Genomic DNA, 47,577 nt, shown 5'->3' with positions numbered 1-47,577 from the left:
TTCGCGACAACTATATTAGTATATCACCCAACCACACCTCCTGTCAATACCTTTTCTAATATTTTTTAAAAAAATTATTGTTTTTAAGTTAGTGGATAATATTACATACCTTTGTGGCTGGTCAATTGACTTACATTCTATATCTTTTTTAATGAGCAAAAAAATGCCCTTTCGGACATTTTTTCTATTCTTGTTCTTGTTTATACTTTTCGAGTTCAGCTTTATTAGCCCAGACGTAGTGTCCTGGACGAATCTCTGCCATTTCTGGCTTATCAACAGAATAATCGTGCTGTTCAGGATCATAGACCTTCAACACTTTTTTACGCTCTAAGATTGGGTCTGGGATTGGAACAGCCGAGAGCAGGGATTGTGTGTAGGGATGGACCGGATGGTTGAACAACTCCTCTGTCTCAGCTACCTCTACAATGACACCTTTATAAATTACGGCGATACGATCAGAAATGAAACGAACCACTGAGAGATCATGGGCAATAAAGAGATATGTCAGTCCTAGCTCTTTTTGGAATTTTTTCAATAGATTCAGAACCTGAGCCCGGACAGACACGTCCAAGGCAGAGATAGGCTCATCAGCAATTACGAAATCTGGTTGCATGACCAAAGCGCGAGCAATCCCAATCCGTTGACGTTGTCCACCAGAGAATTCATGAGGATAGCGAGTTAAATGCTCAGCCAACAAGCCAACTTCATTGATGATATCTTTCACTTTTCTTTGACGATCTTCTTCACTGTCAAACAAATGGTAATTATAGAGACCCTCCGAAAGGATGTAGTCAACAGTTGCACGCTCATTCAGACTGGCAGCTGGGTCTTGGAAAATCATCTGAATCTTACGAATCAAGTCCGCTTCTTCTGCTTTTGATTTTTTCCCGTTAATCTTTTTACCTTCGTAGAAGATATCACCGGCACTGGTATCATTAAGTCCGATAATAGCTCGACCAATAGTAGTCTTACCAGAACCTGATTCTCCTACAAGAGAGAAAGTTTCCCCCTTATTGATGAAGAAATTTGCGTTTTTTACTGCTACAAATTTCTTACTTCCTTCGCCGAAGGAAATTTCTAAATCTTTAATTTCAACTAATTTTTCAGTCATTTCCTTCCTCCTAAGCTTCTAATTGATTGAAGCCCATTTTTGAACGAATCTTTTCATGCAGGTTTTCGATAATCTCTGGTTTATGAACCTTAGGTGCATCTTCATGGAGCAACCAAGTCTTAGCCCAATGAGTATCTGACACATTGAAAGCCGGCGCTGCTTCTTCAAAGTCAATTGACATGGCATAGTCAGAACGCAAAGCAAAGGCATCTCCTTTGATTGGTGAATAAAGTGACGGCGGAGTTCCAGGAATCGAGTAAAGGGCCCCATTCGCATCTGCCAACTGAGGTAAGCTGGATAGCAAGCTCCATGTGTAAGGATGTTTTGGCTCGTAGAAGATTTCTTCAACTGTACCGTATTCGATAATCTCACCAGCATACATGACTGCAACCTTATCTGCAATACTAGCTACAACTCCAAGGTCGTGCGTAATAAAGATGGTTGTGAAATGATATTCTTGCTGCAAGGATTTGAGCAAGTCAATGATCTGCGCTTGAATGGTTACATCGAGGGCTGTTGTCGGCTCATCACAGATAAGAATATCAGGACGGCAAGCCAAGGCAATAGCAATAACAATCCGCTGACGCATACCACCTGAGTATTGGAAAGGATACTCTTCGAAACGTTTTTCCGCATCTGGAATTCCGACCTTGCTCATGTAATCGATGGCCATTTTTTTAGCTTCTTTGGCTGATTTTCCTTGGTGCTTGATAATGACTTCTGTAATCTGGCTTCCAATCGTATTAATGGGATCCAAGCTCGTCATCGGATCTTGGAAAATAGTCGCAATTTTTGCACCGCGAATCGGCTCCCAATCTTTGTTACTACGAAGAGTTGTCAAATCTTTACCGCGGTAGTCAATGGTTCCTTGGGCTACACGGCCATTTTCTTCTAACATACCAGTAAAGGTTTTGGTTAAGACAGACTTACCGGAACCAGATTCACCAACAATAGCAAGTACTTCGCCTTCAATCAAGTCCAGAGAGACTCCGCGAATGGCTGTTAAAACTCGGTCGCGAACATCAAATTCCACGACAATATCGCGAGCAGTCAATATTACATTTTCATTCTTTGTCATATTTACTCCTATCTATGTGTACGTGGATCGCTGGCGTCGGCTAAGTTTTGACCAACTACGAAGAAAGTAAGGGATACCAAAATCAGAGTTGTGAGTGGAATCCAAAAGAGGTAAGCATTTGTCGTCACGTTTTGAGAATAATCTGAAATCAAGCGTCCCAAACTTGGCACTGTTACAGGAAGCCCTAATCCAAAGAAGGACAGAAAGGCTTCGTAAGAGATAAAGCTTGGCAACATTTGTGAAGTGGTGGTCACGATAACAGATACCAACTGCGGCATAATGTTCTTCGTTACAATCTTGAGAGTTGGTGTACCAAGAGTACGAGAGGCAAGGTTGTATTCCAAATCCCGATAGCGCATAATCTGCACACGGATAGTGTAGGCAATACCGACCCAACCAGTAATCGTCATGGCAAAAATAAGATTCCAGAAACCAGCACCGATAGAGTAGGTCAAGACAATGACAATCAAGAGGGCTGGGATATTTGAAATGATATTATAGACTTCCATCATGACGCGGTCAACTGTTTTGGAAATTCCCCAGATACCGCCAATGATAACTCCGATAGCCAGATTAATAACCGTCGCAATAATCGAAATGAGAATAGAGTTACGGGCACCAAACCAAACACCGTCAAAGAGAGACTTACCATTACTGTCCGTTCCAAACCAGTATTGACCACTTGGCTTGATATAACGCATGCTAAAGTCATTTACCTTGCTCACGTCATTAAAGTCGAAGTTTGAAAACATAGGATAAATGAAGCTCATGAGAATAATGGCAATCAGAATTCCTAACATGGTAATGGTTGATTTCTTTTTCAAAAATTGACGCATGACTGATTTCCAGTAAGAATAGGCTGGAGCATCAATCGTTTCAGAGGCAAAATCGTCACGTTTGACAAATTGGAATTTGCTTTTATCAATTGTAGCCATTATTTACCTCCTTTTGATGTTAACTTAATACGTGGGTCCAGTACAGTCATCAGAATGTCACCCAGCAAGAGAGCGAAGATAGACAGACATGTGAAGATGAATACAAGACCAACAACCATAGAGTTATTGGATGCCTTAACAGAATCAATCAGCATCTTACCCATACCAGGGAAAGCAAAGACAGTTTCTGTCAGAGTCGCACCTGCAATAACACCAACGATAGAAGCTGGGATACTAGATACCAGCGGCACCATAGCGTTTTTAAAGATGTGCTTGTTAGAAATTTCTTTTTCTGAGAGCCCCTTCGCACGCGCAAAGCGGACAAAGTCCTGAGACTGCAGGTCAATCATATAACGGCGAATCCAAACAGCCGTCCAAGGAGCACTCAAAAGCCCTAGAATAACAGCCGGAAGGACATAAGAACGCCAATCTCCTGCTCCCAAGATTGGGAAGGAATCTGGAAGACCAACAGCAGAGCCAGCCAAACGGACGATGTAGACCAAGGCGATGGTTGGCAGTGACATCATAAAGGTCAAGCCAGCTGTAGAAATGCTATCAAACCATGTATTCTTGAGTCGAGCCATGTAGGATCCGAGTGGAATAGCAATCAGATAAGACAGAGCCACACCAATCAAACCAATAATGGCTGAGCTGGTAATCATGGACGGATTTTGATAGTTGCTTTGAGTCGCTGTATAGGCATCTCCCTTACCAAACTTAGCAATGTCCTGTGAATCGGCTTTGCTTGGTGTCTTATAGGTACGAGAGTAAATGTTAACAGACGATGTCTTTTTACCTGTTGGGAATTGAACTTCAGAAGACTTAGTTTGTCCTTGTCCTTGCGTAATAACCTGCAGAACAGGGATATTGGCATAGGTTGGATAAGAATTACCTAAATTAAAGGTAATAAAGTTCTGGTGGACAAATGGGAACTGACCATTAAAGTAAAGCAAATATTTATGCTTGGTACCAGAACCTACAAGAGACCAACCAATAGAAGGATCATTTTCAAACCGGATATAACGCTCTAGGTTCGGATTTTCCTCATCTTGGATAACATTTGGATGGTCAATTTGAATCAAATTAGCATAGAACTCAAAGACACGTTCATACACAGGTACTTCACGTACAGCATAGAATTCTCCGCTCAGTGGGAATTTCTGCAATTTCCAGCCATTACCGAGTTTATCAATATACTTCTGATAAATCTTCTCGTTTGCTTCAGTAGCTTCTGTGGTAACAGAAGAATCTTCCTTGCTAGCCTTCTCCTGCAGTTCCTTGGTATCATAATAGTCAATGTAACCCATCCGCTCAAAGATGGTGTTCTCATAGTTAGTCTTTTTATCTTTATTGGTCGCTATTTTATTATAGTTAGGATCCTGCTTGAAAATCAACCTTCTTGGCACCATAGTATAGATAATGGCATAAGTCAGGGTCGTCACCAAGAAAATCGACACAATTGAGCGTAAGATACGCATAAAAATATATTTTTTCATTTATCGTTTCCTTTAAATTCCAAAAGAACTTTCTCCTCTATTAGAGAAAGTTCTCTTAGCAAGCTTATTTCACGTGGTCTGCTAATTCTTCTTGAGCTTTTTTATTAGATTCCGCACGTTCTTTATTCCATTTTTCCTGAGCGCTATTATAATCTTTTGTCGTTACAGGCTCATCCTGCAATTTCATGTACTTATAACTTGCTGCTTCACGCGCCTTAGCACCAGACCAAGCAAACGGTGCTGAGAAAGGCACTACCTTAGTCAAGGTTGGACGGCCAGTTCTAGAGGTTACCGGAATCAACAAAGCACTATCAGTCAGCCAAGCCTGAGCAGCCGCATATTTTTCGTAGCGCTTGTTGAGATCCATCTTCTCTGCTCCAGCTTCTTCAACTAGTTTGGTATATTCATCCAAACCAACTTGTTTTGCTGCAGCATTATCGGTGCCGTCAAATCCTAAGAAGGTCTTAGTATTCTCACCACCAGGTTTGATAACATCAAGATAGGTAGATGGATCTTGATAGTCCGGAGACCAGCCGACATTATCTGAAATATCCCAGTCCTCTTCAGCAGCAGAAGGAGCAAACAAGGTAATGTTAGTCACTTCATCCTTAGACAATTGGTGAACATCAATCACAACATTATCTGTTCCCAAAGTCTTCTCAATGGATTGCTTGAGGGATTGAACGCGCTGTACTTTAGAAGTAGCTGTTTGATCAACCGGAATGTCCAGATGAATTGGGAATTCCACTCCATCAGCTTTCAAAGCTTCTTTTGCTTTAGCGAATTCAGCCTTTGCTTTGTTCTCGTTATAGAGACCATCTTGACCATCTGAGAAGTCAACGTCTTTCCATTCGTCGCCATAAGTTACTACTTTTTCCTTAACTAAGTCACCGAAGGACTTGTCACCAGCTTGCACAAATGTAGGTGGGATGTAAAGGTTACGAAGAAGTTTGTCTGCTCCGTCCTTACCATTAATCTGAGATGCATAGGACTCACGATTGAAGGCAAAGGTCAAAGCCTGACGGAAGTCCTTGTTAAGCAAGGCTTTCTTAGTTGAAGTCTTTTGAACTTCTGATGTCTTAGCCGTATGATTATAAGACTGGCGATCAATGTTAGTACCTACTAAGAAAGTTGAGGCATCTTGAGGTGTATAGACGATATTATCTTTAAAGTCTTTTTCAACCTTTTCATAAGTCGCACTAGTTGGGAAAAGTCTGGCTGTTGTCAATGCGCCTTGGCTGAACTGCTCAGCAGGTTTTCCTTGATCTTGTCCATCATAGAAAGAGAGTTTAACTGCATCTACGTGAACATTTTCTTTGTCCCAATAATTAGGATTCTTCTCAAATTGAATTTCAGATTTTGAAGTCAATGATTTGAGCAAGAAAGGTCCGTTATAAAGCAAGCTTGTTGGATCAGTTGCTTGAGCGAACTTATCGCCTTGGTTTTTCAAAAAGTCTTTGTTTACTGGGTAGAGAATTCCCATTGTAGTTTTAGAATTCCAGAAGCTCTCTGGCTCATTAAGAGTATACTCAACGGTATGATCATCGACTGCTTTGATCCCTACTTCTGAGAAATCAATCTTCCCAGAAATATAGTCCTTAAGCCCTTTGACAGAATCCTGAACCAAGTAGATTGTTTCAGATTTATTGTCTGCCGCATACTTAAGACCTGTGACAAAGTCTTCTGCTGTGACATCTGCGTACTCTTCACCTTCAGAAGTATACCACTTAGCATCTTTGCGAAGCTTGTATGTATAGGTCTTCCCATCTGGTGATACAGTCCATTTTTCTGCCATTGAAGGAACCAAGTTCCCATATTGGTCGTTTTCTAAAAGACCGTCAATGACATTTGCTGTCAAGTCTGTTGTAGCAGCTTTACTTGAAGTGAGATAGTTCAAGTTTTCAGGATCTGTCTCGTAGATATAATTAAAGGTGTTAGAACTGCCTGATTTTGTGTTTGGCTTAGAGCCTGAGCAAGCTGCAAGAAAGCCAGCCGCAAGAAGAGTAACTCCTGCTAACGCAAGGACTTTGCTTTGTTTCATATGGGTTTCTCCATCTTTTAGATTTTTAGATTTAATTAAGATTATAGCATAGATAGTACTAAAAGTAAAATAAATTTTCAGAATATTAAGTTAGCTCACTGGCACCCTCATATGTTTATGTAATCAGGTTTCCCGCATGTCTGTCATCTAGGATTAGACAACCTTAGTCTCGCCCATTCCGCCTCTAAAATCATCAAAAATCCCACTGTTGCTACAATGGGATTTTCTTGATTTATTTGATATGTTCCGCGAGTTCTTCTTGAGCTTTTTTATTGGATTCTTCCTTTTCTTTTGCCCATTTTTCACGCGCTTTCTCATATTCTTTAGTCGTTATTGGTTTATCTTGGATTTCAACATATTTAAAGCTGTATTCACCCTTGTTTCCAGTCCAAGCAAATGGTCCTGAGAATGGAACAACCTTACGGACACTTGGTGTTGCACCAGATGACCAAGCTGGCATCAACAGAGCACTGTCTGTCAGCCAAGCCTGAGCTGCAGCATATTTTTCGTAACGTTTGTTAATATCCTCGTTTTCCGAAGCTGCGTCTTCCAAGAGTTTGTCATATTCTTCAAAGCCAGCCTCTTTAGCTGCCGCATTGTCTGTACCAGGATCAAATCCAAAGTAGCCGTCAACATTCTCACCAGTCTTAGAGCCAGTGATTTCCAAATAAGAAGATGGATCGTTATAATCTGGGCTCCAGCCAAGATTATTATTTAAGTCCCAGTCTTCTTGAGATGCCGAGGTCGCAAAGTAGGTGATGTTATTCAACTCATCATCTGTCATCTGCTGAATGTCAATCACCACATTGTCAGAGCCAAGATTGGATTCAATAGACTGCTTCAGTGACTGAACACTCTTAACACCATTGGTATCTGCTGAGCTAACCGGAATATCCAGATGAATAGGGAATTCTACTCCCTCTGCCTGCAGCGCTTCCTTAGCTTTGGCAAATTCTGCCTTGGCTTTTTCTGGATTATAAAGACCATCCTGAGCGTCGTCTAATTTGACTCCCTTCCACTCATCACCGTAGCTAGCCAGATTTTCTTCTACAATGCTGCCGAACTCTTTACCATTAGCTTGTACAAAGGTTGGCGGAACAAAGGTATTACGAAGCTGCTTGTCTGCTGCTTCTTCACCATTGGTTTGTGCAGAATAGGCAGTACGGTCAAAGGCAAAAAGCAGAGCCTGACGGAAATCTTTATTGAGCAGTGCTTTCTTAGTAGAAGATTTCTGTGCATCCGTTGTCTTAGAAGTATGCTCGTAAGACTGACGGTCGATATTAGTTGTGACAAAGAAGGTTCCTGAACCTTGAGGAGTGTAGACGATATTATCGCCATACTGTTTCTTCACACTGGCAAAGTTGGAGCTATTTGGGAAAAGACGAGCAATGGTGTAGTTGCCGTCAGAGAAGCCACGCACTAGAGATTCTGTATCTTGACCATCGTAGTAAGAAAATTTGACAGTGTCAATTTTCACCTTTTCCTTATCCCAATAGTTTGGATTCTTCTCTAAGCTAATTTGAGATTTCGAAGTGATAGATTTCAAGATAAACGGACCGTTATAGAGGACACTGGTCGGATCCGTTCCCTGAGCAAACTTGTCACCTTTTGATTTCAGGAATTCTTCGTTAATTGGGAAAAGAATCCCCATGGTTGTCTTAGAATTCCAGAAACTTTCTGGCTGATTCAAAGTGTATTGAACAGTAGAATCATCCACCGCCTTGACACCCACTTGGGAGAAATCAGTTATTTTACCATTGACATAGTCGTCCAAGCCTTTAACAGATTTTTGAATGATATAGAGACCCTCAGACTTGCTGTCTGCGGCATGCTTCAGACTGGTCACAAAGTCCTTAGCAGTCACATCTGCATACTCTTCACCATCAGAAGTATACCATTTCACTCCCTCACGAAGCTTATAAGTATAGGTTAGACCATCTTTTGAAACGGTCCAATCTTCCGCTAGAGAAGGCACTAAGTTACCATACTTATCGCTTTCTAGCAAACCATCCACTACATTAGCCATAATCTCATTGGTTGCCCGCTTATTGGACACAGTGTAATCCAGCGTATCTGGATCTGCCGTATAAACATAGCTATAGTTTTTCCCAGATGAATTGGAGCCACCAAACGAACAGGCAGCCAGAATTCCTGCAGAGAGAATGACAAGCCCAGCAGCTGCAGCTAACTTAGATGTTTTCATAAACTTCCTCCAGTTTTCATTAAGATTACTTTCATTATAGCACTTCTGCGACAGGATGTAAACGCTTCAATGCAATAGAGAGTCATATAAAAAAGAGACTGGAACAAAATGTCTCAGTCTCGCTTTATCGTATTCACAAACTTTTGATTCCAAACTGTTTATAAAGAATCAAAAGCTCGCGGTTCAGAACCTTATTTAATGTGTTTTTCTAAGTCTTCTTGGGCTTTTTTATTGGATGCTTCCTTTTCTTTTTCCCATTTCTTAAGAGCCGCTTCATAGTCTTTAGCTGTAACAATATCATTTTGGAGCTCCATGTTCTTAAAGACATAGGCATCTCCTTTGATTCCGACATAAGAGTAAGACTTGGTAAATGGCACAACCTTCTGAACGACTGGTGAACCACCACCAGAAACACTAGGAATAACAATGGAGCTATCCGTCAACCAAGCCTGAGCTGCTGCGTATTTGGTGTAACGAGCATCTGTATCTTGTTTTTCTTGATCAGCTTCATCCAGCAAAGCCTTGTATTCATTCAAGCCAACCTTATTTGCCACATCAGCATTTTTCCCTTTTTCTATACCAATATTATCTGCAGCATCACCTGTTTCAGGGTTAAAGATATTCAGATAAGTTGATGGATCTTGGTAGTCTGCTGACCAGCCAGACATGTTGAGATCGTAGTCTTTCTGAGCTGCTGTTTCTGCAAAGTAGGCAGAATTATCAAAGTCATCTGTTGACATTTGCTGAACATCAATAACGACATTTTCTTGGCCAAGCGCTGATTCGACAGACTGTTTGAAGGAATTCGTCCGTTGTACCAAAACCTTGTCAGACTGATCGACAGGGACGTCAATATGGATTGGGAATTCTACACCTTCAGCTTGCAAGGTTTCTTTTGCCTTGGCAAATTCCGCCTTGGCTTTATCAGCATTGTAGATGCTGTCTTGGGCATCTGTCAGTTTGACACCGCTCCACTCATCACCGTATGTAGGAAGTTTGCTCTCTACTACATCTGAAAAGTCTTTGCCATCAACCTGCACGAAGCTAGGAGGAACTAGCAAGCTACGGATGAGTTTAGTCGCCCCATCTTTACCATTCATCTGAGCTCCAAAAGATGTCCGGTCAAAGGCAAAGTTGATTGCCTGACGGAAGTCTTTATTTTGAATAGCAGCTGTAGTTGATGCCTTTTGAGCATCTGATGTCTTAGACGAATGATTATAAGTCTTACGATTCAGATTGAAAGCAAAATAGAAACTAGTTGAATTCTGTGGTGTGTAAATAATATTGTCTTTGTACTGCTTTTCTACAGAAGCATAGTTAGAGCTCGTAGGGTAAAGCCGTGCTTGAGAATAAGCCCCGTCTGAGAAGTTGCGGATCAAGGATTCCTGATCCGAACCATCAAAATAAGTCAGTTTTATATTTTCAACCTTGACATTGTCCTTATCCCAATAGTTCTGGTTTTTAGCATATTCAATGACAGACTTAGAAGTGAATGCTTTCAGAACATAAGGTCCGTTATAAAGAATGGAAGAAGGTTTTACGGTACCAAAATCTTTGCCTTGTGACTTCAAGAAATCCTCATTGATGGGGAACAGAATCCCCATGGTCGTCTTAGAGTTCCAGTAGCTTTCTGGCTGGTTGAGCGTGTATTCGACCGTGTGGTCATCAACTGCTTTTACTCCAACTGTTGAGAAGTCTTTAGACTCTCCTTTGACATAGGCATCCAAGCCTTTGATAGAGCTTTGGACGATAGGAAGAGCTTCTGATTTTTCATCTGCTGCATGCTTCAAACCAGTGACAAAGTCTTGAGCTTTAACCTCTGAGTATTCTTCACCGTCTGATGTATACCATTTAGCATCTTTGCGAAGCTTATAGGTATAGGTCAGACCATCCTTTGAAACAGTCCAGTCTTCCGCAATAGATGGAACCAGATTACCATACTTATCATTTTCCAAAAGACCATCGACCAGATTTGAAGCCACATCAGAAGTCGTTGCCCGATTGGAGTTTACATAGTCCAAGGTATCAGGGTCAGTCAGATAAATATAAGAGTATGTATTGCTGGCACTGGAGCTTCCACAAGCAGCTAAAATCAGTGTTGACACGACTGTCAGTCCAGTAATGGCCAACCATTTAGATTTTTTCATGAGCATTCTCCTTCTCAATTTATATTGTATTATTATACAATATTTTTTTATAAAAACAAATGCTTTATGTAGAAAAATAATAATTTTCTATTTTTCAGTTTGTATATCTGTATTATTTCAAATATTTTTCTATTTTGTGAGTTTTTCCGAAAGATGCTTTTATAAAAAATCTCTTTAAGGGGATTACCCTACTTTTCTCTACATTTATTTTGTAACCTTTTATTATCCTTGATTTATAAAAGAAAAGAGAATTTTATGATACAATGGTTATATCTTGTTTTAGGGGAAAGAAATGAAACGATTATTCCTATGTTTTCTAGTTTTGGTCGGATTGACCGCTAGCAAGGTTGCAGCAGATGATTACAACATTGCCGCTAAAAGTGCAATGGCCGTGGACGCTACTTCTGGAAAGATTCTTTACGAAAAAGATGCTAATACTCCAATCGAAGTCGGCTCCATCACCAATCTTTTGACCGTCTATCTGGTCTATGAAGCCATTGACAGAGGAGACCTGACTGCCGATACCTATGTTGATATCTCAGACTACGCCTACAATCTAACATCTAATCCAAATATCAGCAATGTCCCTTTGGAAGCCAAACGTTACAAAGTCAAGGACTTGATTGCCGCGTCCTTGATGTCCAGCGCCAACAGTGCCACGATTGCTTTGGCTGAGAAGGTTGGGGGCAGCGAAGAAAATTTCGTCCAAATGATGAAGGCCAAGCTCAAAGAATGGGGAATCAAAGATGCTACTATTGTGAACTCCACAGGGCTAAATACTCTACTTCTGGAATACGCAACCGAAGAAACAGACTATACTGCCTCAGCTAGCACAGCTAAAAAAAGCAAGGACACTGAAAACAAATTCAGCGCCTACGACTTGGCTGTTATCAGCCGACATCTGATTATGGACTTCCCTCAAGTGACAGAGATCACTTCCAAGTCCACAGCCAAAATTGCGGGGACGAGTCTGGAAAATTATAACTTCATGCTGGAAAACCAGTCCAACTTCCGCTCAGGTGTGGACGGACTCAAAGCCGGCAGTTCGGAGAAGGGAGGCTCTTCCTTTGTTGCAACGACTACTGAAAATGGTATCCGCATGATTACAGTTGTGCTGGACGTTGAGCAAACTGACGGCGACCCCTACGCACGCTTTGTAGCCACAGCGTCTTTAATGAACTATGTTTCGCAAAACTTCACCCAGACGACTATTGTGGCTGAGGGAGAAGCCTACAATAAAAGCCATTCAACCGTTATTGATGGCAAGCAAAAGGCCGTGCCAGCCGTTGCCAGCAAGGATTTTACCATCATTGAACGCATCGCAAATCAGGCGGAACACAAGGTAGAATTTTCAACCAAGGAACAAGGCTTCCAAGCTCCTCTGAAAAAAAATACTGAGCTTGGCACCTTGACCTATACCGACCCTGAGCCAATCGGTCAAGGCTATCTGGAAAACAAAGCACCTTCCGTCACAATGGTGGCCGGCCAAGAGATAGAAAAAAGCATTTTCTTTAAGGTCTGGTGGAATGACTTCGTCCGCTATGTCAACGAGAAACTATAAAGAACAACCGCGAATCAAATGATTTGCGGTTGTTTTGTATGTTTTGTAAATGTTGGATTAGAACTAGCAAACTTCTTTGAATATTAACTCGCAACGCGGTTCTTCAAGCAGTGATTTCAAGTTTTACCCAACTGATCCTTCCATTTCATAGCTGATAAGACGGTTAAGCTCAACAGCGTATTCCATAGGCAGTTCTTTGGTAAATGGCTCGACAAAGCCCATGACAATCATTTCGGTTGCCTCGGATTCAGACAAGCCACGGCTCATGAGATAGTAGAGCTGCTCTTCTGAAATCTTAGAAACCTTGGCCTCATGCTCCAGCGCTACCTGAGAGTTATGAATTTCATTAAAGGGAATGGTATCTGATGCCGAAATATCGTCCATGATAATCGTATCACACTCAATATGGCTGACGGATTTCTGTGAATTCTTTCCAAAGGTCACTTGACCGCGGTAGTCCACTTTACCTCCGCCTTTAGCAATGGACTTAGACACGATAGATGAGCTGGTATGCGGAGCATTGTGAATCATCTTAGCCCCTGTATCTTGGTGCTGATTGGTATTGGCAAAGGCAATAGACAACATTGTTCCGCGCGCTCCAGGTCCATCCAGATAGACAGACGGATACTTCATAGTTGTTTTTGCACCAAGGTTCCCGTCAATCCACTCAACCGTCGCATCTTTCATGGCCCGCGCCCGCTTGGTCACGAGGTTGTAGACATTATCTGACCAGTTTTGAATAGTGGTGTAGCGCATATAGGCACCATCAAGGGCAAAAATTTCAACAATCGCAGCATGCAAGCTATTGCTGGAATAAGTCGGAGCTGTACATCCTTCTACATAATGGACGCTAGCGCCCTCATCGACAATAATCAAAGTCCGCTCAAATTGACCAGAATTTTCATTGTTAATCCGGAAATAAGTCTGCAAAGGAACATCTACCTTGACACCTTTTGGCACATAGATAAAGGTACCACCAGACCAGACGGCGGAGTTGAGAGCTGCTAGCTTGTTATCTGTTGGAGGGACCAGCTTAGCAAAATACTGCTTGAAAAGCTCTGGGTATTCCTTAAGAGCTGAGTCGGTATCCGTAAAGACAATACCTAGCTTTTGGAACTCTTCCTTCATATTGTGGTAGACCACTTCGGATTCATACTGGGCTGCCGCACCAGCCAGATAGGCTCTCTCTGCTTCTGGAATACCAATCCGCTCAAAGGTTTCCTTGATCTTCTCAGGCACTTCATCCCAGCTTCTAGCTGGCTTATCAGAGGCCTTTTGGTAATAAATCAAGTCATCAAAATTAATTTCTGACAAATCCGGCCCCCAAGACTGCATCGGCATCTTCTTGAAAGCCTCGTAGGATTTGAGGCGGAAATCCAGCATCCATTCTGGTTCATCCTTGGCTGCAGAAAGCTCACGAATGACCGCTTCATTCAGCCCTTTTCCTGTCGAGATAACAGGCTCAACATCGTCATGGAAACCAAATTTGTACTCACCGAGATCAATCGGTTTTGGTTCTACTCTTTCTTCTGACATAATTTCCTTTCACATTCTTACTTTTTATCTTCTTCAATTGCTCGCTTGAGGGCATTCCAACCCAAGGTCGCACACTTAATCCGCTGCGGGAATTTGGCAACGCCTGCTAAAAAGGCTCCATCTCCCAATTCTTTCTGGCGACTGTCTTCTTGGCCCTGAACCATCTGCGAAAAGACTTCTGCTAATTCCAGTGCCTGCTCTTTTGTCTTGCCCAGAACCGTATCTGTCATCATGCTGGCCGAAGCCGTTGAAATGGTACAGCCGGAATTCACAAAGGCAATATCCTCAATCTGGTTTTCAGCATTAAACTTCACAGACAGGCTGATAACATCACCACAGGTTGGGTTATTGAGGACTACCTGCTCCACATCTTCCAGCTTCCCAAGATGATGAGGGTTAGCCGAGTGGTCGGTCACAACCGCCTTGTAAAGACTGTCTAACTTAGAAAGCGCCATTGAAAAACTCCTTTGTCTTTTCTAAAGCATCTACCAACTTATCGCAATCCGCATAGGTATTGTAGACATAAAAGCTGGCTCGCACAGTCGCTGGCACCTGCAGATAGGTGAGCAGGGGCTGAGCACAATGGTGACCCGCCCGAACAGCTACTCCTTCGTAGTCCAGAGCCGTAGCGACATCATGCGGATGAAGACCATCCAGGTTAAAGGCAATCACGCCTGAGCGCTGGGCCAAATCCTGAGAGCCATAAATGGTCAAGCCTTCCACTGCCTGCAGCTTAGGAAATACGTAGGCAATCAAGTCCTGCTCATGCTGGGCAATGGCATCCATACCCAAGTCTTCCAAATAATCAATGGCTGCCGCAAGACCGATTGCTCCTGCCATATTTGGAGTGCCGGCCTCAAACTTCCAAGGCAACTCCTTCCAGGTCGCTTCCTGCTCATAAACGAAATCAATCATTTCGCCACCGAATTCGACCGGTGACATCTGCTCTAGCAGTTCTTCCTTACTATAGAGAACCCCGATACCGGTAGGTCCAGCCATCTTATGCCCCGAAAAGGCGAAGAAGTCCACATCCAAGTCCTGCACATCAATCTTCATGTGCGGAATAGATTGAGCCCCGTCCACCACCAAAAGCGCTCCTTGCTGATGAACCAGCTGGGCAATCTCCTTGATGGGATTGATGACACCGAGGACATTGGAAGCATGAGCCAGCGAGACAAACTTGGTCCGCTCATTGAGCTTGGCACGGAAATCTTCCATATCTAGAGCACCGTCCTTGAGATAGACATAAACCAACTTGGCTCCGGTCTTCCTACAAGCTTCCTGCCAAGGAATGACATTGGAATGGTGCTCCATGATAGAAATCATCACTTCATCACCAGGCTGCAGCCTTTCAGCCGCAAGCTGAGCCACCCAATTAAGACTCGTCGTGGTCCCTCGTGTAAAGAGAACCTCTCTGCTAGAAGCTGCATTGATAAAAGAACGAACTCTTTCTCTGGCTTCTTCATAGGCTGCCGTTGCCCGCTCAGCTAGCGTATGCACACCGCGGTGGACGTTGGCATTGTCTCTAAGATAGTAGTTTTCAATAGCTGCCAGCACCTGCTTGGGTTTCTGGGTTGTCGCCGCATTGTCCAAATAAACCAAAGGCTCATCATTGACAATTTGGTCCAAAATGGGAAAATCTTGCTTGATTGCTTCTGCATTAAATCCAGACATGAAGACTCCTATCTACTTACAAGGGACAAAGCCCAGCTTTTTATCTCTTTGCGAGAATAATATCGATATTTTCAATCATTTCATCACGGACTTCCTTAACAGGGATTTCCACAATCACTGAGCCCAAGAAGCCACGCACGACCAAGCGCTCTGCTGTCGCCTTATCAAGCCCCCGACTCATGAGGTAGTACATATCTTCTGGATCTACCTGACCGATAGAAGCCGCGTGACCAGCTGTCACATCATTCTCATCAATCAAAAGGATGGGATTAGCATCTGAGCGAGCCTGATCAGACAGCATGAGAACCCGGCTTTCCTGCTGGGCATCTGCTCCCTTAGCCCCTTTGATAATATGGCCGATACCATTGAAGGTCAGGGTTCCTTTTTCTAAGATAACCCCGTGCTGCAGGATATTTCCGATAGAGTTGCAGCCATAGTTAGTTACGCGGGTGTCAATTCCCTGAACCTGCTTACCGCTTGAAAGAGCCACCACTTTCATATCCGCATGGCTACCCTTGCCATAGAGGTCGCTGTCAAAGTCCGCTACGACATTGCCTTCATTCATAACGCCAATGGCCCAGTCAATCATAGCATCGTTGTCCAGCTTACCGCGACGGCTGATATAAGCCGTTACATTTTCGCCCAAGCGGTCAATAGCCGAAAACTTAATCTGAGCACCAGCTTGAGCAATAACTTCGACAGTGATATTGGCTGTTACTGGAACAGAGCCCTCACCATAAGTTTCCAAGCGTTCCAAGTAGTTAACTTTGGAATGCTTGCCTGCGATAATCAAAATATGCTTGTTAAAAGGAACATCGCTTTCGCTATCCTGATAAAAAATCCCTTCAATCGGCTGGTCAATCTCAACATTGTCCGGCACATAAAGAACTGCTCCGCTGTTGAAATAGGCAGTGTGATAAGCCGCTAATTTGTCCTCATCGTACTTAACCGCGGACATAAAATGCTTCTCTACCAGCTCTGGAATTTCTTCCAAAGCAGAGTGGAAATCAGTAAAAATCACACCTTGCGCTGCTAAATCAGCCGGCAATTGCTCCAGAACAGTCTGAGTTCCCACCTGAACAAGCTTGAGATTATCTTCTAGAGCAGTAAAGTCTGGAACACTTGTCAATGGCTCGCTCTCTGAAATACGGCCGTCTTCCAGATTCCAGCGGTGAAACTTAACCCGCTCAATACGCGGCAATTCTAACTGGTCAATTTTATCAAAGGCCTGCTGGCGCAGTTGAAAGAGCCAGTCTGGCTCTGCATGTAGCTGTGAAAATTCTTGAATTAATTCTTTAGTCATGTCATTCTCCTATCTTTTATCAAAGTCAAAAGAATGTTTGACTAGGCTTCTTCGGTATAGGTGAAGCCCAACTCTTCAGCCAATTTGGCATAGCCTTCTTTCTCCAAGCGGACTGCCAATTCTGGACCGCCAGAAAGAACGACTTTACCATCCATCATGACATGAACCACATCTGGAGTGATATAGTTGAGCAGGCGTTGGTAGTGGGTGATAATCATAGCACCAAAGCCTTCACCGCGCATAGCATTAACTCCTTTAGAAACAACCTTAAGAGCATCGATATCCAGACCTGAGTCAATCTCATCCAAGAGGGCAAAAGTCGGCTCAAGCATGAGCAACTGCAGGATTTCATTGCGCTTCTTTTCACCACCGGAGAAACCTTCATTAAGGTAACGCTCAGCCATTTCTTCTTTCATGTTGAGCAGTTCCATCTTTTCATCCAGCTTCATGATAAAGTCGCGGACGGAGATTTTTTCCTCGTCTTCCTTGCCAGCATTCATAGCAGCACGGAGAAACTCTGCATTAGTAATGCCAGGAATTTCACTAGGGTACTGCATAGCAAGGAAGAGTCCCATGCGAGCACGCTCATCCACTTCCAATTCTAAGATATTGACTCCATCAAAAAGCACCTCTCCTTGAGTCACTTCGTAGTTAGGATTGCCCATAATTGCTGCAGACAAGGTGGATTTCCCTGTCCCATTTGGGCCCATGATGGCTGCAACCTCTCCCGTTTTCAGAGTGAGATTCACCCCTTTGAGAATTTTTTTCCCTTCAATTTCAACATGAAGATCTTTGATTTCTAAGACAGACATTTCTTTTTCCTTTCTTTGCTTAGCTGATTTACACACTTTAGTATACCAAAAAAAAGCCCAAAAGGCTTTTATTTTGTTTAGAGCTATTCTTATTTATTCCTCTTTTGACGCCATTTCCGCCGAACTTCCTCTCGGTAGGAGGAGTTCCCAATAAAACGGAGAATATTGAGCAAAGGAGTACGATTAGGCCCCAAAACTCCGACCAGCTCAGCAAAGAGCTCAACACCCAGAAGTAAGCCAATCATCAAGAGCACGCCACCAATTCGACTGGAAACATTCAATAAGAGAGAAATCATGGCAAAGACCAGCGAAATCCCATAGATAACCAGCACTGTTCCTCGGTGAGTCAATCCCAGAGACAAGAGCCTATGATGGAGATGGTGCTTGTCAGGCGTATAAAATTTCTGACCAGACAGGGTACGGCGGATAATCGCCAGAAAAGTATCCGTAATCGGCACTCCTAGGATAATCATAGGAGTAACCACCGCAACAGCCGTCGCATTTTTCAGCCCTTGCAAGGACAAGACAGCAATCATAAAGCCGATGAAAAGGGCCCCCGTATCACCAAGATAGATGATAGCTGGGTGGTAATTGTAAGGGAAAAAACCCGCAATTGACAAGACCAAAACGAAAATAGTCAGGGTCAGAAAGAGATTGTGTTGGGGCAAAAAGAAGTAAGAAACAATCCCCATCGTCACCAAGGAGATGATGGACACCCCACTCACCAGACCATCCAGACCGTCAATCAAATTAACCGCATTGGTGATAGAAATAATCCACACCACTGTCAAAATATAGGACAGCCAAGGCTCAAAATGCAGGAAAGGTCCGCCAAAAGGAAGCTTAAAATCATCCAATCGGAAATCTGTCAGCCACCAGATTAGGCTGGCTGCTAGAACAATTCCACCCATTTTCAGCATAGGCGACAGCTCTTTGATATCATCAACCAGCCCTGTAAAGGCAATAATCAAACCGCCTAGAACGACTGGCCAAACATAATCAAAATAGGTTTGTCCAAAAAAATCTACAGCAACAATCTGCGGCATCAAGAGCAGAGTAGAGATAGAAAAGGCCGCTACAATCGCCAGCCCGCCACTGCTAGGCATGGGCTTTTTATTGATGCGGCGAGCATTGGGATAATCTACCGCACCAATCTTAAAGGCTAAGAGCCGAACCAAGGGCGTCAGAATCACCCCGATAAAAAAAGTTCCCAGCAATACCAAGATAAACTTTAACGGAAAAGTAATCATAGGCATTCAACCTTCTGCAGGCCGGAGACGGCATCTGTCACCAAAAGCAGATGACCGTGCTCCTGCAGCACTGCCCGAGTGATATCTGAGTCATCTGCAAACTCACGCATTTTGGCCAAGAGCCAAGCTGGATAGCGCTCTGGGCAGCCTTCAACGTCTACCAAAATCGTCAAATAATAAACTGAATCATACTTATAAAGCTCTGATAAGTCAATCTTATAGTCCACCGTCTGGGCAAAGGCCGCAGCAGCCTTAATATCTTCAAATCGCAGGATGTAGTAAATGTAACGCTCTGCATTTTCTGCTGACTGCTCATCAGCCGCCTCCTGAGAAAATTGCGCCCCTTCCTCTGCTTCAGCTGTTTCCAAAGATTGGACTGCTTCTATGTCTTCCTTACTCTTTTCAAAAATGCTCTTTTCCAATGTCTTGAGGAATTCATCTGGAGACATATGAGACAGCTCGTCCATGTCTGGCAAATCTGCCAAATCCTCAAAACTCAGATTCTTATCCAATTTAGACTTGGTAACAAAAACATCCACCTTATCTGGCTTAGGCGTCACACGAAAGCTCAGCATACCGCTGTCCAAAAAATTATCCGGCATTTCCAACTCATCTAAGATGGTATAGAAAAATTCTTCCGTCTTTTCTTGGGGGACCAAGAAATCGGCCATTTCCATGCCACGCTCTTCCAAATCTTCCAGCTGAATCGTGATTTTTATGGTCGAATCACTAATCTGTTTCATTTCCATATCTCTACCTCATACACTTCTAGTCCTACTATTATACTAAAAAATCCCCCGTATTTCAAAAAATAGCTAGTATTGGTCTGAAAATGGAAGTTGTTGGAAAGAGAAGATTCCTTACAAGAAAAAACTCTCAGAAAATTCCGAGAGCTTATTATTTCACTACATGAGATAGTCAGGGAAACATTAAACTTGTCTCTTTTATCCCATCAAGGCTTTGATTGCAGCATAAACCAGAAGCACACCGCCCAGGCCAATCCGATATTTCCCAAAAGCGGTAAAGTCATGCTTTTTGACATAGTCTGTCAGGAAACGAATCACGACTAGACTGACACCGAAGGCCACCCCCATGGCAACCAAGAGCAAGAAGATTTGCCCAAATCCCAGACTGTTCCCATTCTTGATGAACTTGAGAATTTTCCAGCCACTAGCGCCAAACATAATGGGAATCCCTAGATAGAAAGTGAACTCTGTCACGACAGAACGGCTGACACCGTTTAGGAGACCGCCGACAATAGTAGCACCAGAACGACTTGTCCCAGGAAAGAGAGCTAGAATCTGAAAGAGACCAATTTGCAAGGCAGTCTTGTAAGAAAGAGAAGCTAAATCTGTCACAGCAGGCTCCTCATGCTCGCGCCTTTCCAGATAGATAAAAGCCGCCCCATAGACAATCAGCATCACTGACACAGAGACCAGGTTGTAGAAATGTGCTTCAAACCAATCATCCAAGAATAAGCCGATAACAGCAGCCGGCAAGGCTGCCACGACGACCTTGGCCCAAAGCTGCCAGGTCTTTTGAACCTGACGTGCTGACTTGCCTGGTTTAAAAGGGTTGAGCTTGTCAAAATAGATGACGACAACCGCCAAAATAGCTCCCAGCTGGATGACGACATTAAACATTTCCATAAAGGCTGGACTTTGATTTTTATACTGGATAAAGTCTTGAATCAAAATCAGGTGACCTGTACTGGAAATCGGCAGCCATTCTGTGATTCCTTCGATGATACCGTAAATAATAGAGATAAAAATTTCAATGATAAACATAGATACTCCTGAAACAAGGGTTTACTCAAGGAAAGTCATATATAAATTCCCAAAGAGTATTAGGTCTTATTATATCACAATTTCAAGGCTAGGAAAAGCCAGTACTAAGACTTTTCCGGATAGGCGAGGGATTGACTATTAGAAAGCTCCACCGCCGCCGCCACCTCCGCCGCCGGAGAACCCACCACCTGAACTTCCGCCAGATGAGACAGAGAAATTGCTGGCTGTGGTGGCTACATGGCCGTAGTTTGAGAAACTGTGCATACTGCTATAGAAGGCATAGTGCAAGTTAGCCTGAACATAGCTGTCCATAGATGGATTTTGCAAGCGAATCTGACGCAGAGCCATGACACGGCTGACACGATCTGCATAGCCAAAGAGGGTCGCATAGACCAAGAGACGGTTCCAAAGGATAATACCTTCAATTTCTGTATTGTCCAGATGAGCAATATCTCGCAGCATATTGGAAAAACTTCGCCACAGATAGTAATCATGCGCGCCTTCATCATTCAGGACGCCATCTCGCCAATAAAGCTGCGCCTTACTAGCAAAAATGCAAATCAAAACAAGCCCCATCAGTGCTAAGGGAATATATATCCAGATAAAGCCTCCAAAAGCGCCCAAGTAGACAAATAAAAATCCAAGAGAAAACAGCAAAACAGCACTAGCTAGAATAATGGCAGTAATTAGTAATCTCTTTTCCTGAACTTTAAGAGGCCGGTAGTGACTAAAGAGACCCAAACGCTTGCCTTCAGAGCGCACTTCTTTAGATAAGGAGCGCAAACTGTTAGTAAATAAGGACTTGATATTACTACCAATGTTACGGATATAGGACTCATCCGCAGAAGACTTGTGCTTATAAATATCTTCTGAAATTTGATAGGCTGAAAAGAGATCTTTCACACTGGCTTGGGATTGTTTGTTGAAAGCCATGCCCAGAAAACGTCTTTCAAAGTCCGCCAGTCCATCATAGGTCGCTATTTGCAGAACAGGATTTTCAGCATCTCCCTGCAGGAGGAGATTGCCCCTATCCAGCAAGTCTAACAAAGTCGCCTGAACCATGTTTTCAAAGTTCAGCACTGCCTTGCCGCCCCTAGTCGGATCGACATCCTCCATGTCCACCGCGTAAATATTTTCCGCCAAGACAAGAGGAGACAAGTCCTGAGGAGCCTCATATAGACGGGCATTCTTGGGATAAGACTGCTTAGGCTTGATCTTCTGGGCAAAGACAAAATAAAGAATAGCCGCTGCAAGGATGGCACATAGGAGCAGCAAGGGCATATAAATTTCTCCTAGTTGCCGGTAAAAGACCGTCTTGCGGGCAATTTTTTCTTCTTGAGCTTTAAAGGTTGGCAAGTAGTCGCTCTCGTCTTCATTCTGGGACACAAGAGAGACTGCTTGTCGATCCCAATAGCCGTGGAGCTCGACATTATCACCCGAGCCAATTCCATTGAGTTTGACCAGATAGTCGGTGCCATCCTTATCCACGAAAGGCTGGGTTCCAAAGTAGCCACTATGAGCAAAAAGCTCGCTCTTATCTGGATTGCTCAAGCCAGAAACTGTCAAAACGACTTCTTCTATCCCCTGATCCCAGTCGCTGATAGGAGTCCAGTTGAGCTCAGCAATATCCTTGTGAAGAAAAAGGAGATTTCTCAGCTGCCAAGTCACAGTAACAACAACTCTGTCACCGTCGTTTCCTGAATTATAGATTTTGACCTCATAGCCATCTCCCAAGTCTTTGACTTGGGGGTTAATGTCCATATCTGGCTCACCATTCGTCAGAACCGAGACCGTCGGATTCCCATCAATGGCAAAGCCATTGGGCATCTTTCCAGCAGAGCCCAGCGACACAATTTGACCGTTATAGTCGTCATTAAACTTGTAGGTTACTTTCTCTGTGTAGGTAGCTGTATTGTCCTCACGCAAGGCCAGATCGCCTTGATAGGATTCAATATCATAGTCAACAGCCGAGACAACCTGACCAAAACAAAGACAGGAAAATAAGACTAATAGGAGACAAAAATATCGTTTCATACTCAACCTCTCTTTACAGATATTTTGTTCTATTATATCATTTTTATCAAGTAAGGGCTTACTAGGATTGAAAAGAACGGTAATTTTCGATAGAATAGGAAGAACTATTATTAGATAAGCAGGAGAAACCCATGAAGAAATTATTACTCACTTTATTTACAGCCCTCCTGGTCACCTTAGGAACGATCCATGTTATTCAGGCCGATGACTACCTGAGAATCGGTATGGAAGCAGCCTACGCGCCCTTCAACTGGACTCAGGATGACGATTCCAACGGTGCTGTAAAAATCGAAGGCACCAACCAATATGCCAACGGATACGATGTGCAGATTGCCAAAAAAATTGCTCAAGAGATGGGTAAGGAACCTCTGGTTGTCAAGACTTCCTGGAATGGCTTGATTCCTGCTCTGACTTCCGGCAAAATTGACATGATTATTGCAGGTATGAGCCCAACTGCCGAGCGGAAAAAGGAAATCGCCTTTTCCAACAGTTACTACACCAGCGAGCCAGTTCTCCTAGTTCGTAAAGATGGAAAATATGCATCTGCTAAGACTCTAGAAGACTTCAAAGACGCTAAAGTCACTTCCCAGCAAGGAGTTTATCTCTACAATCTCATTGACCAACTGCCTGGTGCCAAAAAAGAAACAGCTATGGGCGATTTTGCTCAGATGCGTCAAACCTTAGAATCCGGTGTTATTGATGGCTATATCTCTGAGCGGCCAGAAGCCTTGACTGCCGAGACTGCCAACTCCAACTTCAAAATGATTCAATTTGAGAAAGGCTTTGAAGTCGGCGAAGAAGATGCTTCCATTGCCATTGGGATGCGCAAGGATGACAATCGTATCGAGCAAGCCAATGCAGCAATCGCTAAGATTACTACCAATGACCAAGTCAAGCTGATGGATGAGATGATTCAGAAACAGCCTGTTGATACGGATAGTGAAACAACGAATGAATCATTCTTCAGTCAAGTTGCTAAGATTCTGGCTGAAAACTGGCCTCAATTCCTACGCGGAGCTGGGTTGACCTTGCTTATTTCGATAACAGGAACCATTGCAGGCCTCATCATCGGACTGCTGATTGGAGTTTATCGGACGGCACCAGCTTCTAAGAATAAACTCCTGGCATCACTGCAAAAAATCTTCGGCTGGTTCTTAAATATCTATATTGAGATTTTCCGTGGAACTCCAATGATTGTTCAGTCCATGGTTATCTACTACGGAACAGCCCAGGCTTTCGGAATCTCTATCGACCGAACTATCGCGGCCATTTTCATCGTCTCCATCAATACTGGAGCTTATATGAGTGAGATTGTCCGCGGTGGTATATTTGCTGTTGATAAGGGGCAATTTGAAGCCGCAACAGCACTGGGTATGACTCATGGTCAGACCATGCGCAAGATTGTTCTGCCTCAGGTCGTCCGCAATATTCTGCCCGCAACCGGTAACGAATTTGTCATCAATATCAAGGATACATCTGTGCTGAACGTTATCTCGGTAGTCGAGCTTTATTTCTCTGGAAATACTATCGCTACCCAGACCTACCAATACTTCCAAACCTTTACCATCATCGCTGTAATCTACTTTGTCCTGACATTCAGCGTGACACGCATCCTGCGCTATGTTGAAAAACGCTTCGACACAGACAACTACACGACAGGTGCCAATCAAATGCAGACAGGAGAAGTAAAATCATGACAGAAACCATTTTAGAAATTAAAAACCTCAAGAAGTCCTACGGTGAAAACCAAGTCCTCAAGGACATCTCCCTCACCGTTCATAAAGGAGAAGTGATTTCCATCATCGGCAGCTCCGGCAGCGGAAAGTCAACCTTCCTGCGCTCCATTAACCTTCTGGAAACGCCAACTGGCGGACAGATTTTCTATCGCGGCAAGAATGTTCTGGACGAGAATTACGACTTGACCCATTACCGTGAAAAGCTGGGCATGGTCTTTCAGTCTTTCAATCTCTTCGAGAATCTTAATGTCCTTGAAAACACTATCGTCGCTCAGACAACAGTTCTGAAAAAAGAACGGTCAGAAGCCGAGAAAATTGCCAAAGAAAACCTCAACAAAGTTGGCATGGGCGAGCAATACTGGCAGGCCAAGCCTAAGCAACTCTCAGGAGGTCAGAAGCAGCGGGTCGCTATTGCCCGCGCCCTCTCCATGAATCCTGATGCCATCCTCTTTGACGAGCCGACTTCAGCCCTCGACCCTGAAATGGTCGGTGAAGTTCTGAAAATCATGAAAGAACTAGCTCAGGAAGGGCTGACAATGATTGTCGTGACCCACGAAATGGAATTTGCCCGTGATGTTTCCAGCCATGTTATCTTTATGGACAAGGGCGTCATTGCTGAAGCTGGCAGCCCGCAGGATATCTTCACCAATCCCAAAGAAGAAAGAACTAAAGAATTCCTGCAACGCTTCCTCAGCTAAATTACTTCTATTTTCAAAAACAAAAAAAGGAATCTGGAACTAAGTCCAGATTCCTTTTTTGATTTAATGAGCAATATCAGTTGCACAATTTTGAAGTTTAGTCTTCAAATTTTTCATGGTTTTTGTCGTAGAAATCAATCAAGCCAAGAGCTGTTTCAAAAGAGATATTTTTCACTTTTGCACGTCCTTGAGCAAGAGCAATGATAGACATTTCACGTGCATTTGTTTCTTTACTAATACGGTAACCAGTGATCTTCTTATCACGTACCCAACTAACAACAGATTCTACTTTCTCGAAATTAGATTTAGCCATTTCTTACTCCTCTCTATTCTAGCTACATCAACTACTATAATTGTTTTTATACAGTTTGTCAACTTAAACAAACCAAATTCGAACAAATTAAATAATTCTGAATTTTCTTTACTTAGCTTTGAGGGCTGAAAGTATCTGAGTCCGAATACTTTCGACACCTTCTGGATTTGCTGGAAGGAAGATGGTATTATTACCCGAACTATCTGCAAAATTATTCAGCGTATCCAGGTACTGATTGGTCAAAAGAATAGACATAATCTGCTCTTCTGTCAACTCAATGTTGGCGCCCTTCAATTCCTTGATCGAATCTGCCAAACCATCCACAATGGCCTTCCGCTGCTCGGCAATACCAACCCCATGCAGGCGGTCTTTCTCAGCTTCTGCAGAGGCAGCTGTCACAATCTTAATCTTATCCGCTTCAGCCAATTCCTGAGCAGCCACACGCTTACGCTGCGCCGCATTGATTTCGTTCATAGACTGTTTAACTTCAGCATCAGGCTCAACCTTGGTAATCAAGGTTTTGACAATGATATAGCCATAGGTCGACATTTCTTCAGCTACCTGTTTTTGGACCTCTAGGGCAATTTCGTCCTTCTTTTCAAAGAGCTCATCCAAGGTCAGTTTTGGAACGGAGGAACGAAGGGCATCTTCAATATAGGACTTAATCTGTGCTTCTGGCCGCATAAGTTTGTAATAAGCATCAATTACGTTGTTCTCATTTACACGATACTGGGTCGCAACATTCATAGTTACGAAAACATTATCCTGTGTCTTGGTCTCAACGACAATCTCGCTCTGCAGCAAACGCAGCTGAACGCGAGCTGCTATCTTGTCAATCCCTAAAGGAAGACGGAAATTGATACCACTGCTGCTGGTTTTGTGATAGCGTCCAAAACGCTCAATGATTGCCACAGATTGCTGACGAACCACATAGACTGCACTAAGCAGCAAGAATATTAAGATTATGATCAATATGATAAAGAAAAATGGAATAAAAAACATGTTCAAGCCTCCTTGATTCACTATAGTATATTCTAACATATTTAATTTGCAGTTTCAAACGAAAGCATACAAATTAGGCTAAAATATCTTTACAATCAGACAAGCATATTGTAGAGTGTTTCATTCCCGTTCAGATTGATAAAGGACGGATCAAACTGCTCAATACGGTTAATCAAAGAAGCATAATCATGCTTATCTGCCAGAGAAATACCAATCAAAACTGGTCCCGTTCCCTTGCTTGCCCGCTTGATATATTCAAAACGAGTGATATCGTCATTGGGTCCTAAAATATCATTCACAAATTCTCTCAGGGCACCCGGACGCTGCGGGAAGTTAACCACGAAATAATGCTTGATACCATCATAAATAAGCGCCCGTTCTTCCATCTCTGGCATCCGGTTGATGTCATTATTACCACCTGAGATAATGCAACAGATAGTTTTCCCCTTGATATACTCGCTCAGGACTTCCAAAGCAGCAACACTTGCAGCACCAGCTGGCTCTGCGACAATCCCTTGCTTGGAATATAGATCAATGATGGTCTCTGAAATAAGCCCTTCATCTACACCGATAAGATTTTGAACATTCTTTTGTGTGACCTCATAGGTTGATGCACCGACTTTCTGGACTGCGATACCGTCCGCAAATTTGTCGATTTCTTTGAGCTTGACTGGACCACCTGCTTCAAAAGCTGCTTTCATACTGCGGGCACCGTTGGCTTCCACACCAATGACTTCAATAGTTGGCTGACTTTCTTTTATATAGGTTGAGACTCCTGATATCAGGCCGCCGCCGCCAACTGGTACCAAAACTGCATCAAAAGTAATAGCTTCTCTCTTGGCCTCGTCTAAGATTTCATAGGCTACAGTCCCTTGACCCGCTTGGACATCTTCATTGTCAAAAGGATCGATAAAGGTGCGATTTTCAGCCTTAGTATAGTCAAGCGCTGCCTTAGCCGAAGCATCGAAGGTGTCTCCAACCAGCTTGATATCCACAAATTCACCACCAAAGAAGCGGACTTGGCCAATCTTCTGCTGAGGAGTCGTGATGGGCATAAAAATAGTGGCTGGAATTTTCATTTCCTTACAAGTATAGGCCACTCCTTGGGCGTGATTTCCCGCAGAAGCACAGACAACTCCACGCTGACGTTCTTCTTCGTTAAGTTGAGAAATGGCATAATAAGCCCCACGAAGTTTAAAAGAGCGCACCCGCTGCATATTTTCTTTCTTTAGGTAAATCTTAGCCTGGTACTTCTCTGACAAATAATGGTCGTAGTCAAGAGGTGTATTGACAACCACATCTTTTAACACTTTATGAGCATGCGTGATATCTTTTGCTCTGAGCATATTTTTTCCTTCCCTGTCTTTCCAGTTTATTCTCTATCAAGCAAAACAAGGGGCTGGGAATTCGCATTCCAACCCCTAATGTCTTATATGCTTTTTATCTTAATTGTAAATCTTGAAAGCATCGTCGTCGTTTTTACCAACGAATGGCATTGCTTTACGCAATTCTGCACCGACCTTTTCAATCTCCAGATTAGCAGCTTGCTCGCGGTAAGCAGTCAGTTTTGGACGACCAGCTTTATAGTCATCAACGAAGTCGTTGGCAAATTTACCGTTTTGGATATCAGCCAAGACCGCCTTCATGTTTTCTTTGACTTGCTCAGTAATCACGCGCGGACCAGATACATAGTCACCATATTCGGCTGTATTTGAGATAGATTGACGCATCTTCTTGAAGCCACCTTCATAGATCAAGTCCACAATCAGTTTCATTTCGTGCAGCACTTCAAAGTAAGCCAATTCTGGCGCATAGCCTGCTTCAGTCAAGACTTCAAATCCTGCTTCAATCAGGGCAGTCAGACCACCACAAAGCACAGCTTGTTCACCAAAGAGATCTTCTTCTGTTTCTTCTTTATAAGTTGTTTCAAGAAGTCCAACACGAGCCGCACCAACACCTTTACACCAGTCCATTGCGATGTCTTTGGCATTTCCAGTAGCGTCTTGATAAACTGCATACAGAGCTGGTACACCAAAACCTTCTTCGAAAGTACGGCGAACCAAGTGACCAGGACCTTTCGGTGCACACATGAAGACATCTACATCAGCAGGAACTTTGATAAATTCAAAATGGATGTTAAAACCATGAGCAAATCCAACTGCGTTTCCAGCTTCCAAGTTTGGAGCGATTTCTGCTTCATAGAGATCTTGTTGGATTTCATCTGGAGCCAAAATCATGATAACATCAGCCAATTTAGCTGCTTCTGCTACTGTATAAGTATCAAAGCCATCTTCTTTAGCCTTGTCAAATGACTTACCAGGACGAACACCGATAATCACATCGTGGCCAGTATCACGCAAGTTTTGCGCATGAGCATGACCTTGTGAACCATAGCCGATTACGGCAATTTTCTTACCGTCAAGTGCTGCTACTTTTACATCTTTTTCGTATTCCATTGTTACTGCCATAAGTTTTACTCTCTTTTCTATTTTTATTGCCTGTTAGGCGGTTTTAACAAATTAAAGGTTTGGTTTAATCTCGGGTAAAGCCTGTCGCTCCAGTCCGAGCAATATTTTTGATACCATATGGGCGGATGACCCGAAGCAAGGCTTCGCTCTTCTCCGCATCACCGGTCATCTGAACGGTAATGGAGCTAGGTGCTACATCCACAACTGTCGCCCGGAATGGCTGGATAATAGACAGAATCTCTGCTCGCTTATCAGCTGGAGCTGAGACCTTAACCAGAATCACTTCACGCTCTAAGTGAGGACGGTCCGTGATATCTCGAACCCGAATCACATCAATCTGACGATTGAGCTGCTTGATAATCTGCTCGACTTCTGCCAATGAAGCCACATCAATGATAATGGTGATACGGGATACTTCCGGATTTTCCGTCGTTCCGACTGAGATACTCTCAATATTAACCTGACGTCTGGAAAGGACACCCGTGAAGCGGTTCAGAACCCCCGAACGGTTTTGGAGTTTAGCTGTCAACATTCTACGCATGGAACTTCACCCCCAACATCTCATGATTGCTCTTGCCGGCCGGCACCATTGGAAGAACGTGCTCCTTGCGAGAAATATCTACCTCGATAAACATCGGTACATCTTCCTTCAGCACTTCCAAATCCTGGACAATAGTCTCCGGATTGTCAAATTTATAGGATTTAACACCATAGGCCTGAGCCATGAGCTGGAAATCTGGCAATGTTTCAAAGACAGACTCAGAGGTACGACCATCATAGAAAGCTTCCTGCCACTGGCGCACCATGCCTAACGAATGATTGTTAAGCATGATGACCTTAATCGGAATCTTATAGATATTGAGAATAGCCATCTCTTGGTTTGTCATCTGATAGCCACCATCTCCAACAAAGAGCACCACTTCCTTATCCGGGTTGGCAATCTTAGCCCCAATCGCTGCTGGAACACCGAAGCCCATGGTTCCTAGACCACCAGACGTTACCAGTTGACGCTCGTTTTTATACGGATAATATTGGGCGGCCCACATCTGGTGCTGACCAACGTCTGTTACAACGATGGCATCACCCTTGGTCAGCTCACCAACGCGCTCAATGACAGCTTGAGGCTGTACAACACGTTCTTTCTTATCATATGAGCGAACCCGTTCCTTATCTTGCGTTACTTTTTCAATCCACTTGCTGGTATTATTATGCACCTGCTCTTCATTCAACAGCATCTGCAGGGCTTTCTTAGCATCCCCTACGATAGGAATATCTACGCTGATAATTTTTCCAATTTCCGCTGGGTCAATATCAATATGTGCTACTTTAGCGTTCTTGGCAAAGGTTTTCGGATTACCGGTCAGACGGTCATCAAAGCGGCAGCCGATACTAATCATAAAGTCAGCCTCAGTCATAGCAATATTGGCCGCAAAAGAACCGTGCATTCCACCCATACCTAAGAACAAAGGATGGTCTGTCGCAATAGTTCCCTGACCTAACAAGCTAGTGACCACTGGAATCTGATAACGCTCCGCAAACGCAACCAATTCCGCTGCTGCCTCGGCATAGCTAATACCACCTCCCGAAAGAAGGACCGGCTTTTTAGCCTTAGAGATTTGTTTGATAATCTTCTTAATCTGCAATTCATTAGGCTCAATAGTCGGCTGGTAACTCGGCAGATGCAACTTGCTGTCGTAGATAAAGTCTGTTTCCAGAGCCGAGACATCCTTAGGCAAATCAATAACGACTGGCCCAGGACGACCTGTCGTCGCAATGTGAATAGCTTCTGTAATAATACGCGGAATTTCTGCCGTCTCCCGCACCTGATAATTGTACTTGGTAATAGGAGTCGTAATCCCAACAATATCCGCTTCCTGAAAAGCATCTTTACCGATCCCAGCCTTGGCTACCTGACCAGTAAAGACTAAAAGGGGGACGCTATCACTCATGGCATCGGCAATACCGGTAATGGCATTGGTCGCTCCCGGACCGCTAGTCACAACTGCAACTCCGATTTCCCCAGTAGACTTCGCATAGCCTTCTGCTTCGTGAACACAGCCTTGCTCATGGCGGCCTAGAATATGACGGATGCCTTCAAAACTATAAATAGCATCATAAAGCGGCAGTACAGCGCCGCCGGGATAGCCAAAAATCGTATCAACACCAAGATTTTTCAAGGTTTCTAACACAAGCTCTGAACCTGTCTTAGAAGTTTCTAATTTGATTTTCTCCATTCTTCCCCTTTCATTTATTTACAATTTTCTAAAAATTCAAAAAGCTTTCTACTATGATAACATTTTTGAAAAAAATTGCAAGCCATGCAGAATGTTTTTCTACATTTTTTCTCTAAATCCGAATGTTTTTTCTAATAAAAGATAAAAAGTCAGAACTATATTTATAGTTCCGACACTTCATTGGAATGTTCTTCACACAAATGTTCACTTTAGCTAAAAACTACCTTATTCTACCTTTTCTACGAAGCTGAATCTTCCAGCTATAACCAGCCTTTCTCTTGCCCGATTCGGACTGCTTCTGTTCGATTTTCAGCATCTAGCTTGGTCAAAATAGCAGACATATAGTTACGAACCGTTCCATTTGACAGGTAGAGTTTTTCAGCAATTTCTTTATTGGACAGGCCAGTCGCCGCAGCTTGCAGGACTAGCCTCTCCTGCTGAGAGAGAGGGTTCCTACTGGTCATTAGCACCTCCATCAATTCCGGCGAATATTCCTTTTGCCCATCTAGAACGGTATGGATGGTTTTCATCAAATCCGCAATGCTGCGCTCTTTGAGCACATAAGCATCTACATCCGCCTTAACAGCTCGCTCAAAGTAGCCCGGTCGCTTGAAGGTTGTGACGATGATGACCTTGATGTTGGGTCGATTGGCCTTAACCCATTCGAGAACATCTAGGCCGGTCTGGTGGGGCATTTCCACGTCCAAAATAGCTACATCAAGAGTTTCTGACTTGAGACAGTCAATGGCCTTCTGCCCATCCGCGGCCTGATAGACTTCTTCGACATCTGGCTGCAGCTGCAAGAGCTGAGCTAGAGCATCTCTCAGCATACTTTGATCTTCTGCTAACAAAAGTTTCATGCTTCCTTCCCTCCGTATGGCAATTCAATTCGAATCCATGTTGGATCTTGGCTGCTAAGAATCTCAAGCTTTCCTGATAAGGCAGACAGCCGCTCTCGAATACTATGCAACTCCCGTCCGGTCAGCTTCTGAAAACCACAACCATCATCCTGAATGTCTAAAACAAGTTTTTCCTCATTCTTTACCAAAGAAAAATTGCTCTTTTTAGCCTTGGCATGCTTAATAATATTGGTAGCAGCCTCCAGCAAAATCATACTGATTGTTGACTGCTGACTCGGTGGGATACTGGCAATATTGAGCTGGTTATCTATTTTTACCTGAACGCCGCTCATCTCCAGCATGGCTCGAATGGTCACTAGTTCCTCGTCCAGCGTCCGATTCTTTAGATCGTTAATAATCCGCCGAACATCAGCCATGGACTTCTTGCTGATCTCTTGCACTTCCTGCAGTTCTTTTGCTGCCTTTTCATAGGCTTCCATCTGCAAAAACTGCTGAGCTAGCTCCGCCTTAACACTGAGCATAGCAAAGGTATGTCCTAGACTATCATGTAAGTCACGGCCAATCCGATTGCGCTCATTTTCTGCTAGAAAGAGATTCAGCTGGGCATTTTGTTTGGTCTTTTCTTCCTTGATTCGCTCGGTCGTCTGAATCCGATGGAGACCAAAGGTCAAACCATCCGAAAAGAGAAAAGTGACAATAAAGAAGATCAGCTCTGCTGGACCAACATTGCCCATCAAATAATTAGTCAGCACAATAGCAGGCTGCAAGACGATAAAGGTCAAAAAACGCCAAGACTTAAAGGAGATATCATCCAGTTCGTAAATAAGAAGATTGGATAGATAAAAAATATACCAGGTAAAACCTGTATTTAGCCAGACAGAACCATAATATATGTAAGCAATCAAGAGCCACCAAGAAAAAAACTGGATAAGGCGATCGTTACTTAACAAGACCGCATAGTAAACCACAACAAAAATAGCTGTCCAGAACAAGAGGAAAAGCGGGTATTCCCCGCTAATCACTCCCGCAACTGGAAAGATAATAAAGACCAGCGCAATATGAAACATATAGTGGACTTGTTTAAGTTTTTCCCACATGAATTTATTTTACCTCTATTCGCTTTTTGAGTTGCAACACAAGAATGCTGACCAAAACCGTATAAATCAGAACAATCAAGGCTGCCTTGCCATTGAACTGATGGTGTTCTAGATAAGAAGACACAACCTGCATCAGTTGATAACTTGGTGTCAACTTACCAATTGGCTGGAGCCATTTTGGAAACATAGTCAGAGGAAACCATAGACCGCCCAGAACAGCCAGTGCCATATAGACGATATTGCCCACTACAGACATGAGCTGAGCACTTGGCAAGAGACTGACCAATACACCCATGGCAATAAAGACCACACTTCCTACCAGAAGGATCAAGGCAATAAGAAGCCAGTCCACCATTGGCAGATTAACCCCGCGAACAAAATGCCCAATCGAGAAGACTACGATAATAGAAAGCATAAAAGTCAACAGCGTACTGCAAAGTTTTGATATATAATATTTTACCATAGAAATCGGCGAGTGCTGAATCATTTTTTGCCAGTTATTATTTTTATCAGACTGCAAAGTGCTTGGAATGCTAAAGAAGGCACTAGACATGATACTAAAAAGAGTCATAGAGAAGAGGTAGCCTCGAAGCACAAGTTCAGACGTATCACTTCCAGACATCATTCCTGAGAAAATCAGGTAAAAGACGCTGGGCAGACCAATAGACAAGAGATAATAAGCAGCCTGCCGCTTCATTAAAATCAACTCAATCTTCATAAGACTTGCCATATTTTTCATGATTACTCTCCTATTCTTGTGTCGTTTCAAAAATACTATCCAAGAGGGTACGGTTACGTACTTCAATCTCTTCGATTGTACAGCCGTGTTCCTGCAGGACTTGCCAAACTTGACCAGCATCTCTGGTAGCAAAAGATAAAGCCTTTTGCTTGATTTCTATATCAGTCACATTATCCAGCTTTTCAAGCACAGACTGATAAGTCAGTGGCAAGGTAAAGTGTTTTTCCTGCTCCTCACTGCGCATAGCATAAGGCGTTGTATCGCGAATCAACTCGCCCTTGTGCAGCACCAAAATCCGGTCTGCCGTATGCTCAACTTCTTCGATATAGTGAGAGGAGTAAACAATGGTCACTCCCTGCTGCTTGAGCTGATTAACAATTTCCCAGAAATGCTGACGAGTAGAGGTGTCCATAGCTGAAGTTGGTTCGTCCAAGAACAGAATCTTAGGACGGCCAATCAGACTCAGAACAAAAGAGAAGAGACGCTTTTGTCCACCAGACAGCTTGCTGGCCAACTGATTCTTTTGCTTGTCTGTAAATTGCAGCAAGTCATCAATTTCTTGATTGGACAAACTATTTGGATAAATAGCTTGGAAGAACGCCAAGAGTTCCTTGACCTTCAAATCCTCCACCACTGTATTTTCCTGTGGTAAAATCGCTACAGACTGCTTGAGATGATTGTCAGTTGGTTTGAGCCCCTGAATCCTTGCTTCACCAGCTGTCAGAAACTTATCGCCCAACAAACAATCCATGAGAGTCGTTTTACCTGCTCCGTTGGGGCCAATCAAGGCCACACAGTCACCTTGGGAGATTTCAAACGAAATATCCTTTAAAATCTCTTTACCATGAATGCTTTTTGAAAGCTTCTTTACTTCAATCAGTTCCATTTTACTCCTCCTTTGATTCGATAAAGCGCATGTGCATCTTTCCTTTATTTTTCCAAAGCCGGAAGAAGAATAAAGACCAAATGCTTTTTGAATTCTTACAGCAACCTTTTATCATTTTGTTAACTATATTATAAGGCAAAGAAATTTTTCCTACTAGTTGATTTTGTCACCAGCTGACATGACAAATGTCACTATTCCGCTTTTAGAGCACAAAGCCAGCAAATATTGGAATAATCTGTCTATCTCCCTTCTGCATGAAGACACAAAAAAAGCCGGCCCCCTCGTTGAGAGGAACCGACTAGTTGTATGTCTGTTGCAATTTAGATAGAAACTGGAATTAAAGCAGCCTAATCTAAAAAATTTTTCAATAAACTAGCTACTCAATCTGTAAGATGAGGCGACCAACGCTTTTAAACTTTAGCTCTGTACCTCTTCTTTGAGACCATTGAGCTTCAGACTCAGAATAAACATCTCAGGTGTAATATCCTTAATATCCTTCAGTCCAAAACCTTGGAAGAAACTGTTCTTTTCCACCTCTTCGACATTGACCTTTTGCAAATCAATTTCAATCAAGGTCTGCAATTTCTTCTCTGCTGTAACTGAATAATCAATATTGACACCTTCCAGACTCTTAGCTGCTACATAGTTTGAATCAGACTGCATTCCTTCACGAATGATAGTCGTCATCTCCTCTGGAGTCAAAGTAGCTGATGCCGCACTAGCTTCTTCTGGCAAGGAAGTGAGCAATTCCATACGAAGATTCAAGATTTTCTTGCCCTGATAGGTAATTGTATCACGATGATGGATTCCTTCAATGTCTCCAACCAAGGTTTTAGAGACAATCTCTGTACTTTCAGAAGAAGAACTGGATGACTTGCTAGAGCTGGAGCTAGAGCTGGATTTAGTCCGCCTAGAAGAAGCTGCTGATTCAGAAGAATGTCTAGGACGATGCTTGCTGAAGCTAGGAAGCACACAGCCCGTCAAGAGTACCGAAGCAGAAATAACAAGAATGAAAAATTTTTTCATAGTTCACCTTTTTTTACTTTTTATTTGTTACAGTATAACATAATACCAGTTTCTTGTCTAAGTATTTTCTACAAAATGACAAAAGGCAACCTTTCGATTGCCTTTTTATACTATTCAACACTAAAAATATATGGATAAACCGGCTGACTGCCCTGATGAATTTCTACTTCGACATCCTCGAATTGTTCCATCAAATCTTGAGCAAGACTGCTAGCCAACTCTTCGCTGCCGTCTTCACCGATATAGATAGAGACAATCTCGCTGTCTTCATTGAGCATCTTGCTGAACGTTTCTTTCAAAGCTGTCAGCATATCTGGATTAGAAACAACAATCTTGCCATCCACCATACCGAGGTTGTCATTCTCATGAATTTCCAAGCCATCAATCGTCGTATCACGAACCGCAGTCGTCACGCTGCCGCTGACTACTTCTGCCAAGGCTGCAGTCATACGCTCTTGGTTTTCCTCAATAGTCTTGCTGCCATCAAAAGCTAGGAGACTGGTCAAACCTTGAGGGATCGTGCGAGTCTCAATAACAGCTGCAGGCTGTTCAATCACTTCTGCTGCTGATTGGGCTGCCATGAAGATGTTTTTATTGTTTGGCAAGATAATAATATTACGAGCATTGACTTGCTCCACAGCTTTGATGAAGTCTTCTGTTGATGGGTTCATAGTTTGACCGCCAGAGATGATATAGTCAACTCCCTGAGCCTTAAAGATTTCAGCCAGACCATCACCAGCCACTACAGCAATAATCGCAAATTCTTTTTCTTGAGCCGGCTTAGCTGAGCGCTCTTCCTTTTCAACCTGTGCTTCGTGCTGGTTGCGCATATTGTCAACCTTGACCTTGACCAAACTACCATACTTGAGACCTTCCTGCATAACCAGTCCTGGATCTTCGGTATGGACATGGACTTTGACGATTTCATCATCGTTGACTACCAACAGGGAATCTCCCAAATCATTGAGGTAGTTGCGAAATTCATCATAATCAAAGTCTTTTACATAGGTTGGACCTGTCTTGAGAGCCACCATGATTTCTGTACAGTAGCCGTAAGTGATGTCCTCTGTTGCCACATGGCCAGCTACAGACTTATGATGCTCAGCATTGATCATCTCAGACATGGTCGCAGGTGTCGCCACAAAGTCCTCAGATGCGATATATTCGCCTGTAAGTGCAGACAAGAAGCCTTCGTAGATAAAGACCAACCCTTGACCGCCAGAGTCCACAACGCCGACTTCTTTCAGAACCGGCAGCATATCCGGTGTCTTAGCCAAAGCAGCCTTTGCTCCTTCAAGAGCTGCTTTCATAACTTCTACAGCATCATTAGTGACTTCAGCTTTCTTCTTGGCTCCGATAGCCGCACCGCGGGAAACAGTCAAAATCGTTCCCTCAACCGGCTTCATAACTGCCTTGTAAGCCACTTCTACACCAGACTGAAAGGCCAGAGCTAGATCTTCACCAGTCAGCTCTTCATGCTCTTTCACACTTTGAGAAAAACCGCGGAAAAGCTGGGAAGTGATAACTCCTGAGTTACCACGCGCGCCCATCAAAAGGCCTTTCGCAAAGATACCCGCCGCTTCGCCAACTGTTGAAGCAGACTTATCTGACACTTCCTTGGCACCATTTTCAATGGTCATGCCCATGTTGGTCCCTGTATCGCCATCTGGAACCGGGAAGACATTCAAAGAGTTTACATATTCAGCCTGTTTATTTAAGCGAGTAGATGCCGCCTGCACCATTTCTTGAAATAAACTAGTAGTAATATTTGCCACGATTATTCTCCTACGACTTTAATATTTTGGATATAAACATTCACTGCATGGGCAGTAATTCCGAGCTTGTTTTCCAAACTGAATTTAACACGCTCTTGGATGTTTTTGGAAACTTCGCTGATTTTGACTCCATAGCTTAACACAGTGTAGACATCAACTGCGATATCACCTTCATCAGTCGCTTTCACAACCACGCCCTTAGCATAGTTTTCTTTTCCTAAAAGGGCTTGAAAATTATCCTTGATTGCATTTTTGCTGGCCATGCCAACTACACCAAAAATTTCAGTCGCTGCACCGCCGACGATTGTCGCAATCACATCATCAGTCAGCTCAATTTGACCATCTTTTGTATTAATTTTCACAGTCATAATTTGTACCTCAAAAGTATTTTATAGTTTATTCTACCATATTTTATACAGGGTGTAAAAGAGGAAGGGTCTAAATCAACTGTCTAGGCGGAAATTTACAAGCAAAAAAGGACGGAAAATTTCCATCCTTTTAAATAAAAATTAAACGCGTTCAACTTTACCTGATTTAAGGGCACGAGCTGAAGCCCAAACTTTTTTAGGTTTACCGTCAATCAAAACAGTAACTTTTTGAAGATTTGGTTTAACAGCGCGTTTTGTTTGGTTCATCGCGTGAGAGCGGTTGTTTCCTGATACAGTCTTACGACCAGTAAAGTAACATACTTTAGCCATTATCGTGTTTCCTCCTATTAGATCTAATATTACGGATGTGCTAGCACCACATACCTTCCTATATTACCAAAAAACTTGACGTTTGACAAGTACATTTGTCCAAAGTTTCGAAATTAATCCGTTTTCCTAAACATAGCTAATCTTCAAAGAACCGAAAGCTACGTTGCCTTTGACATAGAGAGTTTTTCTCTTTTCATTGACATTGCGGGGATTGTAGACAGAGCCAAAGGCATTATCTACATCCAGCTCTACACGCCAGTCGCTGGGCACATAAAGCATCACACTGCCAAAAGACAGATCCACTTCAAAAGTTGCTGAGTCCCCTTCGATAGTCGCATTATCAAAATAAACCGATGCACTGCCAAAAGCACAGTCTAACTTTTCATAGGTGAAGTTATCTGAGTTGATATAGCGCGTGCCGCTGCCAAAAGCAATATCATCTTTTGAGGAAGAAGAGGCAGTTGAGAAGATACGCCCCTTAAAAATGCGCCGGGGCTTGAAAATCATATTGAGACCGATGCAAGCCAGAATACCACCCAAAACCAAGGTTCCTGTTGAAATAGCTAAAAAGTGGTAAACGGCATTGGCAATAATCAGCGCAATAACTGCCATGATCAGCCCAGTGCCAAAGTCTCTTTCTAAGAAATTTTCCAAGGCGAAATAGGCAAACATTGCAACTACTAGCATGGGCCAAATATTAAAATTGAAGGCAGGAATCCCAAAATTCCCCTGCAGCAGAACCCAAGCTGCCAAGACTAAAAAGCCGATTCCAAAAATTGTTTTTTTCATGAAAATTACCTCGTTTCGTTTAACTTTTCTTTTAAAATTTGATAGTAGTGTCGGGAAACGTGCACTTGTTTATGTGTGTCATAAAATTGGATAGTACTGGTTCCCGAAAATGATTTATCCAAAGCGTAAATAGCCTTGGCATTGGCAATAGTAGACTTTGAAATGCGACAGAAATATGCCGGAAGTCTCTCTTCTAATTCGTATAGCTTCAATTTGACTTCATAAGCATCATCCCTGCTATGAGCATAAATTTTGGTAGCATCCGTTTCAAAAAATAAAATATTCTTCAAATCGACAAAATATTCACTTGTATCCTTATAGAAAGCTATCGGTTGACGGTTGGCTTGTTCAAGAGCTGCTTGAATCCGAGCCACCTCTTCACCATATTGAGCCGTTCGGATAACGACTTCAGTTTCTGCCATATCTGTATCAAGCTCAATCCTAATCTTCATAGCCACTCCTTTCCTTGCTTCTGACTTCATTATAACAATTTTCAAAAAAGAAACAAGGCATTTTCAGTAAGTGGTTATTTTTGATAACTAAGTGGTAGCTTACCCTTCTCAAAAAATGTTAAGCAAATTTGATTTCTCATCCTAGACTCTCCAATAGATTCGTTTAGTATAAAAGCACGACTTACACATATTGAATATCTGTCTTATTTTATGATCAAACAAATTTGAAAACTTTTTTCCTTCTGATATAATAGTACCTCAGGAGGTACTATATGTCTAAACAAAAAATTAATCGCTTTGTCGGATCTATTGGAGCTTTTATTGGGATCCTTGTCTTTATTGCATATATTCCACAAATTATCGCTAACTTACAAGGAGAAAAAGCTCAACCATTCCAACCACTATTCGCAGCAGTTTCTTGTTTAATTTGGGTAATCTATGGTTGGACCAAAGAACCTAAAAAAGACTGGATCCTTATCATTCCCAATGCGGCAGGAGTGATATTAGGCGGTCTAACTTTTCTTACTTCTTTATAAGAATTAGATAAACAAAACCAGCAACCCATGAAAAAGTTGCTGGTTTTCTTTCTGCCGATTGCAGGGATCGAACCTGTGACCTACGCGTTACGAGTGCGTTGCTCTACCAACTGAGCTAAATCGGCGTCTTTTCCCCTTTATTTTAGCATCTTGAGTTTTTTTGTCAAGTTAGAATTTCACAATTTCTTAACCCAAATCAAACAAGGGTTGCTTTTATCCCAAAGTTCAGGAAAAATTTCTAACTTTTTAAAGCCCTGAGCCTGATAAAAAGCGTTAGTTCTGTCATAGGTAGGATAATAACCTGGTGCTACCGTTTTTACTTGCAGATAGGATGCTTTTTGACGAGCAGATTTTTCTAAAACTTCTAGAAGTTGACTACCAATTCCCGCTCTATGATAGAATTTCTTAACAGCTAAGCAGTCAATCTCTGCACAATCTTCACTAGAATAAGATAAGCTTACAAAGCCAGCCAATTTACTCTCCTGATAAGCAACCCAAACTTGTAAATCCCTAGCTCCTTCAATGTAAGCTTGTGTACTTTCAGGTATTCCAAACCATTCTGGTAGATCCTTTAAAACTTCACTGACTGCTATCATCTTTTGTTTTTCTTCCTTCACTTCTTCAATCGCTACCATCTTTAAATCCTTTCATGTTTTAAGCTTTAGGACTAAACATATTTTCCATCTTACGAACCCGCACTTTCGTAGGCATCCAATCCCCTATCCCAGAGTTTGAGCGAAATGAAAAAGAAAACAAGGGAAATCAGAATCAAACCACCAATGTTAAAGAGCCCATTTTTGTCCTGCAAGAAATAGCTAGCAGGATAGTAGGCTGTAAAAGCAAAAGGAACGATAAAACTAATCAACCAACGAAGGAGCGAATTGTAAATGGAAATCGGGTACTTGGCAAAATCATTAAACATATAGAAAATGTAAATCATAGCACCTGACTGCTTGGTCCAAAAAGCGATACTGGCTGTCGCGATTTTCAAAGAAGTATAAATCAGGGTCGCAAAAGGAATGCAGACTAGGAAAAGCAAGAACTTGGGAATAGTCCAAGTAATGCTAGAGAACGTTGTCGCTAGTAAAATTCCACCGACCAAGAGCTCACCCAAGGCATCAATCTGAAAAGTCTCGACTAGGATGTGAAAGAGAGGATTGATAGGACGAGTCAGATACTTGTCAAACTCTCCCTTTCTCACCAATCGTTGCCCCAGTGCCCAGAGATTGTCAAAAAAGAGATGGTCCAGTCCCTTGGGAATCAAGGAAAAACCATAGATAAAGGCAATCTCTTGAAAGGTCCAGCCTTCTAGCGAGGGGATGTGTTGAAAGATGACATTGAGAAACAAGAGGTTCAAGCCTTGGGTCAGGAAGACACCTAAAACACCAACCACAAAATCAACCTTGTATTCCATGATTTGCTTGATGTACTGTCTGATAAAAATCAGATGCATGCGTTGATATTTTTTCATACTAACCTCCCTGAATGGTGATGAATGACTGGACTCGTTTCCAAATCAACTGAGACAAGCCCACCATCACTAAGAGCCAGAAAAACTGTAGCAAAAGCGCTTGATGAATCTGACTGGCATCGTATTTCCCAACGATAATCATAACCGGAGTGTAAATCAAGGATGAAAAAGGCAAAAAGGAAAGAATATTTGAAACAATTTTAGGAAAGAAAGCCAAGGGAATCAAACTCCCCGACATAAAGGCCACTATAGAAGTCTTGAGTAGATTAGAACCCCATAGATTTTTAAATACAAAGGCTGAAAATCCAAAGCAGATATTAAAGAAAAAGTTAATCAGATAGGCCAGCGTTAAGCTAAAAAGATAAAGGACAGTTAATCCCAGCACTTCTACAATCCCTTGCCCAGATAAGATTTTCATCAAAACAATGACACTTAAAAATGGAAGGCCAACGCTGATAAAAATCAACCACTTGGAACCAAGCTCGGTAAAGAGGTAAGAAGCCGCAAAATGCACTGGTCTCAACAAACGCATGATAATGGAACCATCCTTGACCTCCTCCCCGATCATAAAGGAGGAATCGGATCTAGTCAGAAGATTGGTCACAAAACTCATGATGATGTAGAGGGTGATATCTGCCATACTAAAGCCCTGAATCAAAGACTCTTGCGAAGAATCAAAGACAGCCTTCCAGAGATAAAAGGCCACAAAAGCCCCCATGACATCGCCAATCCGATAGAGAATAAAGTTGACTCGATAGGTGATCAACTCCTGAATCCCTGCATTGATAAAGGGTTTATAACGTCTCCACAATTTGACCATCTTAGAGCTCCTTTCGGTAGAAGCGACGGATAATATCCTCAATATCCGTATCCACCATCTTCAAATCGCGAATCTTAAAATCAGACAGGGTTTGCTTGATAATATCTGCCGTCTGGTAGCGGGAACTATCGTATTGAATGTTGAGGCTATTTCCTTGTCTATCAATAGTCATATCAGGTAATCCTGCATAGTGAGAGACAAGATGACTTTGACCTGGTAACAGTTCAAAGGAAAGAGTCTTCATCTTGCCAAAGGTTTCCTTGAGCTGACTCACCGTTCCATCAAAAATCTCCTGCCCCTTGTCAATCATAAAAATCCGATTACAGAGTTGCTCAATATCACTCAGGTCATGAGTGGTCAAGAGAATAGTTGTTTCTTCCTCCTGATTGATTTGGGTAATGGCCCGACGAATATTATCCTTGACCGAAACGTCCAGCCCAATGGTCGGCTCATCTAAAAAGAGAACCTTGGGATTGTGGAGCAAGGAAGCCGCAATATCCGCCCGCATCCGTTGACCAAGTGAAAGAGTCCGCACGGGATCTTTGATAAATTCCTTCAAATCCAAGACTTCATTCAAAAAGTCCATGCGCTTATGGAAAAGCGAGTCTGGCACATCATAAATTTCCTTCAAGACTGTATAGGTCTCTTGCAGTGCCAAATCCCACCATAGCTGGGTTCGTTGTCCGAAGACCACTCCAATATCCTTGACATAGTCTTGACGATTATCCTGCGGAATTTTGCCGTTGATTCGACAAAAACCAGATGTCGGTTTCAGAATTCCTGTCAGCATTTTGATGGTTGTCGACTTCCCAGCACCGTTGGCCCCGATAAAGCCTAAAATCTGCCCTTTTGGAACCTCAAAGGTTAAATCCTTGACCGCTTCAAAGGTCTGCTTTTCAGGATGAATAAAGGAGCGCAAAGCCCCCTTCAATCCCGGTTCCTTGACAGCCTTCACAAAATTTTTCTGAAGATGCTCTACTTCTATCATTGCCATACGTTTCTCAATATCCCATCATTCAATTCATGTTACAGATCATTTCCCTACTTAACTCAGGAAAATAGAATCTTATCTCCTCACTATACTACCACTTTTACTTTCAAACGAACATAGGTAATTTAAAAATAATTATCATATTTTGTCACACACCAAAAAAACCCACCTTTACAGGCAGGTTTCTGTTTTGTATTGTTCAGCTAGATTAAGCTTTACCTTCTCATTTCAATTCTTTAGCCAAGATACTCATGTTTTCTTCTAGATTCTCTAGGTAGTTTTTATCATTTTGAGGATCTGCTTCCAAAGGATTGAGAGTTTTTAGCCTGACACCTGTTGACTTTACGAGCGTTTCTGCCACTTTCGACGATGCATTACTTTCGGTAAAAATCGTCTTAACTTTATAGGTTTTCACAAATTCTTGAATTTCAGTAAGCTGCCTTGCATTTGGCTCTTGTTCAGGAGAAATCCCTGCAATACCTAGCTGCTGCAAACCAAACCGCTTTGCTAAATACGAGAACGCAGTATGTTGAGTGACGAAAGTCTTTTGCTTAGCCTTTTCAAAGATTGGTTGGTATTTTTTGGTCAATTCTTGAGCTTTAGCAATGAATTTCTTAGCATTTTTTTGATATATTTCCTTATGTTCTTTATCGAGTTCAGATAGCTTATCCGCAATAATCTGCGCTTCTTCACCAGCTTTTTCAGGATCTAGCCATGTATGAGGATCGTAGAGAGTTTTTTCATCGATTCCTTCGCCAGCTTCCACGTCTTCCAAACCCGGTACACGCTCCAAGGTCATTCCTTCGGATGCTTCCAGCACTTTCACCTTAGATTTTTGCAAATTTGGATCTAGGCTCCCCGCCCATGACTCTAAGGTATGTGAATGATAGACAAAAACATCCGCATCATAGATAGACGCTATATCATTAGCTGATGGTTCAAAAGAATGGATCCCTGTACTAGATTGAATCATGCGAACATCATTCAAATCACCAGATACTTCTTTAACCATGGCATAAACCGGATAAAAACTGGTCACAATCTTCAAACCTTTAGCTTGTTGTTCTTCTTTCTGAGTACACGCTCCCAGCATCAGAGCTAGTATACTCAGCGTTATTAATACTGCAGTTCTTTTCTTCATATTAACTCCAAAATTGTTGGTTCATCTTTTATTTATCAATAAAACATTCATATCTAAAAACAGATAAAAATCAAGGTGTTGTTTCTGTATTAGTAGCAGGTGTTGAAACAGCTGATTTCAACAAGGTTAACAGTTTTTCTACTTCTGCCATGATGTTATTATTATCCATAGTCCCTAAATTAAGATTATTTCGCAATCCTGTTAAGGTCTCAGTTGCATTGGATTTCAAACTTGGATCCGTCGTCTTTTCAAGTAAGTCTTCCGCCTCTTGCAACTTAGCTTCTACTTTAGCAGTTTCAACTTGAGGTACTTCTGGCTCAGTTGGTGTTTCCTCTTCAACTTCTTTTTGAGGTTTCTCTGGGCTAACAGCATCCTCCTTGTCATCTTTTTTACCTAAAACATGATCACTTGCATTCCCCCATCCATCGCTAGACTGTGGTCGCTCATCTGGATGTTCAACATAATACTTGATAGTTGCAAATAAATCCTCTAATGTATAGCCATTAGGAGCTCGGTAAGTCTTATCATCGAACCAAGCAAATTTGATGTTGTGGTAGTGATCCTTATGAGGGATAATCAGATTACCATTTTTTACTGCTACAGTATGCTCAACATTGTAAGGCAGACGAACGAGCGGTATCCGTTTCTCTCCTTGAACACGTTCGTAGATAGCAGACGCACTTTCTCCACTTGGATTGGCTTTGGAATCATCTGTTGGTGCAGGTGGAAGCAGACCTTTTTCTTTAGTATAGGTCTGAGCAGCTGCTTTTTCTTTAGCTGAAAGACTATCTTTTCCTATCCAGTGACTGTGTCCCATATGAGGGGTTACATAAGCATCTCCTTCGTCGCTGATAATATCGCGCGCATCAAAGATATATCCATCAGATGTCGTATATTTGTCAGCTAGCTGGGCTACTCGAACTTCGGTTTCAGTATACTCAATCTGTGAATTTGCTTTGCCTAGACGTTCTGGATGATTGATAGGCGCAAGAAATGCTAATAAGTCATCAATTAATTGCACCTTATCACTTGTTTCATCATTCAAACGCTTCACTAAATCATCCAAGGCTTGAAAATCTGACAAACGTCCCTTATTTTCTAGCAATTGCTGATGGGTCTGAGTCAGAAGACCATATACCTTATCATAAAACTCTTGATCTTTCGGTTCAACTGATTCTTTCTTAGCTTGCAGGACATGAGGTATGCTTTTCTGCTTCGCCAATTTATTTTCAATCGCTGTAATAATCTCTTTAGGCAAGTCTTTAGCTAAAAGATAGCGGGACACTCCTTTATCCTCTAGCACATAACCGTCAGCTATTTTCCTAACAACCTGCTGGATTAAATCCTTATCCAATGAATCCGCATGTTCCAAATTTAACTTTGGAGGAAGAATCGGTTTTAAAGCTGGTTGAGATGGAGTTAGTATCGGAGTTGGTATAGGTCTATAAGGTGTCAATCCTAACATAGGTTTATTAGGCTGACTTATAAGAGGAATTGTCCGAGCAAGCTTTTCTTCCAATGCCGACATTTGTGTATAAGGAATAAAGTGATAATGATTACCATGTGGCACTGCTACTCCATTTTGTGTTCGACTAGTAATTTGTGCTGGATCAAAGATCAAGCCATCTGATTCAACATGACGCTGACTAAGTGGAAGATTATAAAGTTGCTGAAGGAGACCCTTAACATCTTCTCCTTGACTCGGTTGATAGTTGTTTGAAATTTGAGTAAAAGTAGGTTGTGTCTGTATCCAGCCACCGTTTCCATTATTATACGAACGGCTGACTACAGTACTAGCTACTTTTCCTCTACCTGATAGGTAAGCTTGAGCTGCAGCTAGCTCACTAGGCGACAAATCACTCTTTGGGATATAGTGAAAATGATTACCATGAGGTACGATATAGGCATCTCCCGTATCCTCAATAATGTCTGAAGCATTAAAAACATAGCCATCATCTGTTGTATAACGGCCTTGAGCTCTAGCTGCTGCTACTTCATTGCTTATTTTCGTAACATTATGACCATGTTCCTGCTTTTGACGATTAATCTCTTCCTTACTGCGAATATTATCCGCACGAGCTATATCTTTCAGATAAACATAATATTGCCCATTAACCTTGATAACATATCCACCCTTGACTTCATTGACAATATCCTCAGTCCTAAGTTGATAGTTGGGATCTTTCATCAAAAGATCTTCGCTGAAAATAGCATCATATGGAACTTTCCCATTATAATAATGATAGTGATCACCATGAGAAGTGACATAACCCTGATCAGTAATCTTGATAACAATCTGCTCCGCGTTAATCCCCTCTTTTTTGCTTACTTCGTCAGGCGTTAACTCCTCAGACTTTTGAACAGCTTGCTTACCATCAATATAGCTAACTCGATTGGATTTTTTAATCGAACTGTTTGCCTGATAATAACCTAGCTGATGAGCAAAAAGACCCACAGTAGCAATGACAACAATTCCTGTTAAGTATTTCTTATTTTTTTCCATTGAATATCACTTTCTTTTTTGATTATACAGAATTCGCTAAAACTTATCACAATTTACAATTAACTCATAATATACCCCCAAAGAAATCATCTAAATATTTTTTCTATAAAATATAGCAGAAACTCAATTTTTAACAACTTATTAAACTCATTAACTAGTTAATTAACTGGTTAATATTTTACTCCTCATCATCTAGTCTGTCAAGATTTTTTTATTAGATTGTAAGAAAAATATTATTTGTTCTTTATTTGTCCAATTGTCATAATACAAAAAAAGCTTATCCTTTCGGATAAACTTTTTTAAAAATATATCAAGCTTCTTAAGCTTTACCTTCTGAACCGAATACGTCGATACGTTCTTCAACTGATGCTTGG

General features: G+C 42.4%; 42 protein-coding genes and 1 tRNA gene. 4 read left to right on the top strand and 39 right to left on the bottom strand.

All coding sequences use genetic code 11. The features are described 5' to 3' along the window. Positions 1-184: 184 nt before the first annotated feature. The 7 genes from RYK49_RS08970 to RYK49_RS08940 form a co-directional block, all read right to left on the bottom strand. Entirely contained in the window at positions 185-1,111 is a 927-nt protein-coding gene (locus RYK49_RS08970) for an ATP-binding cassette domain-containing protein (protein WP_125434312.1), read from the bottom strand. Between the two features lie 10 nt (positions 1,112-1,121). Then, complete coding sequence (locus tag RYK49_RS08965; protein ID WP_125445638.1) at positions 1,122-2,189, bottom strand: ABC transporter ATP-binding protein; 1,068 nt, start codon at positions 2,187-2,189, stop codon at positions 1,122-1,124. 8 nt (positions 2,190-2,197) lie between these two features. Continuing rightward, a complete protein-coding gene (oppC, locus tag RYK49_RS08960; protein WP_002927638.1) occupies positions 2,198-3,124 on the bottom strand; it encodes an oligopeptide ABC transporter permease OppC in 927 nt (308 codons plus the stop codon). Further along, the gene (locus RYK49_RS08955; protein WP_125382486.1) at positions 3,124-4,620 is read right to left on the bottom strand and encodes an ABC transporter permease; all 1,497 of its coding nucleotides are present in this window, start codon (positions 4,618-4,620) and stop codon (positions 3,124-3,126) included. Before RYK49_RS08955 ends, oppC begins: the two co-directional genes overlap by 1 nt. Positions 4,621-4,684: 64 nt before the next feature. Beyond that, the gene (locus RYK49_RS08950) at positions 4,685-6,661 is read right to left on the bottom strand and encodes a peptide ABC transporter substrate-binding protein (protein WP_311164857.1); all 1,977 of its coding nucleotides are present in this window, start codon (positions 6,659-6,661) and stop codon (positions 4,685-4,687) included. A 232-nt stretch (positions 6,662-6,893) separates the two neighbouring features. Beyond that, positions 6,894-8,864: a peptide ABC transporter substrate-binding protein gene (locus RYK49_RS08945; protein WP_314865487.1), complete on the bottom strand. Its 1,971-nt coding sequence runs from the start codon at positions 8,862-8,864 to the stop codon at positions 6,894-6,896. 191 nt (positions 8,865-9,055) lie between these two features. After that, on the bottom strand, positions 9,056-11,011 hold the full coding sequence (locus tag RYK49_RS08940) for a peptide ABC transporter substrate-binding protein (RefSeq protein WP_032916203.1): 1,956 nt from the start codon (positions 11,009-11,011) through the stop codon (positions 9,056-9,058). A 292-nt stretch (positions 11,012-11,303) separates the two neighbouring features. On the opposite strand from RYK49_RS08940, the gene pbp3 reads away from it, so the two are divergent. After that, on the top strand, positions 11,304-12,572 hold the full coding sequence (gene pbp3, locus RYK49_RS08935; RefSeq protein WP_314865484.1) for a D-alanyl-D-alanine carboxypeptidase PBP3: 1,269 nt from the start codon (positions 11,304-11,306) through the stop codon (positions 12,570-12,572). Between the two features lie 123 nt (positions 12,573-12,695). On the opposite strand, the gene sufB is transcribed toward pbp3, so the two are convergent. The 9 genes from sufB to RYK49_RS08890 all read right to left on the bottom strand — a co-directional run bounded on the left by sufB (position 12,696) and on the right by RYK49_RS08890 (position 22,968). Then, a complete protein-coding gene (sufB, locus tag RYK49_RS08930) occupies positions 12,696-14,108 on the bottom strand; it encodes a Fe-S cluster assembly protein SufB (RefSeq protein ID WP_037616147.1) in 1,413 nt (470 codons plus the stop codon). Between the two features lie 17 nt (positions 14,109-14,125). Further along, entirely contained in the window at positions 14,126-14,563 is a 438-nt protein-coding gene (sufU, locus tag RYK49_RS08925) for a Fe-S cluster assembly sulfur transfer protein SufU (protein ID WP_314865482.1), read from the bottom strand. Next, the gene (locus tag RYK49_RS08920; protein ID WP_314831144.1) at positions 14,550-15,782 is read right to left on the bottom strand and encodes a cysteine desulfurase; all 1,233 of its coding nucleotides are present in this window, start codon (positions 15,780-15,782) and stop codon (positions 14,550-14,552) included. The genes sufU and RYK49_RS08920 overlap by 14 nt, the downstream gene beginning before the upstream one ends. Positions 15,783-15,822: 40 nt before the next feature. Further along, positions 15,823-17,085, bottom strand: a complete 1,263-nt coding sequence (sufD, locus tag RYK49_RS08915) for a Fe-S cluster assembly protein SufD (RefSeq protein ID WP_314865479.1) — start codon at positions 17,083-17,085, stop codon at positions 15,823-15,825. Positions 17,086-17,126: 41 nt separating this feature from the next. Then, on the bottom strand, positions 17,127-17,897 hold the full coding sequence (sufC, locus tag RYK49_RS08910; protein WP_002893635.1) for a Fe-S cluster assembly ATPase SufC: 771 nt from the start codon (positions 17,895-17,897) through the stop codon (positions 17,127-17,129). 89 nt (positions 17,898-17,986) lie between these two features. Further along, positions 17,987-19,153 carry a glycosyltransferase family 4 protein gene (locus RYK49_RS08905; RefSeq protein WP_002908854.1) on the bottom strand — a complete coding sequence of 389 codons (1,167 nt, stop codon included), beginning with the start codon at positions 19,151-19,153 and terminating at the stop codon, positions 17,987-17,989. Beyond that, positions 19,144-19,896 carry an adaptor protein MecA gene (mecA, locus tag RYK49_RS08900; RefSeq protein WP_314831146.1) on the bottom strand — a complete coding sequence of 251 codons (753 nt, stop codon included), beginning with the start codon at positions 19,894-19,896 and terminating at the stop codon, positions 19,144-19,146. The genes RYK49_RS08905 and mecA overlap by 10 nt, the downstream gene beginning before the upstream one ends. A gap of 195 nt (positions 19,897-20,091) precedes the next feature. Beyond that, complete coding sequence (locus RYK49_RS08895) at positions 20,092-20,934, bottom strand: undecaprenyl-diphosphate phosphatase (RefSeq protein ID WP_314831147.1); 843 nt, start codon at positions 20,932-20,934, stop codon at positions 20,092-20,094. A 138-nt stretch (positions 20,935-21,072) separates the two neighbouring features. Continuing rightward, the gene (locus tag RYK49_RS08890; RefSeq protein WP_023917189.1) at positions 21,073-22,968 is read right to left on the bottom strand and encodes a DUF2207 domain-containing protein; all 1,896 of its coding nucleotides are present in this window, start codon (positions 22,966-22,968) and stop codon (positions 21,073-21,075) included. A gap of 131 nt (positions 22,969-23,099) precedes the next feature. On the opposite strand from RYK49_RS08890, the gene RYK49_RS08885 reads away from it, so the two are divergent. Beyond that, positions 23,100-24,665, top strand: coding sequence for an ABC transporter substrate-binding protein/permease (locus tag RYK49_RS08885; RefSeq protein WP_048774113.1), 1,566 nt, complete (start codon positions 23,100-23,102; stop codon positions 24,663-24,665). Continuing rightward, entirely contained in the window at positions 24,662-25,402 is a 741-nt protein-coding gene (locus RYK49_RS08880; protein WP_023917192.1) for an amino acid ABC transporter ATP-binding protein, read from the top strand. Before RYK49_RS08885 ends, RYK49_RS08880 begins: the two co-directional genes overlap by 4 nt. A 97-nt stretch (positions 25,403-25,499) precedes the next feature. Here the strand turns inward: RYK49_RS08880 and RYK49_RS08875 are convergent, their stop codons facing one another. The 16 genes from RYK49_RS08875 to RYK49_RS08800 all read right to left on the bottom strand — a co-directional run bounded on the left by RYK49_RS08875 (position 25,500) and on the right by RYK49_RS08800 (position 39,741). Beyond that, positions 25,500-25,715: a hypothetical protein gene (locus tag RYK49_RS08875; RefSeq protein WP_002893653.1), complete on the bottom strand. Its 216-nt coding sequence runs from the start codon at positions 25,713-25,715 to the stop codon at positions 25,500-25,502. A 108-nt stretch (positions 25,716-25,823) separates the two neighbouring features. Then, the gene (locus RYK49_RS08870; protein ID WP_075202729.1) at positions 25,824-26,756 is read right to left on the bottom strand and encodes an SPFH domain-containing protein; all 933 of its coding nucleotides are present in this window, start codon (positions 26,754-26,756) and stop codon (positions 25,824-25,826) included. A gap of 56 nt (positions 26,757-26,812) precedes the next feature. Further along, on the bottom strand, positions 26,813-28,063 hold the full coding sequence (ilvA, locus tag RYK49_RS08865; protein ID WP_125348203.1) for a threonine ammonia-lyase IlvA: 1,251 nt from the start codon (positions 28,061-28,063) through the stop codon (positions 26,813-26,815). A 99-nt stretch (positions 28,064-28,162) separates the two neighbouring features. Continuing rightward, positions 28,163-29,185: a ketol-acid reductoisomerase gene (ilvC, locus tag RYK49_RS08860; RefSeq protein ID WP_002902418.1), complete on the bottom strand. Its 1,023-nt coding sequence runs from the start codon at positions 29,183-29,185 to the stop codon at positions 28,163-28,165. Positions 29,186-29,249: 64 nt separating this feature from the next. Next, positions 29,250-29,726: an acetolactate synthase small subunit gene (ilvN, locus tag RYK49_RS08855; RefSeq protein ID WP_002898887.1), complete on the bottom strand. Its 477-nt coding sequence runs from the start codon at positions 29,724-29,726 to the stop codon at positions 29,250-29,252. Next, positions 29,719-31,419: an acetolactate synthase large subunit gene (locus RYK49_RS08850; protein ID WP_048774106.1), complete on the bottom strand. Its 1,701-nt coding sequence runs from the start codon at positions 31,417-31,419 to the stop codon at positions 29,719-29,721. Before RYK49_RS08850 ends, ilvN begins: the two co-directional genes overlap by 8 nt. Positions 31,420-31,679: 260 nt before the next feature. Continuing rightward, the gene (locus tag RYK49_RS08845) at positions 31,680-32,279 is read right to left on the bottom strand and encodes a response regulator transcription factor (RefSeq protein ID WP_048774104.1); all 600 of its coding nucleotides are present in this window, start codon (positions 32,277-32,279) and stop codon (positions 31,680-31,682) included. After that, a complete protein-coding gene (locus RYK49_RS08840; protein WP_314865473.1) occupies positions 32,276-33,376 on the bottom strand; it encodes a sensor histidine kinase in 1,101 nt (366 codons plus the stop codon). Before RYK49_RS08840 ends, RYK49_RS08845 begins: the two co-directional genes overlap by 4 nt. Positions 33,377-33,380: 4 nt before the next feature. After that, complete coding sequence (locus RYK49_RS08835; protein WP_002893671.1) at positions 33,381-34,115, bottom strand: ABC transporter permease; 735 nt, start codon at positions 34,113-34,115, stop codon at positions 33,381-33,383. 10 nt (positions 34,116-34,125) lie between these two features. Next, entirely contained in the window at positions 34,126-35,001 is an 876-nt protein-coding gene (locus RYK49_RS08830; RefSeq protein ID WP_314448495.1) for an ABC transporter ATP-binding protein, read from the bottom strand. Positions 35,002-35,418: 417 nt separating this feature from the next. Continuing rightward, positions 35,419-36,027 carry an SP0191 family lipoprotein gene (locus RYK49_RS08825; protein ID WP_002911751.1) on the bottom strand — a complete coding sequence of 203 codons (609 nt, stop codon included), beginning with the start codon at positions 36,025-36,027 and terminating at the stop codon, positions 35,419-35,421. A 110-nt stretch (positions 36,028-36,137) separates the two neighbouring features. Next, positions 36,138-37,802: a DAK2 domain-containing protein gene (locus RYK49_RS08820; protein ID WP_002917709.1), complete on the bottom strand. Its 1,665-nt coding sequence runs from the start codon at positions 37,800-37,802 to the stop codon at positions 36,138-36,140. A gap of 2 nt (positions 37,803-37,804) precedes the next feature. Then, complete coding sequence (locus RYK49_RS08815; protein WP_002893676.1) at positions 37,805-38,170, bottom strand: Asp23/Gls24 family envelope stress response protein; 366 nt, start codon at positions 38,168-38,170, stop codon at positions 37,805-37,807. 141 nt (positions 38,171-38,311) lie between these two features. Next, positions 38,312-38,500: a 50S ribosomal protein L28 gene (rpmB, locus tag RYK49_RS08810; protein WP_001140948.1), complete on the bottom strand. Its 189-nt coding sequence runs from the start codon at positions 38,498-38,500 to the stop codon at positions 38,312-38,314. Between the two features lie 126 nt (positions 38,501-38,626). Continuing rightward, positions 38,627-39,289, bottom strand: coding sequence for a LiaF transmembrane domain-containing protein (locus tag RYK49_RS08805; protein WP_002905297.1), 663 nt, complete (start codon positions 39,287-39,289; stop codon positions 38,627-38,629). Between the two features lie 5 nt (positions 39,290-39,294). Further along, positions 39,295-39,741, bottom strand: coding sequence for a LytTR family DNA-binding domain-containing protein (locus RYK49_RS08800; protein ID WP_023917202.1), 447 nt, complete (start codon positions 39,739-39,741; stop codon positions 39,295-39,297). Positions 39,742-40,013: 272 nt separating this feature from the next. Between RYK49_RS08800 and RYK49_RS08795 the strand changes: the two genes are divergently transcribed. After that, positions 40,014-40,277 carry a SemiSWEET family transporter gene (locus RYK49_RS08795; RefSeq protein WP_002902394.1) on the top strand — a complete coding sequence of 88 codons (264 nt, stop codon included), beginning with the start codon at positions 40,014-40,016 and terminating at the stop codon, positions 40,275-40,277. Between the two features lie 52 nt (positions 40,278-40,329). Here RYK49_RS08795 and RYK49_RS08790 read toward each other — a convergent pair. The 7 genes from RYK49_RS08790 to RYK49_RS08760 form a co-directional block, all read right to left on the bottom strand. Further along, a tRNA-Thr gene (locus tag RYK49_RS08790) sits at positions 40,330-40,402 on the bottom strand. Positions 40,403-40,453: 51 nt separating this feature from the next. Beyond that, positions 40,454-40,912, bottom strand: coding sequence for a GNAT family N-acetyltransferase (locus RYK49_RS08785; RefSeq protein WP_002902392.1), 459 nt, complete (start codon positions 40,910-40,912; stop codon positions 40,454-40,456). Positions 40,913-40,962: 50 nt separating this feature from the next. Continuing rightward, entirely contained in the window at positions 40,963-41,748 is a 786-nt protein-coding gene (locus tag RYK49_RS08780) for an ABC transporter permease (protein WP_002905302.1), read from the bottom strand. Position 41,749: 1 nt separating this feature from the next. Then, the gene (locus RYK49_RS08775; RefSeq protein WP_314448507.1) at positions 41,750-42,568 is read right to left on the bottom strand and encodes an ABC-2 family transporter protein; all 819 of its coding nucleotides are present in this window, start codon (positions 42,566-42,568) and stop codon (positions 41,750-41,752) included. A 1-nt stretch (position 42,569) separates the two neighbouring features. Further along, the gene (locus RYK49_RS08770; protein WP_314865469.1) at positions 42,570-43,562 is read right to left on the bottom strand and encodes an ATP-binding cassette domain-containing protein; all 993 of its coding nucleotides are present in this window, start codon (positions 43,560-43,562) and stop codon (positions 42,570-42,572) included. A gap of 220 nt (positions 43,563-43,782) precedes the next feature. Further along, the gene (locus RYK49_RS08765) at positions 43,783-44,700 is read right to left on the bottom strand and encodes a metal ABC transporter solute-binding protein, Zn/Mn family (protein ID WP_002905305.1); all 918 of its coding nucleotides are present in this window, start codon (positions 44,698-44,700) and stop codon (positions 43,783-43,785) included. Positions 44,701-44,770: 70 nt separating this feature from the next. Continuing rightward, on the bottom strand, positions 44,771-47,203 hold the full coding sequence (locus tag RYK49_RS08760) for a pneumococcal-type histidine triad protein (protein WP_314831280.1): 2,433 nt from the start codon (positions 47,201-47,203) through the stop codon (positions 44,771-44,773). Positions 47,204-47,577: the final 374 nt, after the last annotated feature.

Origin of the sequence: uncultured Streptococcus sp., assembly GCF_963525625.1 — a bacterium.
In the GTDB taxonomy this organism is placed as follows: Bacteria; Bacillota; Bacilli; order Lactobacillales; family Streptococcaceae; genus Streptococcus.
This window is presented reverse-complemented; position numbering and strand designations above follow the sequence as displayed.

Bases quoted from the DNA above. Each gene is read 5' to 3' on its own strand.
- RYK49_RS08970 (WP_125434312.1), bottom strand. From the start codon at position 1,111: ATGACTGAAAAATTAGTTGAAATTAAAGATTTAGAAATTTCCTTCGGC.
- RYK49_RS08965 (WP_125445638.1), bottom strand. From the start codon at position 2,189: ATGACAAAGAATGAAAATGTAATATTGACTGCTCGCGATATTGTCGTG.
- oppC (WP_002927638.1), bottom strand. From the start codon at position 3,124: ATGGCTACAATTGATAAAAGCAAATTCCAATTTGTCAAACGTGACGAT.
- RYK49_RS08955 (WP_125382486.1), bottom strand. From the start codon at position 4,620: ATGAAAAAATATATTTTTATGCGTATCTTACGCTCAATTGTGTCGATT.
- RYK49_RS08950 (WP_311164857.1), bottom strand. From the start codon at position 6,661: ATGAAACAAAGCAAAGTCCTTGCGTTAGCAGGAGTTACTCTTCTTGCG.
- RYK49_RS08945 (WP_314865487.1), bottom strand. From the start codon at position 8,864: ATGAAAACATCTAAGTTAGCTGCAGCTGCTGGGCTTGTCATTCTCTCT.
- RYK49_RS08940 (WP_032916203.1), bottom strand. From the start codon at position 11,011: ATGAAAAAATCTAAATGGTTGGCCATTACTGGACTGACAGTCGTGTCA.
- pbp3 (WP_314865484.1), top strand. From the start codon at position 11,304: ATGAAACGATTATTCCTATGTTTTCTAGTTTTGGTCGGATTGACCGCT.
- sufB (WP_037616147.1), bottom strand. From the start codon at position 14,108: ATGTCAGAAGAAAGAGTAGAACCAAAACCGATTGATCTCGGTGAGTAC.
- sufU (WP_314865482.1), bottom strand. From the start codon at position 14,563: ATGGCGCTTTCTAAGTTAGACAGTCTTTACAAGGCGGTTGTGACCGAC.
- RYK49_RS08920 (WP_314831144.1), bottom strand. From the start codon at position 15,782: ATGTCTGGATTTAATGCAGAAGCAATCAAGCAAGATTTTCCCATTTTG.
- sufD (WP_314865479.1), bottom strand. From the start codon at position 17,085: ATGACTAAAGAATTAATTCAAGAATTTTCACAGCTACATGCAGAGCCA.
- sufC (WP_002893635.1), bottom strand. From the start codon at position 17,897: ATGTCTGTCTTAGAAATCAAAGATCTTCATGTTGAAATTGAAGGGAAA.
- RYK49_RS08905 (WP_002908854.1), bottom strand. From the start codon at position 19,153: ATGCCTATGATTACTTTTCCGTTAAAGTTTATCTTGGTATTGCTGGGA.
- mecA (WP_314831146.1), bottom strand. From the start codon at position 19,896: ATGGAAATGAAACAGATTAGTGATTCGACCATAAAAATCACGATTCAG.
- RYK49_RS08895 (WP_314831147.1), bottom strand. From the start codon at position 20,934: ATGTTTATCATTGAAATTTTTATCTCTATTATTTACGGTATCATCGAA.
- RYK49_RS08890 (WP_023917189.1), bottom strand. From the start codon at position 22,968: ATGAAACGATATTTTTGTCTCCTATTAGTCTTATTTTCCTGTCTTTGT.
- RYK49_RS08885 (WP_048774113.1), top strand. From the start codon at position 23,100: ATGAAGAAATTATTACTCACTTTATTTACAGCCCTCCTGGTCACCTTA.
- RYK49_RS08880 (WP_023917192.1), top strand. From the start codon at position 24,662: ATGACAGAAACCATTTTAGAAATTAAAAACCTCAAGAAGTCCTACGGT.
- RYK49_RS08875 (WP_002893653.1), bottom strand. From the start codon at position 25,715: ATGGCTAAATCTAATTTCGAGAAAGTAGAATCTGTTGTTAGTTGGGTA.
- RYK49_RS08870 (WP_075202729.1), bottom strand. From the start codon at position 26,756: ATGTTAGAATATACTATAGTGAATCAAGGAGGCTTGAACATGTTTTTT.
- ilvA (WP_125348203.1), bottom strand. From the start codon at position 28,063: ATGCTCAGAGCAAAAGATATCACGCATGCTCATAAAGTGTTAAAAGAT.
- ilvC (WP_002902418.1), bottom strand. From the start codon at position 29,185: ATGGCAGTAACAATGGAATACGAAAAAGATGTAAAAGTAGCAGCACTT.
- ilvN (WP_002898887.1), bottom strand. From the start codon at position 29,726: ATGCGTAGAATGTTGACAGCTAAACTCCAAAACCGTTCGGGGGTTCTG.
- RYK49_RS08850 (WP_048774106.1), bottom strand. From the start codon at position 31,419: ATGGAGAAAATCAAATTAGAAACTTCTAAGACAGGTTCAGAGCTTGTG.
- RYK49_RS08845 (WP_048774104.1), bottom strand. From the start codon at position 32,279: ATGAAACTTTTGTTAGCAGAAGATCAAAGTATGCTGAGAGATGCTCTA.
- RYK49_RS08840 (WP_314865473.1), bottom strand. From the start codon at position 33,376: ATGTGGGAAAAACTTAAACAAGTCCACTATATGTTTCATATTGCGCTG.
- RYK49_RS08835 (WP_002893671.1), bottom strand. From the start codon at position 34,115: ATGAAAAATATGGCAAGTCTTATGAAGATTGAGTTGATTTTAATGAAG.
- RYK49_RS08830 (WP_314448495.1), bottom strand. From the start codon at position 35,001: ATGGAACTGATTGAAGTAAAGAAGCTTTCAAAAAGCATTCATGGTAAA.
- RYK49_RS08825 (WP_002911751.1), bottom strand. From the start codon at position 36,027: ATGAAAAAATTTTTCATTCTTGTTATTTCTGCTTCGGTACTCTTGACG.
- RYK49_RS08815 (WP_002893676.1), bottom strand. From the start codon at position 38,170: ATGACTGTGAAAATTAATACAAAAGATGGTCAAATTGAGCTGACTGAT.
- rpmB (WP_001140948.1), bottom strand. From the start codon at position 38,500: ATGGCTAAAGTATGTTACTTTACTGGTCGTAAGACTGTATCAGGAAAC.
- RYK49_RS08805 (WP_002905297.1), bottom strand. From the start codon at position 39,289: ATGAAAAAAACAATTTTTGGAATCGGCTTTTTAGTCTTGGCAGCTTGG.
- RYK49_RS08800 (WP_023917202.1), bottom strand. From the start codon at position 39,741: ATGAAGATTAGGATTGAGCTTGATACAGATATGGCAGAAACTGAAGTC.
- RYK49_RS08795 (WP_002902394.1), top strand. From the start codon at position 40,014: ATGTCTAAACAAAAAATTAATCGCTTTGTCGGATCTATTGGAGCTTTT.
- RYK49_RS08785 (WP_002902392.1), bottom strand. From the start codon at position 40,912: ATGGTAGCGATTGAAGAAGTGAAGGAAGAAAAACAAAAGATGATAGCA.
- RYK49_RS08780 (WP_002905302.1), bottom strand. From the start codon at position 41,748: ATGAAAAAATATCAACGCATGCATCTGATTTTTATCAGACAGTACATC.
- RYK49_RS08775 (WP_314448507.1), bottom strand. From the start codon at position 42,568: ATGGTCAAATTGTGGAGACGTTATAAACCCTTTATCAATGCAGGGATT.
- RYK49_RS08770 (WP_314865469.1), bottom strand. From the start codon at position 43,562: ATGGCAATGATAGAAGTAGAGCATCTTCAGAAAAATTTTGTGAAGGCT.
- RYK49_RS08765 (WP_002905305.1), bottom strand. From the start codon at position 44,700: ATGAAGAAAAGAACTGCAGTATTAATAACGCTGAGTATACTAGCTCTG.
- RYK49_RS08760 (WP_314831280.1), bottom strand. From the start codon at position 47,203: ATGGAAAAAAATAAGAAATACTTAACAGGAATTGTTGTCATTGCTACT.